Consider the following 57,671-nt stretch of genomic DNA (forward strand, 5'->3'; position numbering starts at 1 on the left):
CCAGGTGTCGCAACACGCTAAACGGCAACGTTAGCACCACCCGCCGATAGGAGCGATCGCGCACCGTTTGTCCCTGTCTCAGGGTCGCGACATATTGGCCATCGCGTCGAGCCGCTAAGGTTTCGAGTTGGGTAGCCAGCTGCACGCGATCGCCCACTGCCGCAAACAGTGCTTGGGGCAATTGAGCGTTGCCTCCTTGCAGGTAGTAGCGCTCGTCGCTGTTGCCAAACAACGATTGACAATCCGCCGCCGACTTGAAATAGCTCAGCAAATTCAAACACGACTGGCGGGTGGAGTCCATGCCGTATTTGATGGTGTAGGCCGTCGTCAGTGCTTGATACAGCGATCGCGACACGCCATGTCGCGATAGGTAATCGGCGATCGATAGCGCATCTAAGGACTGGATGACCGGGGTACGCTCTCCCGTCTGTAAAAACTGCTGCACGGCCTGCCAGTCTTGCGGCTGTGCCCGTAGCAAAGCGGTGAACTCGGCCTGTATGGCCTGCGGATCGAGCCGCTGCTGCCCAAACCAAAACAGGTCTTCGGCCCCGGCGTCCGCTTGCGACCACAGATCCACCACAGGTAGGCCGAGTTCTTGCGCGAGGGTGAGACAAGCCACATGGTCAGAGTCAAAGGCTTCGCCCCCCAACTCTGCCGTCAGCGAGGTGCCCAACGCATTCGTTACGCTGTGGATACGTCCGCCGGGGCGATCGCGGGCTTCCACAATGTCTACGTCGATACCAAATTGCTTTAACCTGTAGGCGGTGACCAAACCCGCCAAGCCAGCACCGACAATCAACGTCTCGGCTGGGGAAGCCACGGTCACAATTTCGGTCATAGAAGTTAACGCACAAAAAAGACGAAACGCTTGATCAATCGGAACTCTGGGCAGATGAGTCGTGCCGCATAGCTACCAGCTAAGGGTGTTGGGAAATGACTAAGACGAATTGAACCAAGACACCACAGCCGGGGATAGCTGCCAGCCAACCTGGGCAAATCCGCTTCATTTCATTATCAGGCTCGAAATCTATACTTTGTGATGGATATTTTGCTGCATATTTTGGGGGCATGGAGACAACGATGAATTCTCTTGGACGTCATATTCTGGTTGAGTTTCACGGCTGTTCCAGCGAAGTGTTGAACGATGTGCCTCATATTGAGGCCAGCATGTTAAAGGCGGCCAAGGAATCGGGCGCAACCATCATCAGCTCAACGTTTCACCATTTTTCGCCCTTTGGAGTCTCGGGGGTGGTAGTGATTCAAGAAAGTCATTTGGCGATCCATACCTGGCCAGAATATCGCTATGCGGCGGTCGACTTGTTTACCTGTGGCTATTCGGTCAATCCATGGGTCTCTTACGAAATTCTCAAAACCGAGTTTCAGGCGCATCATGGCTCGGCGGTGGAACTCAATCGTGGTCAGCTGGAACTGTTGGAAAAATCGGATATCGATTTGGGTGATTTACGCGATACGGCCACCCAAAAATTGATTTCGCCCCGCTATAGCCGCAACGTTTGGTTCACCGATCGCAACGAAAATATTGCCCTCTCCATTCGCCATAAGGGCGATCGCATCTTTTACGAAAAGTCACCCTATCAATCGGTCGAGATTTTCGACACCTTTGAATACGGCAAAATGCTCACCGTCGACAAGATGGTGATGTGCTCCGAAAAGGATGAAAAGGCTTATCACGAAATGATCATCCATGTGCCGATGTTGGTGCAGCCCGACATCCGCAATGTGTTGGTGATTGGCGGCGGTGACGGCGGCAGCGTGCGGGAAATTCTCAAACATGAGCAAGTCGAGTCCGTCACCATGGTAGAGATTGACGAGGCCGTAGTGCGGGCCTCGCGAGAATATCTGCCCACGCTATCGGCGGCGCTCGACGATCCGAAACTGGAGCTGATCATTGGCGACGGCATCGACTTTGTGCGTCAGGCGCCAGATGAAACCTACGACTTGATTGTGGTGGATTCTTCTGATCCGGTGGGGCCGTCAGAGGGATTGTTCAGTCAGGCGTTTTATCAGGATGTTTATCGCTGTTTGCGTCCCGGCGGGGTGATGACGGCGCAGAGCGAGTCGCCCCGGTTCAATCAGCGCGCGTTTGTCGAGCTGAACCATTGTCTCAAAGACATTTTTGGCGTCGCCTCGGTGCACTGTTACCTGGCGTTTATTCCCACCTATCCCACGGGGATGTGGGGCTTCTCCTTCTGCGCCAAAGGCGATCGCCATCCGGTCCAGGATTTGGAGAGCGATCGCGCGGCCCAGTTCGCCACCGCCCACAACTTGCAGTATTACAACGCGGGTATCCACCAAGCCGCGTTTTGTTTGCCCACCGCGATCGACCAGATGCTCAATGGCTAGCCGCGCTGAGATCATTCGCAATTTTGACCCCAGCGGCGTCGGGCTGGAAAATGGCAACTTTTGTGGTTTGCCTTTTGACTACGACACCGCTGACATTCTCTTGCTGGGAATACCGTGGGAAGTTACCGTGTCTTATCACGAGGGCACGGCAGCTGGTCCTGAAGCGGTTCGCCAGGCTTCGCCCCAGCTCGATTTATATGATCTGGATAATCCTGACGGCTGGCAGCAGGGCATCTATATGCCGCCGTCGCCAGCCTGGATCCGGGAACTCAACGATGAGTTGCGCCCCGTTGCCGCCGAAATCATTCACGCCACGGAGCAGGGGCTAGATATCACCAGTGATGAACGGCTTGCGGGCTTGCTGCAGCGGGTCAATGCGGGGGGCGATCGCGTCCATCGCTGGCTCTATGACACGGCCCAACGGGCGATCTCAGCGGGCAAACGGGTGGGGGCGATCGGCGGCGATCACAGCATTCCCCTCGGCCTGATTCGCGCTTTGGCGGATCACCACGGCAGCTTGGGGGTGCTCCATATCGACGCCCACGCCGATTTGCGCCAGGCCTACCAAGGTTTTCCCTATTCCCACGCTTCGATCATGCATCAGGTGATTGCCCTGCCGCCGATCGCCCGGCTGGTGCAAGTCGGCATTCGCGACATCTCCCACGGCGAGGTGGCGACAATTCAGCAATCCGCCGGACGCATTCAGACCCACTACGACGCCGTTCTCAAGGAGCAACGGTTTGCGGGCATCCCCTGGCGTGACCTCTGTCGCCAAATCATCGAACCCCTGCCCGATCGCGTCTACGTCAGCTTTGATGTGGATGGCCTCGACCCCAAACTCTGTCCCCAAACGGGGACGCCCGTGCCCGGTGGCCTGGAACTGGAAGAAGCCTTTGCCCTGCTGCGGGAACTGGTGCGGAGCGATCGCCACATTATTGGTTTTGACGTGTCAGAAGTAGGCGACGGCGACTGGGACGGCAATGTCGGTGCCCGCATTGTCTACAAGCTCTGCAACTTGATGGGGCGATCGCGCCCTTCGGACAAGGGGCTTGCCTAGTGCGGCAACGCGACCTGTGGTAAAACTTGATTCCGATATCGTCTGTTGATCCATCTCGCCAGGTAACCGCCCATGTCTGTCAAAGAAGCTGTCATCCAGGGCATGCGCACGGTAAGTCCGCTCACAGCCCCCTTCTTTGACACCCTGCTCGCCTGGTCACAAAAGCATCGAGAACTGCGCTTTTTGTTGCCCGCTGGCAAGCAGTTTGTGTATGACCACTATCTGGGAAAATTCCGGGTCAATATTGATACGACTTACCCGATTGAAGTGGAGATGGCGACGGGCCGCTATGACCTCAAAACCTCGGCGGTGCTGCAAAAATTCATCACCGCCGACGCGACGGTGCTCGATATTGGGGCGAATGTCGGCGCTTTAACGTTATTGATGGCGAGTTTGGCCGAACAGGGGCGGGTGATTGCGATCGAGCCGGGACCGACCACCTTTGCCCGACTCCAGGCCAATGTGGAGCTGAATCCTCAGTTAGCCAAAAGGGTGGATATTTATCAGCTGGGGATTGCCGACCAACCGGGAATGCTTTATTGGCAAGAAGACGCCAACGTTCCCGGTAATGCTGGGTTATTGAGCCAGGAGGGCGTCAAGGTCGAAGTTCAGGCTTTGGATGATTTCATTTCTCAGTTAGCACTTGATCGCCTCGATTTCATCAAGATCGATGTGGAAGGCATGGAGTACGAAGTGATCAAAGGGGGCTTGAACGCGATCGCTCAATATCGCCCCATTCTCTATTACGAGACGTTGGAAAGCTTTCGCGTCAATCGCGGCTTCGATATTTACAACCAGATTTTTCAGCTCTTGCAAGATTTAGACTATCGCCAGTTTGCGATCGCCCCCAACGCCCAAACCATCGAAGTTCAAAATTTGAACCAGTTACTGTCTCCTAACACCCTCGCGATTCCAGCCGAGAAGGTGGACACAGGTCAGTGATCAGGATTGGATGACTCCAACTTTTGTAGTCTCGTGTCTGTGCTTGAACAGCTGAGACGGCTGTCCACACGTCATTAAATCCTCCTTCCTTAGTCATTATCGTGATCGACGGGAACGGCTTGATCCGGTTGGGGCGCGATCGCAGTCTTGGAGTCACTGCTGGTGGGGGCTTCCCCCTGAATCAAGTCTTTGACCTGGCTGAGCACGGTCCCGAGTTTTCCCTCATCCAGCAGACTATTGATCAGCGATAAGTCGCCGGTCGACATCAGCAGCTTATTGATGTCGCCGGGGGTGCTACCGTTGCCATCGCCGTTCATGCCCGGAAAGGCATAAATCCGCGCATCGCCAATCACGCCGGGTTGCGGGGCCAACGCACTGAGGACTTCGGGCAGGCGATCGACCAGTTGCGGCCAAATCTGCGCGATCACATCCGCCGTCAGGTTGGTGTTGCTGATGGCGTTGCGAGCTTCGATATCAAGGTACTTAGGCAGCAAGCCGATGAAGCCTGAGAGATATCTAGCCCGCTACAGCCAAGCGGCGGGAGACAATCCCTCCTCGCGCCCCCACGGTGCCCGTACGCCGAGAACCAGGGCGATCGGACATGGCGGACAGCCCCAACAAGAAGTCTTGCCACCTTCCTGAGATCCTATTGGCCGTACTTTGGCAAGTAGTTTTGAAAAAATAAACAAGCGTCAACCTTTCTTTAAAGCTGAATTAAATTGCATAAACCCACTTCCTTTCTGAGATGAGTGTGCTAACTTAATAGACAAGAAGCAAACAACTGAATACCTCGTTGCAAGAAACTTTCAATCACACTTTGAATTCCTTGCATACCCCAAAACCAAATTCAAATTGACGTAAACCAACACTAAAATGGGCTTTGAACAGTGTTCAAACAGGCCACCAAATATTTCAAAAGTGTTGCCAGGCGTTGTAAACCTTAGTAAGTAATAGTCCACAACAGCACTAACTAAGTACATTTTGTAAGTTTGGAAGTCAACAATTCAATAATTTTCAAAAAGAGTTCGGCATTTGAGTCGAGCTCTTTTTGATTTTAAATGGCCGGGCTCAAAGCACAGCGCCAACGACAATTGATTTTCTAGCATTGATCGGTGTTGAGAGGAATCAGATTACTGAGGGAAAACTTTCCCATTGTCGAGAAGCTCACGGTCTCAATAAGTGAAACGTCCCTACGTTGTGTCCGGCATGCCGTCATCATCACCTTCGAAATATGTGTTTGCCCTAGAGTTGGCCCCAGATGAAGCGGACACGTTATTGAGCGGCAGAAAGGGAACGGACAGAATTAGAGTCAGCTTGCGTGTTCATAGCATCAAATCAAACATGAGTCCTTGATCAGCCTAATGCTGCGAATGGTGAAATTATCTTCCGTGAAATCTCTTCAAATAGTTAAAGATTTTACGGAAACCGCGATCGCTTGAATTCCAGGTAAATTTCCTCCCTCCGCCATTTCACTGGGCTGACCCACAAACTATGGTTGTTTTAGTTACAGGGGTGTGTTGGATACGGAGAGCTTGGATGGGTTGATGCAAATTCCTATTCTGAGCAGCCCAACGACAAACTTCACACTTAAACTCTAGGAACACTATGACCACGCATTCACTCATTCGCTCGGTTCAAAAAGTCGGTTACGTCGTCCCAATTTTGGCGGCGTCTGTTATGGGAGTAGGAGCGATCGCGCCCGAGGCTCAGGCTAATTCTCTGGTTCCCCAAATGGAAGGGGAAGTCTATGTCGGGTTTGACAATTGTTTGGGCAAAGATTGCTCATATCTAAATTTGGACTCCCTAATTGAGTCGATCGAGAGCTTGACCGATAGCTCAACGCAGACTAAGAGTCGCTTGTTTGTCGATGCCGCTGGTAGCAGCAACACCTACGGTGGTGTGAAATTTCGGTCTCAAGATATTGGGACATCAGACGGCTCTGGCGACTACTGGTTTCGGCCTGTCGCAATGCAACAAAATGGCACTACTCCACTAGTCGAAAAGGGACAACTCGAAGTTGGCACCTTCAGATTTACCTTTAGCCAGATCCTCAGTGACTTAACTGTGAATTGGTTCGACACTGAGCGCCAAGGTGGCACCAGCTATACAGCCTTTGACGCTGACGGTAACAAAATTGCAGCCGGGACAATCGCCAAAGGCCCTAACAACAATGTCCAAGAAACCACACTGACCGGGGTGAAGTCGATTATCCTCAATCTAGGTGAGCGCCATGGCGGCACAGGTGACGGGGTTAACTTCCAGATTGATGGTGCGGCCGCAGTGCCAGAACCAGGGTTGATGATGGGCTTGGGGGCCTTTGCAGTGGCCGGTGGTCTCGGTCTGCGCAAGCGCCAGTCTGATAGCACTGCCGCTTAATCAGCTGTTCGTTCGACCAATTTGCCTCAACTATCGTTAAGCGTAACCATACTGCCGTTTCCGACCCAGAAACGGCAGTTTTTTTATGGGTTCAGCTCACCAGGCACAAAAGCCAATGGAGCTTTCTAGAACTGAAAGCTGGAAGATTAATCATGGGGTTCAAATTGTTGGGGAGGAAACCGTTTGGGCGACTCCAGGAATGGGCGGTGCGGGGGCGGCGGCATTGGGCCAGGGGCCGGGCGATTCGGCAGGTAAAAGCACCACCGTTTTCTCAGTTTTATAGCGGGTAAACCCTCGCGCTTCGTAATTTTTGTAGGCGTGCTGACTGTCCAGCGAGCAAGTATGCAGCCATACCCGCTGATGGGTGAGTTCCCAAGCGCGCTCAATGGCACAAGTTAAGAGGTGCCCCCCGATGCCCTGCGCAATGAACTGCGGCAAGAGGCCGAAGTATTCAATCTTGACCCTCTGATCGGGTTGGGTAATCAACTCGCAATACCCCGCCGGCGTTCCCGACAGATACGCCACCCAGGTTTCGAGTTCGGGGCGGTTAAGGTGGGCCAGCCACTGGTCATAGGTCCACGGCAGACGATCGCGCCAATACCAATGTCCACCCACGCTGGTATAAAGAAAGCGACTGAACTCGGGACTGGGAATGGCCGCCTGCTGCACCACCAATCCCGACAAGTTGGCCCGTTTTGGACGGAGGTCGGCAGGCGATCGCATTTCCAAATACCAGGTGGTGAGTGGGATTTTCATCACGGCGATCGCCCTCTAACAAGTTTGGCGCTATTGATAATACCGCCCCTCTAACCAGACCCGCACCTCCAGTTCTGAGTCAAAGGTGTAATGGCGACGGTCTACAGGGTCATACACTCGATAACAGAGCTGACCTTGATGAGTGGTGTGAGTCGTAATGCGGGGCGCAGTGGACCCGACAAAATAATTCAACAAAGCTTGCCCCCATCGCTGCCAACGGGCACGGGGTGGCGGATCAGCTAAGGCAGATTGCGTGGGGTGAGGCTCTGTTTGCAGTAGTTCTAAGCGAGCATAAAGATGGTCAGATGGCATGAGGCTGTCCTCCGGGTGAAAGAGCAACTCGAATCGATTCGGCATGAACTTAGTTTCCTCAATTTGCCCCTAGCCGCACAGAGGCAGTCACGCTAAATTGTTCTGGTAACAGTTTTAATTTCGAAAACTGTTCTGGCCAAAAGTGAGGCCAACTGTTTAGCCGCGCTCAATCCAGCACATCAAAGCCGCTTTTGGGGGCTCCTTGGCGCCGCTATTGCCAGTGATTGAAGCTCTAATTTGGGTCGCTGTATCTTGCGGCCCTATGGGCAATCAAGATGGCTGTTCCACTGAATAAAGTTCGATGCCTTAGTACTTTTCGCTCAGTCTCAGGTGACGTCATGAAACTCTCGCCCATCACATTAGAAGCGGATCAAGTGCTGTATGAGCAGGTAGCCGAGCGGTTGCAAACCTTGATTATGGAAGGGACACTCAAGGCGGGCGATCGCCTCCCCTCAGTGCGCAAGCTGCGGCAACAACTCTCGGTCAGCATGTCAACGGTGTTGGAAGCGTATCGCCTACTAGAAGATCGTGGACTGGTCACGGTGCGCCCCCAGTCTGGCTACTACGTCAAATCCACCGCGCTGAATGTGCTGCAAGAACCCGCTATCACTATCCCCACTACGGATGAGGCGCGTGAAATCGATACCCCGTTATCCCTGCGACTGATGCTCGCGGCCCAAAATCCCGAAATTGTGCAGTTGGGAACAGCCCTGCCCGCTCTATCGCTGATGCCGCTGTCCCAGCTCAATCGACTGACGGGCAAAATTTTGCGCGATCGCCCGGAATATGCCCACGCCTACGCCAGTCCGCTAGGCGATGAAGGACTGCGAACCGAAATCGCCAAACGCATGCTCAACACTGGCTGCGCCGTCGCCCCAGACGATTTGCTGATCACCAATGGGGCGTCAGAGGCGCTGTATTTTTCGTTGCAGGCGGTAACTCAACCGGGCGACACCGTGGCCGTGCAATCGCCCACCTATCACACCGTGCTCGAAAGTCTCAAAAAACTGAATCTCAAGGCTTTGACGCTGCCGACCCATCCTCGCGATGGCATCAGTCTGGCGCACTTAGAGGCAGCGTTGCAAACTCAATCCATCAAGGTGCTGCTGCTGGTCTCCAACTTTAGCAATCCCCTCGGGAGCTGTATGGATGATGACAAGAAAAAGCAGCTGATGACCCTGCTCAACCGCTATGACGTGCCCCTAATTGAGGACGATGTCTACGGCGAGTTATATTTCACCGGCGATCGCCCCAAAGCCATCAAAGCCTTTGATACCGAGCACCGCGTCTTATACTGCTCGTCCTTGAGTAAAGTGCTGTCGCCCGGTTTACGCATCGGTTGGTGTGCCGCCGGTCGCTATCAAGCCGCCGTCACGGGTCACAAATCAGTCACCAATCTCAGCACGGCGATCGCGCCCCAACTCACCGCTGCCGCCTTTCTCGCCAACGGGGGCTTTGACCGTCATCTGCGCCAATTGCGCCGCGCTTATTACGAACAAATGACCCGTATGCAACAGGCGATCGCTGACTACTTTCCCGCTGAGAGCCGCGTCACCCGTCCGAATGGCGGCCATGTGCTGTGGGTCGAAATGCCCGCCGGATTCGATGCCTTCGCCTTTTACAAGGCGGCCCTGGCGGAAAATATCAGTGTCGTCCCCGGCTTCATGTTTTCCGCATCGGGGCACGATTACTGCAACTGCTTCCGGCTCAATACGGCTGTGCCCTGGTCAGACTCACTCGATCAGGCCATGCAAACCCTGGGCCAACTGGCCAAAAAGCAGCTGGCTCAGCAATGGCTCAGCGACCTGCCGTAGTCCAGCGTTTCTAGCCAGGCTCATAAGCGCCCGCACTAAAGCACGAATTTTGTCATCACTGGTGGGCAAGCATCTTGTTGTCCACGCACCTAAATCAACAACATTGATTGGAGTGCACTTGGATTTACTCGGTCACCTCACCCTCTTTAGCTGACACAATGCGGGAAAAGATACGACAGGCTTCAATTTCTTCCAGCGTCCAGGTACGCTTCTCGTAATTGAAGTTATCTGTGTTTTGACGTTCCGGCGAAATCAGATTGTATTCGATATTGTCCGTATGGATAGCAAAGACGACTTGAAAGACTTCTAAAAAATTGATCACCCAATTGCACTGCTCGCTGGGAAACTGATCATAATAGCGAATCAAATCAGCAATTCGAGCTTCCAAATAATGATGAGAGCTTCTGGAAACTAATACGATCTTCAGCAGCAAAATCGCCAACAAAATCGAGCTGCTTTGTGAGAGTAATAATGTAAATAGAGGCGAGGGCGATCGCTGATCTTCCGTCATGAGCGCATCAATGACACGGTTACAGGTGCGCAAACGGAGAGACGGATCAATGGGGTCGCGATCGTGCTCTACATAAAGCTGACTCAGCTTTTGACCCAGATTGTGCTTTAAAGTTTTGACTACGTCAGGATGCTTCACCGAGTAGGTTAAATACTCAATCAGGCTTTTCTTAAAGCTGCCATAGTTCAAGTCTTGAACTTGCTCTAAAAATAAGCTAGCTAAGCTTTTATAGCTGTACTGCCCCTTACGCGCCACGATCGCCTTAATCAGACGTAGCGCCCCATCACCAAGCACCGTCGGATTCTTGAGTCGCTTCTGATTTGAGTTGGTGAAATTCTGGGAATGGGCGGTGTACATCGCCAAATCCATCTTGTACTGATCTTTCAGTTTTCGCGATAGCGATCGCGCTGCTTCGCGCTGTTCTAAAGGATTATCAGTATTAATATATTGCTGAATGAGCAGATAAGAAGTATATCGAGAAGTCCATGGGGTTGCGGTCTCAGTAAATCGAGCCGCAAATAACTTCAGTTCTTCAAAATCGCTGCTCCGGGCAAAATTCGCAACCCAAGTCCTGAGCCGTTTTAGACTGGGGGAAACCGTATACTTATTGAGCGTTGGTTCATTAAAAAGATCGACCAAATCTTGGATTGCCTGATACTGACGGGCAACTTCCCAGTTATTGATCAGAATGTAGCAAGATCGCTTCAGCGTATTGCGAAATTCTTGCTCGTCATTGTTGAACAGTAAGGCGTAAATGCCTGAAGAAACCTCGGTGCTGGCGGTCTCGCCATGCTCAAAAAATAATTGTTTGAACTGAGCTAAAACATCTTCAGTTTCCCAGGTTTTGACAATGTTAAGCAAGAAGCTAAAGATCGTTTCTTGAGCTTCTTGAACGCTGATCTGGGACCGTTGGTAGCGTTGCGACCCTGATTGTTGACTGCGATCCACCACAAAAGTATCAACCCTCGTCATATCAATCTTCATCTACCCAGGACATCCTGCTGTTAAAGTGTCCATCGCCAATCAAGAATGTGCCGATTGTTGCTCCCAATACGTAGGCCGTGCAATGTCATTTGCATCTGGATTAGGGATAAAGCTGGTTTAACTCAGTAAAACCAACGATGACACCGTGTATCCATATCTTCAACGTCGATGACCACGAATCCGTTTAAAGTACCAACAAATTTAGAAAAACGGGCTGATTCAGATCCCAACCAGATGAATAAAGTAAGGTTTCGGTGATCGATGATGGGTCACTCAAACACATCCCCACGGCTGTCAAATGCCTGCCCAGTGGGCACATCGCGAATCGCGATCGCGTCCCCTACGACCATTTAGTTGGGCAGCAGGCAGCTCTTTGCTCAGCCCACCACCCCTCGCACAACCTTGACAAAGCATCATCAGGGATCGGGCGCGGCAGCACGGATAAAACACGGAGTCAACTCACTGCTTCCACCATTAAGCATCTGACCAATGCCCATAAACAGAGACTGGTCAGACACCGTCAATCAATCAAGACGGTGGATGAACATGAGTTGTGAAATGCGAACTGTAGATGTCAAACCTGATGGATGCATTGTATTAGCACCCGTAACGGCGGACAAATCGATTGCCCGCTCACGCGAAACTCAATAAGTCTTGAGGTATGGGGGCGGAGGGACTTGAACCCTCACGACCTTAACGGTCAACGGATTTTCATCCTCCCGCAGCTTTCGCTGCTGCCAAAGGGGTCGCACAGGACTGCCCTTGGCTTTGAGAATTGGACCCTCCCTTTACCCTCGCCGCTAGCGTTAGGGTAGCTCCCGTCGGGCCTCTGCACCTTCCAACTCGGTCTGTCTGGCAGATGGTTTGAGTTGGCTTGGCTCAGGATTGCCTTGTCCTCAGCGGCACTGAGCGCAACTGCGCGGGCCAAGAGAGGATTTAGGTTTCCCTGAGTTTGAGAGCTTCCACTCAACAGATTTCTCCACTGAGGCTCAGTTTTCTAAGTCCGTAGCGTCTACCATTCCGCCACGCCCCCGTCTGTTCCTAAGAGTCGAACCCTCAGGAATATCTATATTACAGATGAAACTCCACTATCGATCATCTTTCTACGAAGAATCGTCTTGCCCTTAGAATATATTTACGGAAGTTATGTCATGTTGGCGGTGAGGTCCGTGTCGCGTCTCGGCCCAGCCATTTACTGGAGAATTGCATGTTGGAAACGTTGCCCCTCTCTTTAGATACCTTGATCAGTCTTGGGCTATATGGTGGTTTGGCGATCGCATACTTGCTGGTGATTCCGGCAGCGATTCTGTTTTACCTCAAGGCCAAGTGGCATAAGGTCGGCTCGGTCGAGCGGTTTGTGCTGTACGGGTTGATGTTTGTCTTTTTCCCCGGCATGTTGCTGATGAGCCCCTTTCTGAACTTTCGCCCCCAGCCGCGATCGCTCAATTCTTAAGCTCCATCGGGTTTAGCATCGATTTGTTCAACCCATGCCTTGGGCGGGCGAGTTCGGTCAATCACTGGATATCAGATCGGCAGGGTATGATTTCCCTGGGTGCGGACTAGGTCAAAGCGATTCTCTCGGTTATTCATCCACTGGCAGCAGGACGATTGGCCGCTGCTAGTGCGTGAGAATGCTGGCTTTATCAGGCATCTGGGGCGATGACATGGGTATTCGAGCGAGCGGTTGGCGGCTCTGGTTATTGACAGCAGCACTCTTGCTTGGCGGTTGTCGTTGGGCCGCCGAAGCTGAGTCATTGCATGAGGCGAGCCCCCAAGAAGTGTCCCCGCCAGAGGCGGGCGTCATCGTGCATCTGTTTGAGTGGACTTGGCCAGATATCGCGCAGGAATGCGAGCAGGTCTTAGGTCCACGCGGCTATCACGCCGTGCAGATTTCGCCACCGCAAGAGCATGTCATCGTGCCGGAGCTAGGGTTTCCGTGGTGGCAGCGGTATCAGCCCGTGAGCTATCAACTGATTAGTCGCAGTGGCGATCGCGCCCAACTGGCCGACATGGTGCAGCGCTGCCAAGCCGTCGGGGTCGATATTTATGCCGATGCGGTGATCAATCACATGGCGGCGATGGATACAGAGCCGGGTTCAGCCGGGACGACTTTTCGCCGATATGATTATCCGGGACTGTACAGTTCTGAAGATTTTAATCGCTGTCAGCAGCCGATTAGCGATTATCAAGACGCTGATAACGTAACGCAGTGTGAGTTAGTTGGGCTGCCTGACTTAAACACCGCGTTACCGCAGGTGCAGACGCAGCTAGCAGATTATTTGGTGGATCTGGCGAGTCTGGGCATTGCCGGATTTCGGATTGATGCGGCCAAGCATATCCGCAGTGACGAACTGGCAGCCATTTTGCAGTTGGTGCGCGATCGCGTCGAGCCGGCCCCGTTCATTTATCAAGAAGTCATTGACCCTGGCACGGAGGCGATCAAAAAGCACGACTACTACGAGTCTGGTGCCGTAGTGGATTTTGAATATGGTCGATTGGTGGGAGAGGCGTTTTTGAACGTGGGCGATCGCAGCCCTGCCGATTTGCACACCGTTCTATCCAGCGCTGATTTAGTCCCCAGTCAGCAGGCAGTGGTGTTTATCGATAATCACGACAAGCAGCGCGGCCACGGCGGCGGCGGTGACTACGTGACGTATCAAGATGGCGATCTGCATACCCTGTCAATGGTGTTTATGCTGGCGTATCCCTATGGTCAGCCCCGCATCATGTCGAGCTATGCCTTTGAAACGTCAGAGCAAGGCCCACCTGCAACAGCAACGGGGCGCACCCGTACGGTCTATCCGCCCGATCGCCTCGGCTGTGGCGGCGAATGGGTCTGTGAACACCGTCAACCCGCCATGACAGCGATGGTGGATTTTCGCGCGGCGACGCAGGCCCAGCCGATGGTCACAGACTGGTGGAGCCACGGCGGCAACCAAATCGCCTTTGGCCGCGGCGATCGCGGTTTTGTGGTGATCAATCGCGCATCAACGACGCTAACCCACACCTTTCAAACGCAACTGCCGGCGGGTGATTATTGCGAGTTGATGAGCGCAGAAATTAGCGCGACTGGCGACTGCGATCGCGTCATTCGCGTAGACGAGACGGGACAGTTTCGGACGACGGTGGCGGCCATGTCAGCGATCGCCTTACATCACGCCGCACGGGCGGAAGAATAGTCCGTGACTGGGGCACAAGTTCTTAAAATCAATTTCGCAGATGAGCAAGCTAAAATCAGGGCGACTCCCAGCTGATTGCCATGACCTTATCCGCACCAGGGACGACCCCGAATCAATCGGGGCTAATGACGCCGCTCAAACCCGTTGTGCTGCTACAGCAGATTTCACGCATCTACGGCACAGGCGAGGCGATGATCAAAGCGTGCGATCGCATTAGCCTCACCATCCACCGGGGCGAATATTGCGCCATTATGGGCGAGTCGGGCTCCGGTAAGACCACTCTGATGAATATTATTGGCTGCTTGGATCGTCCGAGTCGCGGTCGTTATGAGCTGGATGGCGTCAACGTGGCGCACCTGAGTAAAAATCGGTTGGCCCGGCTGCGCAACCGCCAGATTGGGTTCGTGTTTCAACGCTACGAACTGTTGAATAATTTGACCGCGCTGGAAAATGTCACGTTGCCGTTGATGTATGCGGGGGTGGGCCGACGACAACGGCAGCGTTTAGCCATGGCGGCGCTGCAACGGATGGGTTTGGGCCATCGGCTCGACAAGCGACCCAGCCAATTGTCAGGCGGGCAGCAGCAGCGCGTCGCGATCGCCCGGGCCATTGTCAATCGTCCCCTGCTGCTGCTGGCCGATGAACCCACTGGTGCCCTGGATACCCAGTCTGCCGAGACCGTCATGACGATTTTGAATGAACTGCACGCCAGCGGCATGACCATCATCATGGTGACTCATTCCCATGAGGTAGCTTGCTACAGTAAGCGCATTATTCAGGTCAGTGATGGCCACATCGTGAATGATCATCTGTCGCCCCAAGAGGTTTAACCCCCGATGGCGGCAGCGTGATGATTGACCGTGGCGGCCCCGGCCATGAACGATTGACGAAGGAAACTCAACGACCCAGACTTATGGTGGACGATTCAGGTGTGCCCCCCAATCAGGACAACATGGTGGAATCCCCCCTCCCCGAGGAGAGGCCAACCGCCTCGCCAGCCCCGCCAGCCCCTCAGCCCCTCGTGGAGGATGTGGATGACTTAGATTTGTGGGCGGCAGAGGCCAAGGCCAAACGGTCCGCTGGCTTCAAATGGCTGCTGGCATCGGGATTGGTGGCGATTGTTGGCATGGGCGGCTGGCGGGGCTATCGGGCGGTTAGCCAGTCGTCGCCTGAGGCCGTCATGGTCAGCACCGCACCCGTGAGCCGCGATGATTTAGAAGTCGTCATTACCGAAGCCGGGGTGGTGGAACTGGGGGGACAGCAGACCTTCAAAGCGCCGCGCGATGTCACCGTACAGGCCGTGTTGGTAGAAGAACGGCAGCGGGTTGCCCAGGGTCAAGTTTTATTGGAACTGCGCGATCGCGAAACAGAGCAACGATTAGCCGATCGCGCAGTGCAGGCCCGCATTAATCAGCTCGACCTGCAGCGGAAGCAAGAGGTAGTGGCCGAGCGGCGATCGCGGGTGGTGGATGCCGAAACCCGACTGGCCGATTCGACCGACTTGCTGGCGCAGGGCTACATCTCCGAAGATGCCTTTCGCGATGACCAGCGAGCTTTAGAGGATGCGCGATCGGCGCTGCGGGATGCCGAGGTGGAACTCACCAAAGCCGAGTTTCTCGTGCAGCAAGATCAGCTCACCCTCGCCAGCCTGCAGCTAGAGCTCGAAGATAATCGGATCGTGTCACCAATGGCGGCGATCGTGCTCAAGGTGGATGTAAATCCGGGGGATGGGGTCGAGCGTGAAGGGCGCTTGCTCAGTATTGGCGACCCCACCCAAGAGAGCATTCGTCTAGAGCTGACCACTTTGAATGCGGCGAAAGTGGCCCTGGGGATGCCCGTCAGAGTAAGTGTGATTGGCCCTAATCCCGAGGTGTTTGAAGGGCGCATTGTGCGGGTTTCGCCCCAAGCGGTGACCGAGGATACCAACGCGGAGCAGTCCACAGTGGAGGCTGAGGCCACATTGAATCAGCCCAGTGGTTCGTTGATTCCCGGCAGTGCCGTCAGCGTCGATATCGTTTTGGAGCAGCGGCAAAATGCCCTCGTCGTGCCCGTCACGGCGGTGCAACGAGATGGCGAGTCGCCCTATGTCTGGGTGCGGGATGCGGCTAATCTGGCCCAGCAGCGCGAAGTGACCATTGGCTTAGAGACCTTAGAAGCGGTGGAGATCACCTCGGGACTGCAGGAAGGCGATGAGATTGTCGTCTCGATTCCTCCTGAGGTGACGTTGTCGCCGGGGCAACCGTTAAACACGGAGGCCGAGGATTCACCAGGAGTCCCTCCAAGTGATGGCAGAGCCGGAGGGGCAATGTAGCCATGGCCCTTTCCCCCACAGATCTAATCTTGACCACTTTCCGCGACTTGGGCGGCAACTGGGTGCGTTCTGGACTTACCACCCTGGGCATTTTTATGGGCGTGGCGGCGGTTAATGCCACGTTAAATATTGAGGCGATCACGTCAGCCCAAATCCAGCAAAAGCTCGACCAGCGCGATAACCCGTTCGTCTTTACCTGGATGTACGACCCCACCTGGACGAAGCCCACGCCAGAACTGGGGGAGGAAGATTTTGTAGCGATGGAACAAACTGTCCCCGGCATCGCGGGGGTGAGTCGTACGACGCGGGTGTTTAACGTTGACCAGGTGCGTCATCAAGGGCAGGTGTCTAATGAGGCGGACATTGAAGGGGTCTCGCTCAACTTTCAACAAATCACGGGCAGGCAAATCACGGCTGGACGTTTTTTTCAGCAAGCCGATTTCGACGAATATTATCCTGTTGCAGTGATTGATTCGGTGCTGGCAGAGCAGCTCTTTCCTGACAGCTCGCCAGTGGGCCAGGGGTTATTTTTAGACACCGTGCGGCTGACGGTCGTCGGGGTGGTGGAGACCAAGCAGTGGCGGGCCGACCAAGAACCGACGGGATTGGTTTGGCTGACGCAAAATTATGCCGATGCGATCGCAGGACGCTCAACCTGGGGTCGCACCCAAATCGCCCTTGCCGAACTCGACGATTATGAGACGGTGGAAGAGGGTGTGCGGACATTTTTAGAACAGCGGTATCCGGGCTTTACTGTGCAGGTATTTGGCAATGCGGAAGACCTGTATCGCGAAGAGCAGCAGCAGCGCACGAGCACCCGGATTTTGAAAGTGGTGGGACTACTGGCGCTGGTGATTGGTGGGGTGGGGATTGCCAACATCACGATCGCCGCCGTCATGGAGCGCACGCGGGAGATTGGCCTACGCCGCGCCATTGGGGCGACCGATTGGGAAGTGATGATGCAGTTCATCGCCGAAGCCGCGTTGCTGAGTTTGATTGGGGGCACAGCGGCGATCGCCTCCATCCACGGCTTAACTAAAGTCGCCACGACCCAAGTGTTTGAAGCCCCCTATACGTTTCGCGTGCAAGACGCAGCCATCTCCATGGGGGCGGCTTTTGCCGTGGGGGTGGGGGCGAGCTTTTTTCCGGCCCTGCGCATTACGCAAATCGATGTTGTCCAAGCCCTGCGAGGAGAGTAGTCATGGTGTTTCGTCCTCAACTCGTAGGAAGTCTAGCGGGCAGTCTGGTACTACTGGGGGCGATCGCGCCAATCCCTGCTGCAGCGAATTCCCCGCTTCAGCCTACATCCACGTTGCCAGCAATGGAGGCCAGCAACGATCCCCCTCCGGTGGATCAGCTCCCAATGCTAGAGAGCGAGTCGTCAGGGAGTGCGGGAGATCGCCCCCAGGTGGCGTTGAATCTCACCGATTTAATTCAATTGGTGGTGGTGGGCAATCGGGATTTGCGCGATCGGCAATTGCAGCGACTGATTGAGCAGCAACAACTGGTCGAGGCCGAATCACGATTCGATCCGCGCTTTACCCCGGCGGTGGGCCTCGGCGTCACCCAAACCTTTGAGGACGATGTCACGCTGGAGCGGAATCTGCGCGGCAGCATTGGCGGTAGTTCGACCGAGATTGGCGATCGCGCCACCCTGACTCAAAGTGCAGGTGTGCTGGGCGAAGTCACCACTCGGCAGGGCACGCAAATTGGCCTCACCCTCGATGCTTTGGGCGATACCCCCATCGGCTTACGACTCACTCAACCCCTGTTACGCGGGGCGGGCACGGCCATCAACGAAGCCCCGGTCGAAATTGCTCGATTGCAAGAATCGCAAAACGGGTTGGGGTTGCAGCAAACGTTGATCGAGACCGTGAGCACCACCGTAACCCAATACACCAGTCTGATTCAGGCGCAGGAAGCGGTAGCGATTCAGGCCCAAGCGTTGGCCCGTCGCCAGCAGCAACTCGAAATTTTGACGGCCTTGGTCGAAGCGGGTCGCCGGGCAGCAGTGGAACTGGCTGACACCCGGCGGTCAGTGGCAAATGCCGAGCGGGATTTGTTAGTAGCGCAGACGGGACTAGAGGCCGCCAACACGGCTTTGTTAGATCAGTTGGGGACCGATCAAGCGGTCTTGTTTGTTGCGGCGGCGGATACCGTTCGCGATCTCTTTCAAGCAGCGGTCGCGCGGGTGGAGCCCTATGACGTCGAAACCCTGGTGGCGATCGCCTATCAACAGCGCCCCGACTATCGCCAAACGCTGCTGGCGCAGGATGTGGCCGAACTCAACTTGGCGGTGGCGGCGGATGACTTGCGCTGGCAATTGAATCTTGAGGGAGATGCCGATCTGGGCGATCTTTCGACCACGACAGTCGGGCTGGTGGCTCGCCGCACCTTTGATGATCCGGCGTTAGAAACCGCCCAGGTACGCCGCGAAGTCGAGCGCGCCCAACAAGCCAATCGCCTTGCGCAACAGCGCATCGCCATCCGGAATGAAATTACGAATCGACTCAACACGGTGCAAACCAACCTGGTGCGAGTAGACGCCGCCCGTCGGGCCACTGAAAATGCTCGTTTACAGTTAAACGCCACCCGCGAACTGTTTGAGCGGGGACGTCCCGGCGGCAATTTATTTCAAGTCATCTCTCAAGAAGAAAACTTGGTCGAAGCCCAAAATCAGGAACTCCGTGCTGAAATCGAATTTCTGAACAGCGTTGTCGCTCTAGATCAGTCCGTCGGCATCACGCTGGAAATTTGGCAGGATGAGGTGAACTTTGCGCCTGCATTGTCACCATCCACCGCCACTGAGCCGCTGGCCCCGACCGATGTGACTGAAATTGAGGTTGAGGCACCGTAGCCCTAGTGATCCCTTGGGCTGGGAAGCGCCGCTGCTTGTTTGCGGGCGATCGCAAACTCTAGCAAGTGAGCTGCGACGCGATCGCAGACCCCCAGTTCACCCATTTTTGAGCGCATGTCAGCATAGCCCGATTGGACTTGAGCCCGAGCGGTTTCGTCCTGCAAAAGTTTGAGGCTGGCTTCGGCGATCGCCGCTGGGGTCGCTTCCCATTGGATGAACTCCGGTACCACAGATTGATTGACAAACAGATTCACCGGGGAAATAAACGGGATATCGACTTTGAGCAAATAGTAGCCGAGGCGAGCCGTCACCGGATTCAAGCGGTAAACCACAATTTGCGGAATATCCATCAACGCAACTTCAAGGTTGACGGTGCCGGACTTATTAATCACGAGATCAGCGGCAGCGATCGCGTGAGCACTCCCCCCATCAATCAGTTCGGCGTTGAGCTGGGCTTGGGCAACAGCAGTGGCGATCGCCGGACGCAACTTCTCCATCGAAATGGGTACCAAAAATTTAGCCTGCGGCAACGCGGCTTGTACCTTCACCGCCGCGGCGATCACCACCGGCAAAACGCGCGCCACTTCTTGTTGCCGGGATGCGGGCAACAGCGCAATCACCGTCTCCGTATCGGTCAATCCCAGCTGCTGACGAGCCTGAGTTCGACTCGGCGGTTGCGGAAATTGATCGACCAAAGGATGGCCAAAGTACTGCACCTCAGCCCCAAAGCGGCGGTAATAAGTCGCTTCTTCCGGAAATACGGCGACCATTTGATCAGAAATCCGCGTCAGCCATTGGGTGTCTTTGTCACTAAAGGCCCAAACCCACTGCTGTGGGGCAATGTAGTAGGCCGTAGGTACCTCAGGAAACTGACGATGGAGAAACTTCCCCAAGGCCAGGTTTGGCCCCATGTAGTCAATAAAAATCGTCAAATCAATCGGGGTTTGACGAAAAAATGTCTGCGCCCGGCGCTGCATCTTGAAGGATGGAATGAGGAATGGTAAAGCCTCGAAGATGCCGACCGCGCCAATAGGGGTCGTGTTGCCAATTAAATGAGTCCCGGCGGCGGCCATGCGCTCGCCCCCTAAGCCGGATAGAGTGAGGGTGATATTTTTAGCTTGGGCTTGGCGGTGCAGCGCTTGAGCAAGGTAGCTGCCCTGTAAGTCCCCCGAGACTTCGCCAGTGCTAATAAAAAGATGAAGGGAGGTGGGGCGATCGCTAGCAGCGGTAGAAGGAATCGTCATTCTCCCCGCTGAGTTGCTTTAGTGCGACTGCTGCCAACCATTGGCCCCCGCCGCCCCGCCCCGTTAGAAGAGGTGAGCAAGAACTGCTGCAAATGTTGCACAAAGTCGTTTTGCTGGGCTGAAGTTTCGAGCTGTGACAGGGCCGTTTGCAGCGGCAGGTCAGACCGATAGAGCAGCCGATACGCCTCTTTGAGTTCGCGATAATAGCGCCCTCCTTCCAGGCCGGTAATGCCCGCCCGCTTGAGCCCGATCGCATTCAGCCCCCGGACTCGGCAGGGGTTACCTTCCACCACCATGTAGGGGGGCACATCGCGATCAATGCGACTCATGCCGCCCAACATAGCGTATCGCCCAATGTGCACGAACTGATGAATGCCTAATACCCCGCCAATCACCGCGTTGGACTCAATTTCGACATGGCCAGCGAGGGAGACCGCGTTGGCGATGATGATCTGGTCCGCCAGGATACAGTTGTGGGCGACATGGACGTAAGCCATCAACAAATTGTCATTGCCGACGACGGTCGCCTCTCCGGCATGGGTGGCCCGGTTGATGGTGACATATTCGCGAATGCGGTTATTGTCGCCAATTTTGACCAGACTCACTGAGCCGTCATATTTCAAATCTTGGGGTTCGATACCGATGACTGCGCCGGGGAAAATTTGGTTATTAGCCCCAATTTCGGTGTGGCCGTCAATCACCACATGCGCCCCAATTTCAGTGCCGGGGCCAATGGTGACCTTCTCTCCAATCACAGCGTATGGCCCAACTTTGACCGTTGGATGAAGGGTTGCCCCCGCGTGAATCACCGCTGTTGGATGGATAAGCGTAGTCAAGGACATGCCTCCGGAACCCCGAGTATCAGTAAGATGCACAGTCATCATGCAAAATTGAGGGCAAGATTAATCAACTACAGAAAACATCAGTTCGCCCTCGCACACGAGTTGTCCATCAACTTCGGCCCGCGCTTGCATTTTGCCAAATCGCTGCCGTTTGATGGCCAATAGTGTGACAGTCATGACGAGTTGATCACCCGGGACGACGGGTCGACGAAACCGGACTTTATCAATGCCCGCAAACATGCATAAGCCATCGACGCCGGGCATCTGGGTCAACACGATGCCGCCGACTTGGGCCATGGCTTCGACAATCAAGACTCCGGGCATGATGGGCCGCCCCGGAAAATGCCCTTGAAATTGCGGTTCGTTAAAAGTGACATTTTTAATGCCCGTCGCTTTTTCGCCGGGAACGTAGTCGATGATGCGATCAACCAACGCGAAGGGATAGCGATGGGGCAGTAACTTTTGAATCTCTTCGACGGAGTAGGTCGTTTTGACCAGGGCATCTTCTCCAGCGGCGATCGCAGCTGCCGGAGCGGTACTGGAGTTTGGGTTGGTGCTGACCACGGTTGTCATGGGTTCCTTCACAACTGGCTGCATCAGCCAAGGATGTCTACTTTTACAAAATCTTCACTATTCTCCCACTTGAGGTGCATCCTTGCTAGATGCTGTGGGCAGTTGCGATCGCTTTCGCGAGCTGCACATGTAGATGATGGCTGGCCTTATAGGCCATGATGTGGGCCTGCGGCAAAGTGCCCAACAGACTCAAGTCACCCAGCAAATCTAAGAGTTTATGACGCACAGGTTCATTCTCAAATCGCAGGGGCGGATTCACCCACCGATCGCGATCGCACACCAGAGCATTCTCTAAGCTGCCGCCTTTAATTAAGCCCTGCGATCGCAAATACTCAATTTGATGAGCCAGGCCAAAGGTACGAGCCGGGGCGATCTCGGTAGCAAAAGTGCCCGCCGTCGGCGTCCAGCTATGCCACTGATTACCAATCGGCTCCACCTCAAAATCAATGCCGTAGGTAAGTCGGGTTTCAGCCGCTGGCATGGCTACGACAAAGGCGTCTTGATCGCGGACCCAAATAGGTTCGGTCACGATAATTGCAGTTCGTTCCGCTGCCTGGATTTGCAGGCCAGCCGCCGCGATCGCCGCCACCCAGAGCTGAGCTGAGCCATCGAGCAAGGGCATCTCTGGCCCCGTGACCTCAATGTAAGCATTATCCACGCCCAAGCTCACGAGGGCGGCCAACAAGTGCTCAACCGTGCGGACGGTAGCGGCACCGCTCCCCAACTCAGTCGACAACAGGGTTTGCCCAACCGCCTCAACCCGAGCAGGAATCTCTGGGTACTCCGGCAAGTCGCTGCGCCGAAACACCCGCCCCGTATGCGGCGGCGCGGGGGTAATGTGAACCTGGACTTCGACGCCCGAGTGGAGCCCAATACCGGACTGCATCACCGGTTTGGACAGGGTCTGCTGACTGCGAGTAGCCGTCACTGGGCTCGCAGTCGCCGTATCTGTGGGTGACGGGGACTGGGTCATGGGTTAAAACCGCTCGCCGATACCAAAGTGTAGCCGTCCATCACCCTCGTCGCTAAAGCCATAGTCAACCCGAATGGGGCCGAGGGGAGTCTGCACTCGAACGCCGGCCCCGTAACCAAAGCCACTACCCGGCTTACCCCGGTCCGGCCCGGGCGAACCAATCACCTCACTTCCAGTTCCCAGGTCAGTACCCGCATCTAAGAAGAGCGCCCCGCCGATAAACGAGAACAGCGGGAAACGATATTCCAGCGAAGCTTGCAGATAACTCTGGCCTGTGCCAAGTTCGCCTTCGTCGTAGCCGCGCACCGAGTTAGTGCCCCCGATAGAAAAGGCTTCGTAAGGGGGGAAGTCGCCGATGATGCTGCCACCCTGAACGTTGACGGCCAGAGCCTGCGGTCCTTCACTAAAGTTGAAGAAAGAGACGGGGAAGTAGTAGCTGTAGCTAGCTCGCACCCGATTGAAGAAAATATTGCCGCTGCCGAGGGGAATGGACTGCTCGGTCCCGAGCCGCAACACGGACCCGCTGGTGGGGGTCAGACTATTGTTGCGCTGGTCTTGCACTACGCTAAATTGCACTGTCCAGAGGTCATCCGCCCCGGTATCACTCAAAGTCAACTGGTTGTCGTCAGCAGTGCCAGGAATCTGGTCAGGGCCCACGTCTCGCGTCACGATTTCCCCATCGCCATCGGTGGTGCGGACCCGCTGATAGAGGGTGCCGAGGGAAGCACTCCAGCCATTGTCGAGGGGTCGCCGGAAGGTAACGCCAGAGCCAAAGCGATTAACCCGCACGCGATCGCCATTCGCCAAATCAATTTGATTATCGCCGCCGTCAAACACTAGCGAGATGGATCGACGGCCAAAGCCATTGAGGGTGTAAGAGGTGCGATAGGGGTCACCGGCAATCCACGGATCGGTAAAGCTGACATCAAATAAGATGTCGCGGAAGCTGAGCTGAGCTTCCGCAGAGAACTTCTGGTTATTGCCGCCGAAGTTGTCTTGGCGATAGCTCAGGGTCCCGAACAGATCGCCAGTGAAGTTAAAGCCAATCCCGGCCGCAACGGAACCCGTATTGCGCTCAATCACGTTCACCGTGACATCAACCTCGCGGGGATCTTTCTGCCCCGGATTCAGCTCAATCGTCACGTCATCAAAAATGCCCAAGCCAAACACCCGCTGTAAATCAGCCTGAATTTGACTCTGCTGGAACACATCGCCAGCTTCCGTTTCAAACTCTCGCAGGATGATGTAGTCGTGAGTTTTGCCGTTGATGGGATTCCCCTCATCATCTTCGGCCAGGCCATCTTCGGTGAGGAACTGGACATTAATATCCTCAATCACCCCTTCGGCGACCTGCAAGGTGACCACGCCGTCTTCTCCCACCTCGGGCGCGGCAATGACCTGCGCCAGCACGTAGCCGTTGTCTTGATACCAGTTATTCAGCTCTAGGATGCCGTCTTGAAATTCCAGTAGGTTGATGATTTCGCCATATTGCGGCGAAAAAATGTCGTCGATCACTTCGTCAGGAATGACGTCACCGCCTTCGACTGTCACTTGAGTTAAGACGGGGTTAGGGGAGACGACATAAGTCACCCGCACCCCCAACGGCGTATCCGTAGGCACAGCCCGCACATTAGAGAAAAAGCCGGTGGCGAAGATGTTATTGATATCTTCTTGAATTTGCGATCGCGTCGTCGTTTGTCCTGGCCGGGTATCAATTGCGTTGTAAACGGTGTCTTCTAAGTCGGGTTCGATGTCTGCACCATCGGGGTCGGTGACTGCGACTTCTGCGACCAAAACCTGGGTTTCGCCAGACGACTCTTCGTCAGTTGCGGTGGCATCTTCGTCTTCATCTGATGTGGGCTCTGGCAAGGGTTCAGTGTCGCCCGCCGCTGGAGCTTCGTCATCAGTATCGGTCGCCTGACCAATTTCCAGGGCGGCAGAGCGGGCCGTTGCCGCGGTTTCGGCTGACTCCACATCGGCGGTCAGCGCCTCAGTGCCGAGCTGATGCACTTCCACCAGGGCCGTCTGGTTGCTCAACTCGCGCCGCACCAATCGCGAATCTTTGGCCTCTGTGTCGGTCTCAGGGGTCTCAACAGCAGCGGCGTTGGGCTCTTCAGCGGTTTGTTCCAACGTGGCAATGCCGCCATCGAGCCGCAGGGTGTCGGTGGCAAAGGGGGCTCGATTGGCGTCGGCGGCAGCCGTTAACTCGGCGATGCTGATGCTAGGCGAATGGGGCGATTTGGCACTCGTTGACAATGTCTCCCCCCGCGCTTGAGACGCAAGTCCCAAGGTGGCAGACAGGGTTAAGAGGGCGACGAGGCTATGGGTTTGGCGCATGCTGGCAACAGCTCTAGTGAGTAGAAGAACATCAAAGGGCATCAGACAGGCCGAAACGGCTAGGGTTTCGGCAATTCTTCTGGGCTTTTGTCTTAAACGGAAAGATTCTACCGCATTGGGTGAACTTACTTTAAGTTGACCTGCGCCAGAATCCGCTTGAGCACCTCTTGGTAAGCCTCGGCGACGTTACCCAGGTCTTGACGAAAGCGGTCCTTGTCGAGCACCCGCTCGGCTTGGTCGCTCTTGGCTTGGTCCCAGAGTCGGCAGGTGTCGGGGCTGATTTCGTCGGCCAGAAGAATTTGCCCCGTCTGATCCAGACCGAATTCCAACTTGAAATCGACCAGGGTAATCTGGCAGCGCTGGAAGAAGGTCTGCAACAGCGTATTGATTTCTCCCGCTAGACGAGTCAACTCGTGAATTTGTGCCTCATCGGCCAGATTCATGGCGCGGATGCGATCGCGGGTCAGGAGCGGGTCGCCCAAATCATCATTTTTGTAGTAAAACTCCACGAGCGGCGGCGTCAGGGGCGTTCCCAGAGCCAGGCCCGTCTGCTTGCACAGGCTGCCAGCGGCAAGATTGCGCACCACCACTTCAAGGGGAATGATGTTGACCGCGCGGACGACCATTTCGCGATCGCTGGGGGTTTCGAGCCAGTGGGTCTTGACCCCTTGGGATTCTAAAAGCTGAAACAAATGAGTCGCGACTTTGCAGTTGACGACCCCTTTGTCGGCAATTTGTCCCCGTTTTTGGGCATTGAACGCGGTGGCATCGTCTTTGAAATAGCTGATCACAATATTCGGGTCAGCCGTCGCGTACACAATTTTGGCCTTGCCTTCGTATAACTTGGCTTGACGCTCCACCATGCGATCGCCCCCAAAAAACAGCTTCATTATCTTACTGGCAGACGGAAAACCCGAGTAGGTGGGGGCGATCGCTCGCCGTTAGGGACGGGGACATAATCGGTTGATATCAAATGATATCGGGTGATTATCCCAGCCAAGATTTGAGGGTATAGTTCTGAAGCGGTTAATCCTTTGGTCAGGCGATATCGGGAGCGTACAAGATGAGTCAGCAAGCCGGGATAGTTGAAAGCACGTCAACACCAGACAAATCGCTGGCCACAGTGTTGCTGCTAGCGCCAGCGTCACAACTCGCAGCCTTGACCGACCTGCTCAGCCAACACGCCGACATTTTGGCGCGTTATCATCTCGTTTCATTCCCCGACTTAGCGGCTACGCTACATCAGCAGAGCAAGCTCCCGATCGATACCTGGCAACCCGCTGAGCTCGAGACGGCGATCGCCACCAACAATATGCTGGCAGTGGTGTATTTGCTCGCCGCCGAAACAGGGCCGCCCAACTTTCCCGACGTCGCGACACTATCGCGCCTATGCAGTGACCACAACATTCCCTTGGCGCTAAATGCGGCGACGGCGCACCCCATCATCAACTCATTCATGCAGACGCGGGTAGCCCATTTGATTTTCAACCCGGTGGCAGGGCAGCGCGATTCGACCCAAGACCTGCTGCAAATTCGCCAAGCGCTGTCCCCCTGGATGCACCTCCATATCCATTTCACCAGTCGCGAGGTGGATGCCGACCAACTGGCCCAGGAGGCGATCGCCGCGCAGCCCGATCTGATCATTGCATCTGGTGGCGACGGCACCGTGTCCCTCGTGGCGAGTCAAATGCTGGGCACGGGCATTCCCCTCGGGGTGATTCCGCGCGGCACGGCCAACGCCTTGTCGGTGGCGATGGGCATTCCCACCACGGTGGCCGGAGCCTGCAAGCTCATCGTCGCGGGCACCACGCGCCGCCTTGACGCCGCCTATTGCAACGAGCAGCTGATGACTTTGTTAGCGGGCGTGGGGTTAGAAGCAGGCATGGTGGGCCGCGCTACCCGCGAACTCAAAAATCAGTGGGGCGTGCTGGCATATCTCATTGCCGGTTGGGAACAGCTGGGCCAGCAGGAACTCTTTACGGCTGAACTCGAAATCGACGGTCAGCTCCACACCTTTCCAGCCTTTGCCGTCACCATAGCGAATGCGGCACCGCCGACCTCCGTATTAGCCCAAGGGGTGGGCGAAGTCGTCTTTGATGATGGGCTGCTAGATATCACCATCATCACGAAGCAAAACGTTCAGCAACCCAAAATCAACAGTAAGCTGCGGGCAGCCCGTGACCTGATCAATCTCTATGGTTCGGCGTTGGTTAAAACCAAAGCCGAACTGCCCAATCTGTATCACTTCCGAGCTGAACAGCTAACCCTTCAGACCGCCTCCCCCGAGCAAATTGTGGTGGATGGTGAGATGGTGGGCGATACCCCGCTGGAAGTCACTTGTTTGCCTGCGGCGTTGACCGTCGTGGCCCCCGCGAAGCGCCGCCCCAATGCCGTAGAAAAAGTGGCGGGGTTTTGGGTGAACAAGGTCTTTCCCAGTGTCTCGACGTTGATTGCGGCGATCGGCGTGACCGGACTCATTGGTCTGCCCCTCATTTTTTGGCTAGCGCAGAAAATCACGACCGAATTACTGCCCGCGCAAACCGAGGCGTATGAAACGCAGCTGGTGAATACGGTGCAGCAATGGTCGACGCCGTGGCTGGACCAACTGATGCTGTTGCTCTCCCGTTTGGGCGGCGGCAGTATCGTGATTCCCCTCTTTTGTATTGTGCTGGCGCTGCTGTTAACCAAGCGGCGGTATTGGCAAGCCTTTATGGTGCTGCTGGCTTTCGTCGGGGGATGGGTGATTAATATACAGCTCTTTTATTTTGTCGAAGCGGCCCGTCAGGGCATGCAATTGCCGGTTTTGAACGATCAGGTCTCCAATATTGCTAGCCGCAATTTTCTCCAGGGCACGGTGCTGTACAGCGTCATCGCGTACTTACTTGCACTGGCATTTCCCCGGTTTAACCGATGGTTCTATGGGGGGGCAGCTTGCTTGGTGGTGGCGATCGCCTTTAGCCGACTTTATCTAGGCATGCAGTGGCCCTTCGACATTTTGGCGGGACTGGTCAGTGGCTTGCTCTGGGCGATGATTTGTATTGTGCTGTTGCGGCTGCAAACGATTCGCAGCGCCGCCAAACGCCAAAACAAACAACTGCTCGAAGGCTCCTAACCGCTCAATTGATAGGATCGTCCTGTGCCTGCTGCCCCCGCCAATTTGGTGCGATGCTCATCCCTGGGGCTAGCTGTCGCTAGGGCTGCGGCATCCCTGATGCAGTGTCGAGCTGGGTTGCCTCTAAAATGGCCTGAGTCTCCAGTGTCACCACTGACAAAAAATCGTAGCCCGTAGCAAGTTCGATCCGATCTACCGTCGTTTGATAAACGCGCCAGTCTTCGATCGCGGTGTCGCGGTTCGGCATATCGACCGCAATGATGGGCGTTTCGACATCAATGTCGGCAATGGTTTCCCCCGGCGCGATCGCCACAATAATCTTCCACAAACGCGACGGCACCGTGACTCGCCCCGCCGCCAGGGTGCCCTGATTCCCATAGCCACCCGCCAAGATATACAGCGTTCCGTCAAACTGATATACCCAGTCGCGGCTGTACTCTTCGAGCTCGCGCCACACCCCGCGATTGTTTTGCGGAGCCTGGGGCAAAATGTTGGTCATTAAAAACGTAGCGCTGTTGTCGGCGACGCTGCGGGTGCGATCGCCCGAGGGGACGATGTGGCCCCGGTCATAGCCGGTGTTGCGATAATCGTTGGGCGTCACCTGATACACGCCAGCAGGCAATCCCCCATCCTGCCGAAAGTTATCTTGACGCTCCGTGTCACCAAGCCAATCAGCATTCAACTGCCAACTGACCCAATTTGCCGTGCCGCGATCGCCGTTATATGAGAGGGCATATGGCGATCGCGCCAGCAAGAAATTAGTGCGATCGGTCGCCTGGGCATTGGTCGGATTTCCTAAAGCTAAATGTCCATTCGCCGCACCGTTCGATGCGGTGTAGGCAGCCCCGCCTGTCAGCGGCAACGTCTCACAGGCCACCCCACTACCATCGCTGTCCAGTTGAAAGGGGTCATCAGGCAGGGCGTCTAGCACTTTCTGGGCCAGGGTGCGATCGCGAAAGTCGCCACAATTGCAGTCATCCGCCACACAGGGCGGCAATTCCGAGGTGTCGACCGAAGACAGCGTCGCACCATCACTCAGGATGGGCAGCAAACTACAGCTCCCCAACGCCCCCGCCAGCAAGCCTAAAATCCATCCCTCATATCCAGTTTGGCGGTTCATGCGGTGCCCTTCTGACGTGTCCCCGGTTCGATCATTTCATCATTGCGACCATGGGCTGACGCCCTCGAGTCTGACCTACGGTAGATGTTGCGCTTCATACATTGCAACCTTGCCCCAAAGTATTGGAGAATAAACACCAGATGAAAATGCAAGTAATGTTGATGGCTTTGAAGACCTGCGGCAGATGCCCTAATCCATCTAAAGTCATACAGACACATTGACATCTCGAACATGCTTGCCCCATCCTTTGAACACAATCACGACGCAAGGCACTATGCTGAAGCAAATTATTTCCAAATACCAAAATCAGTTTCCCGCTGCGACTGTCAGCGCTCACTGTGACGGCCCCTGTGGCGTTTATGATCCTTCCTCCGCTAGAATCGCGGCAGAAGCCGTGGTTTCGATGACCAAAAAGCTGTTGGATCTTGAAGCCAAGCCCGGCGACCCCGCCTACGAAAACACCTTTGCTCGCTACGTCGCGATCAAAGAAGAGCAAGCTCAAATCACTAAAGATGAACTGCTCATTCTCTGGACTGACTACTTTAAGCCTCAGCACCTAGAGCAGTTCCCCGACTTGCACGACACCTTCTGGAAAGCCGCCAAGCTCTGCTCTGCCTGCAAGGTTGAAGTCAGCGCTCAGCATGCCCAAGAGTTGATGGCCGCAGTTGAGAAAGTCCACAAGATGTTTTGGGCGACCAAGAACCGCGATATCACTTGGTACACCGCTAGCTAGTGGTTGCTGCTGGTTTTATCGAGCTCAAAGGCGGTCACACAAGCGTGGCCGCCTTTTTGGTGTCTAAGCAGATCTCCAGAAAAAATACCCGCTGCGGTGCATTGCGCTGTGCTCATGACACCCTACGAGTGGGAAATTCTTTTCCAGCAATCTCCTAATTTGTTTGTTCACTGATTGGCCCATGCGTTCAATCGTTTTGCCCCACGCCACCACCACCGATATTTGCCTGTGGCTGCTCCGTCGCTATCGGCGCTTTCGCGTCCAGGGCAATTCCATGACTCCCACCTTGCAGCCGCACCAAGAAGTGTTGATTAATCCCAGAGCTTATCGCCGAGCTCTGCCTGTGCCTGGCGAAATTGTTGTGGTGCCGCATCCACATCAAGCGAACCTGCTCATCGTTAAGCGGATTCTGTTTGTAGAGTCCGATGGGCGCTGCTATTTGCAGGGCGATAACGCCAACGAAAGCACCGATAGTCGCCAGTTTGGCCTGGTTCCCCTCAGCCAAATCGCGGGCAAAGTGCACTGTTTGCTGCCTTAAGCGATCGCCTCTGCCCACGTTGCCGCAGAGGACTCTTAGAATTCAAACTTGGACCAAATCCAAGTTTTGTTGGGCAAGCATCTTGTCTGCTTTGGTGCACCAGCCTGAGTTAATTCGCACCGACCTCCGTTCATAGAATGGTGCGATCGCTGCTTGTTCGGTGAGATATTTCCATTAAAATCAGGATGCTTTTGCAAAAGCAAGTTCCCATCACTCGGGGCTTCACAGTTGCCTAGCTGAGCTATCGGATGGGCGCTAGTCAATCGGCTCTATTCACCCCTTATCGATAATCCTGATGGCTCAACGATTAGAAACGCATGTGTACCCGGTTCTGTGGCACGAAGATCATGTCTTGCTGATTGACCAAAGAAAGCTGCCCAAAGAATATTCGGTCGTTTCCATTAGCCGTTGTGAAGATATTTTGACGGCGATCGCCTCCCGCATTGTGCGCGGTGGGCCAGCATTAGGCATGGCGGCGGCTTATGGGCTGTATCTGGGTGCCACCACCATTCAAACCGACGACCGCACAGCGTTTCTCGAACGGTTAGAAGCGATCGCCGAACAGCTCAAGAGCGTCCGCCCCGACAAGGCCAATCTGCTCTGGTCAGTCGATTATCTGGTCAAGCAGGTGCAGCAGAGCAGCGCCAGCGTTGATGAGCTTAAAGCCAACTTGTTGAAACAGGCCCAAAAAATTCAGCAAGAGGACTGGGAAATCTGTGTCGCGATCGGCAAACATGGCCTCGCCGCGTTACCGCAAACGCCTGCCAAACTGACCCTCTACACCCACTGTAATCACGGGGCGTTAGCGACTTCGGGCTTTGGCACTTCCCTGGGCATCGTTCGCACCGCCTGGCAAGAGTCGCGGTTGGAAAAAGTGATCGCCGGGGAAACGCGGCCTTGGCTGCAGGGCTCCCGCCTCACGGCGTGGGAATGCGTGCAAGAGCAAATTCCCGTCACGATTGTCACCGACAGCATGGCTGCCCACTGCATGAAACGGGGCATGGTAGATGCCGTCGTGGTGGGAGCCGATCGCATCGCGGTCAATGGTGACACGGTGAATAAAATTGGCACCTATGCCCTCGCGATCGCCGCTAAAGCGCACAACTTGCCCTTCCTGGTGGCGGCTCCGTTATCGACCGTAGACTTCGGACTGGCGACCGGGGACGGCCTCGACATTGCCCAGGGCCAAGGTACCGATGTTTGCCGCCTGGGCGATACGGTCACCTGTCCCGAAGACGTGGCGACCTACAATCCCCTGGCTGATGTCACCCCCGCTGACCTGATTACGGCGATCGTCACCGAGCATGGGGCGATCGCCCCGGCTGACCTCGCTAACTTTGCCCAGCGTCAAGCCTGAAAGTTGGCAGGCAATAACTCATCTGACCAGAGGTCTTTCTGTTTAAGCCAATCGCGGCTAAACAATCGTGACTGATAGCGGGCTCCACTGTCGCACAACACCGTGACAATGGTGTGTCCCGGCCCCATTTTTTTGGCCAGTTTCACAGCGGCCCCTACGTTGATGCCCACCGAGCCGCCCATAAAGAGCCCGTCTTTATAGAGCAATTGGTAAACCGTTTTCAACGCTTCAGGATCCGTGACTTGAATGGCATCATCCGCCGGAGCTCCCTGCATGTTAGCGGTGACTCGGCCATTGCCAATGCCCTCGGTGATCGAGTTGCCTGATGAGCTGATTTCCCCCGTTTTGACGTAACTGTAGAGCCCACTGCCCATCGGATCTGCCACCACACACTGAATATCAGGATTTTGATCTTTGAAGAACATGGCAGTCCCCGCATAGGTGCCCCCGGTTCCCGTCGCGGCCACCCAGGCATCCACCTTACCGTCGGTCTGAGTCCAAATTTCGGGACCCGTGGTTTCATAATGGGCGCGGCGATTGGCCAAATTATCAAACTGGTTGGCCCACACTGCATTCGGGGTCTCCTCCGCAATGCGTGCCGAGACTTTCACATAGTTATTGGGGTTTTTATAAGGCACTGCAGGCACCGGACGGACTTCTGCTCCGAGAGTACGCAGCATGTCCATTTTTTCTTGAGATTGAGTATCGGGAATCACGATCAGGCACTTGTAACCCTTGGCGTTGCAAATGTGAGCCAGCCCGATACCTGTATTCCCGGCGGTGCCTTCCACCACGGTGCCACCGGGATGCAGTACTCCCCGTTCTTCGGCATCTTTGATGATGTAGAGTGCAGCCCGATCCTTCACCGATCCACCGGGATTCAGAAACTCCGCCTTACCGAGAATTTCGCAGCCCGTTTCTTCGCTAAAACTGTTCAGCCGAATCAGGGGAGTGTTGCCTACGGTGCCGACAAAGCCTTGTTTGATATCCATCCTGGGTGCTAACTAAAGGAGCGCAAGTCACTACATTTGCCATCCTAAAGGGTAATGGTGACAGCAACCGGGATTGAGCCGGAAATGTTGGGGCACAAACCCCCGAGGACTCAAAACCGCTACCGAACAGCGCCACCGAGAGCGAGCTCAGACGCCACCGTCGCATTCAAAGCAGGGTGGAAATTAGGGTGAGGCATTGATTATGCTGAAGCCTGTAGCTGCTCGTTTCGGGAAAGGCAAATGGTCGCTGTGCAACGCTGGTTAATTCTGCTCGTGATGGGGATTTTGAGTCTGGTCTGGATGCCGTCGGTGGCCCTGGCCCAAGCCAACAACTACGCCCCGCCGCTGTCGTTCAGCAATGCCGAACTGCGGGGACGAGACTTTCGCGGCCAAAACCTGCAGGCAGCCGAATTTTCTAATGCCAATCTATCAGAAGCTGATTTCACCGGAGCCGATGCCCGAGGCGCGATTTTTAGTGCATCGGTGGCGCGGGAAACCAACTTTCACGGGGTCGATTTTTCCACTGGCATGTTAGATTCCAGCAATTTCACCGGGGCTGACTTTTCCGATGCGCTGCTGATCGATACGATTATGCTGCGTTCGACCTTTGACGATGCTGACATTACGGGCGCAGACTTTTCCGGCGCGCTGCTAGACGGGGTGCAGTTCCGTAACTTGTGCGCGATCGCATCGGGCACCAATCCCCAAACTGGGGTTGCAACACGCGATTCGTTGGGCTGTCGTTAAGGGCTTACGCCGGCACTGACCGAGGGGTGAGGGGCAGTTCGAGGCGATCGCCGACGGCGGATTCGAGAACTTGAATGGCCTTGCCCTGAGCCGCAAACTGCTCTCGCACCGTGGCTGGCCCTCCCGAAGCCGACAGCACGGAGACAAGCAGTCCCTCGTAGGTGGTCTCTTGGGCATCGGTAGTGGGCAACATGACCTGTGGCTGTAACCAATCAGCCAATTCGTTAGCACTTTTGACCCCGCGAATGACTGGGCCCACCAGCGGCAGCGACAAAGTCAGCATGGGCGTCAGCACCACATCGACGGGTGCTTCTTGCTTCAGCGACTCGGGATGATAGCCGTGGGGCTCATAAAACAGCTTCAAACCAGTCGCGTTTTCCGTGACGATGTACCCGTTTTCTAGCAGAGTCGGACCAATGGGCGAGCCTTGAACCGCTTTCACGATCACGCCGCCGCGCGTCGTCGATTCACCATGATCGAGGGCCGTGACATCGGTAAAACCAAACTCGCGCACCACCTTCGCGGCATTGGGCGAGCCCACAACCGGAATCGATTTGTCCAGCGCTTTCAAGGTTTCAGGATGAGCGTGATCCGGCAAGCCCTGGGTCAGCAAGATAAAGTCAACGTCGCTGGGCAGGGGAATGGTTTTGGTCTTCTCGCCCTTGAACAGCCAGTCGGCATTGCCAAAGGTCAAAGCCCCGATGAGCCAAGGGTCAACTAAAATCTTTTGGTCAGCGATTTCCCACAACCAACTGTTGTTGTCGAGCCAGGTCGTAAACATGACAAGCCAGGTTTTACATCTCTTTACAGTCTAAAGGGTTGGTGGCGTTATGGTCGCGATCGCTCACCAGCGGTGAGCCTGTTGGCAGATGATGGATGGTGTTTGAGGCGCTGTTAAAGCGTTTTTGAGTCAGGTAGCCGCAATGTCTGAGCCTTCCAAATCACTCCCAAAGCTAGCGGCAAGACTATTTGCGGAGACGGGCGATCGCGCTGCGTTTATCCAGTCCTTGACCGCCCCACAGCCACTCGCGCCAAGCATTTTGTGGACCCGCCCAAAGCCACCAGATCTGGACTGGCCCACGCTGCCGTCGTTGTCCTGGCAACCGAGCCAAGTGGATCGGCTAGCGGGCGATCACCGTCCCGGTCAGCATCCGCTGCACGAGCAGGGCTATTACTATTGCCTAGATTTTTCGTCAGTGTTCGCGGTGTCGCTGCTGCAAGCGATCGCCGAACCCATCGAAGTGGCGATCGACCTTTGTGCGGCTCCCGGTGGCAAAAGCCTATGCACCTGGGTCATGCAAACCCCCCAGCGGTTACTGTGCAACGAAGTGATTCGCAAGCGGGTCAAAATTCTGATTGCCAATCTCAAACGCTGCGGGGCGATGGAGGCGATCGTACTTAACCAAGATCCCGCCGTTTTAGCAGAGCATTTGCCCTACTCAGCGCAGCTCGTACTGGTGGATGCCCCCTGCTCCGGTCAATCACTGTTAGCCAAAGGCCAAGAGGTGCCCGGTTGCTTTCACAAGGTCACCATCAATCGCAACGCTAATCGACAAAAGCGGATTTTGGCCAACGCGGCTCAACTGGTTCAAGCCAACGGCTATCTGCTGTACTCAACCTGCACCTACGCACCGCAGGAAAACGAACAAGTTTGCCAGTGGTTTCTCAAACGATTTCCTGACTTTCAAGCCGTTCCGGTGAAGGCGATGGCGGCATTTCAGTCGCATCTTACCCCGTCGCCCTGCTATCGCCTCTGGCCGCAATCTGGCTTGGGGGCAGGGGCGTTTGCCATGTTGTTGCAGCGCCAACAAGGAAGCCGTCAACCGCTCAATGAAGATTTTTTGGCACAGTCGCAATTCAAACTGCATCCCAAAAACCTTTGACATCAAGCAATTGACGGCTTTGAGGCCATGACGGTTGTCTTTACCGGACAACCATCAGGGTAGGGGGACGATGTGGCGTCACCCCGCCCCGATTATTCTGCGATCCGCGAGACTTGGGGGGCATCTTCAGCCGCAACGGCTTCCAATGCCTGCATCTCGAAGCTGGCAGTCGGGGTATTGAAATCGACGCGCAGTGGGAACGCCACCGGATTGCTGGAATCTACAGCAGGGTTGATTTCGCTCACCGTGAACTGAGTCACCCCGCCATTCACCAAGCGATCGCCCAGCTGATCCGCATAATCGCTGAAACTCAGGATATCGCCAGGGCTAAAGTCGCCTAACACAATCCCGTCAACCGACACCTCGAAGGTGTCATCGGCATCAATTCCCGTGGGGAAGCCGCTGACTCGGGTAAAGACAGAATCATCGGCTTCGCCCACACCGGTCATGCCCGGAAATACGCGACTAGCGACACCGACCGGCACATCGCGTGACGTCATGGTGTATTCAAACCCGTCAGCAGCTGGGGGATCAACCCAACGACCTGAGGGGACGTTGTTGAAGACAAAGACGCCGATCGCAATAAAGCGCGTGGGCAAAACGGGACGAAACTGGTTGCTCCCATCATTGGGGTTCACTACGATGCCGTCATCATCATCATCATCGTCATCGTCATCGTCGTCATCGTCGTCGTCATCGTTGTCATCGTCGCCGTCGTCATCACCGACTAGGCCATCGTCGTCATCGTCATCGTCGTTATCGCCGAAATCATCGTCGTCACTATCAGAGATGCCGCCAATGAGACCATCATCGTCGTCGCTCAAGTCATCATCTAGGTCATCATCGTCGTCGAAGTCATCGTCATATTCGATGTCGTCGAAAGCGGGCAGATTGATAATGGCGATGTTGTTAAAGATGCTGATGGACTCAATGCGAGTGCTGCTGGTAAACGCGCGACTCACCAACACGCGATCGTTCACCTCGACAATGTCATCATCGTCGAAGTTATCGCTTTCGAAATCATCATCAAAATCATCATCATCAAAATCCCGGTTGGGACTTCCCCCCCGAGCAAATAAGCCCGGTGGCGCAAAGATGTTGCCATCCTCAAAGGAAAATTCCACCGAGTCCGCTTCGTAGCTCACGCCTTCCCGCACCGCTTCATACTCGCTAGCCGGAATGAAATTGTTGAGGACGATTTGATCAACCGCTTCGCTAGTACCCTCTTGATATTGCACCAGAGTTACAGGAGTACGCCGACGCACAACGCCCACGCCCGATGCTTTTGTGACAAATCCGGTTTCACGCAGAATGTAGTTTTCCGCCCGATATTCGTTGAACGGATCACCGCCCATCGTGAGCATGTCAGGGCTGAGCACCTCAAACTGCAGTTCAGTCGGCACGTTCACAAATTGCGCACCAGAGGGACCGATCGCTCGAAAAGACAAAGTCCCCAGCATTTCGCCCTGAGCACCGACAAAATTATCGGCAAAGCCATTCTCTTCGGTAGCCGATAAGCCATTGCCGCCAATGCTAATCGTTGGGAGTGTGCTGAGGCGAAAGATCGCATCGGCGGGAATATTACCCCGACGGGTTTCGATCATTAAGGTGCCGTCATCGAGCTCGCTGTTGTAAATAACCGCACGGGTGTCGGTCGCATTGGGCGTTTGGCTATTGTCGATAGTGCCGTCTGTAGGCACGAAGATTTCAGCATCGTTGAGGACAACGCCGCCGCCGGTGACTCGGAGCTGCGCCCAGCCAGGGCTAGCTGCCATTGCCAGGGCCAGACTACTGGCCAATCCCACGAGAGGAACTGTGCGTGATCGAGAAAAACTCATATGCCGAACTCCTTTAACAGTGCTCAAATTTGGGGACAAGGGGGTTAATGGGTGTAATTTTTAACTCAAAATACTCAGACGGGCTCGCAATTGGCAACCGACAAAACCGTTAGGTTTACCAGACGTAACCTCGGCCACTAGGGTTCCGCACAAGCCAAAATCACTTTTCATCCAATGTGCTTTGGCTAGTCAAAAAAGCAACTGCCGGTTACCAGCGTTATGCCTGAGCAAGCGATCGCTAAAACCGGAACGTCGTTCTTAACGCGCCGATAGTAATCGTGTCGCTGCCTGCCGTGTTGTCAGGATTAACCAACACAATCACGCCAGGGGTGAGGCTGATATTGTCAGTCATCTGATAGCGATAAAACGCCTCGATATGCAAGGTGGCATCGGGTTGCCCCCCCGGATCGCCCAAATTACCCGCCAGCAAGTCTGGAATATTTTGCCCTTGGCGCAGATCGCTGTCAGTAATGCGCGGAGGTTGCCCCACATACAGCCCGCCTAAATTCCCTGGACCAAATAGGTCTGGAAAGTTCAAAAAGGTCATCCAGTTCACCGTTTCCACCGAACCGTCTTCTCCGGGCGTGACGGAGGTGGTGTACCCCCCCCAACCGCCGATGGTGAATCGAGGCGTCACGTCCCATTCGACCGTAGCGCCAAAAGCATTGGTCGTGAGGGCATCGCCAGCAGAGAGTTGGCTATCGCCAATGCCGGTGCCAATGTTGCCGTTTTCGCTATAGCTGTTGACGTAGTTCAACGCCAGGTCAACCGTGTCAAGGGGAGAGGCCGTGAGCTGAAAGCCCAAGGTGCGATCGCCCGCCAACAAGCCCGTATCTTCGCCAGGGTCGTTACCATCCGCCACGGCATAGACCCCTTGCAGACTCAGCCGATCAATAATTTGCCAGTCAAACCCGACCCCAGTGTCGCCATTGCCAATACTGAGAATGGGATTGCGTTGCGCCAGCAAAGACAGCGGGCCAGAACCGGCTCCTTCGGCTTCACTCGGCCCGCGAAAGACACTGACCTGGTTGACGCCAGCCGCCCCCGCGACCAGCGCAAAGCGATCGCCGATCAAGCGGCGATAGGTCAAATCCGTGAGCTCAACACTCAAGTCGGTTTCCCCTTCGTAAGCCAGGCGAATGTTGTTGGTGAGACCGAGCGCCCCGTTGCTGCCGGGATCAAATAGACTGTTGCCCTGCCCTGCCTGCAAGCTAATGAGCAGCAGATCGCGGCGACTCAAGCGACTGAGTAAAGACAACTGAGCATTTGAGTAAAACGTCAGGCTACCACCGCCGGGATCCTCCGTTTCAGCCACGCCATCGACGGGAAAGAAGTCTGCGGTGTTATTTGAGCGGCCTTGGAGGCCAAACACGACCTGCCCAAAGAGTCGAGTGGTAGAAGAGAACTGATTGGCCCGCAATTCTGCAACCGTGGCCTCCAGTTCATCCACTCGGGTCGTCAGCTCGGTATCAAATTCCTGCACCAAAGCTGCCACCGTTTCTTGATCTTCCGGCAGCAGCCTCACCACTTGATCCAGACAGGCATTCAACGCGGCGGCAAACTCATATCGAGTCATCGCGCGATCGCCCCGAAAAGTGCTGTCAGGATAGCCTTCTAAACAACCATAGTCCTCGACCAATGACTGCACTGCGCCAAAGGACCAATGATCGGGGTTGATGTCAGATAATTCGTTAACCGTGACCGTTTGCGCCACAGGCCGCGGATTACGAAGCTCTAAGGCAGGCTCAGGCTGCGCAGTATCCGTACGCTCAGTTGGCGAGTCATCAGCGCTCCCAGATGACGTTGACTCAGCATTCGGCGTCAGCCAAATATCCGTAGTCCCCCCAGTATTCTGCCCGGTTGTTTCGGTTTCTAAATCGGTGAACGGCAGCCCCGCCATGAGGGCAGCGTCCCTGGCGGACAGGGGTGACAAGTCGGTGAGCTGGGGCAGGGTCGCCGACGAGATGGACTGATCAGCCGCCGCGTCAGTCAGCGGTCGGTGAGTAGTCACAAGGTCATTTAGCGATGCAGTTGTCGGGGCTGCGATCGCGCTTGGACTAGCCCAAACGCCCACAGCCAGCGTCATCGCACCCCAAAGCGGTCCGTTGAAGGTCATCGACATGGTTTCCTCACACAGCATTCAATCGGAAAAGACAAACCCTGACGCCATCTCCCACCCAGAACCCAGGCAAATGCTGTCAGAGTTTCCTCGGTTGCTGTAAATGTATAAGATCTAACTCGTTCAAGCCAGTCTATCCAACCCTTTTTTTTGACTTGCGGCTCAAGTCAGTGGCATCTCCAGACCAGCAAAGCCATCTTTCATGAGCCCCAAGTCGCTTCGGGGTCGCATCTTGAGCCCTGAGAAGGTAGCGTAAACTTTACACAGTAATTTTGTACACGTGAACGGTTTGCAGCATTTCAGCAGCAGCACGCAACACTCAGTATGCCGGGCTACCTGATCGCGATCGCTCCGACCTTTGTCAGAGCCTCAGTTCATCGAGTACTATTAACGAGCATCTAGCAATAATCACTAATTTAAGCGCTCAATAATTGAGCTTTCACTTAGCAAATAATCATATTTATTAATTATGAAAAACTTAATGTTCTCGGTTCGCGACTTTGCGACCCTAGTGGGCTACAGCTACTTATATGAGTTCGAAGACGCTTGCGCAAGTGTGCTCGATGCCAAGCTCCTTAAGTTGTCCCATTACGATGAACTTAACTTTTACAGAAGGCTTTATAAGTACGCCAGTCGAATCAAGAAATCAGGTGGTCAGCCTGGAGCTTTTGCCAACTCGCTGGTGAAATCTTCTCTTCAGCAACCGTTGGATGGGTCTTATGACTTTTTCTTTGCCACCTTTAACCATGTGTTTGAGTTATTTACTTTAATGGTGTTGGGTGACTGGCGAAAAAACTGCAATAAAGCTGCTTGCTACATTACCGAAGTCAGAGTCAACGACTTCCCAGAGTGTACTTACCTGTTAAATTTTTTGCGCGACTTCGAGCATATCTTTTTAGGCACTCGTCAATGTGTTGATGATGTCGCATCCATCACCGGTCGCCCCTGTAGCTATTTGCCCATTAGTGCAGACACATTAAGATTTCGTCCGTTTGACTTGCGATCGAGGCCCGCTATCGAGTGTGCCAACTTAGGGCGCCGTTCGGCAATTACTCACCAAGCGCTGATGGACTATGCTCAGTCACACAATCTTTTTTATTATTACGACACCGCTAGCATTTCCAATGTTGTGAATGCCAAGCAGCAACAAACCTTTGTGGTTAAAGATCCTGCAGAGCACCGCATGCTTCTAGCTAACATCCTTAAGAATAGCCGCTACTTTATCGCCAACCGCTCCCGAGCAAACGAAACTGAAGTTGCCTACAGTGAGATTTCTTCTCGCTTTTTTGAAGGCGCAGCAGCAGGCACCATAATGCTCGGAATTGCCCCAGATACAGAAGAGTTTCACCAGAATTTTGATTGGCCAGACGCCGTGATTCCAACCCCCTTTGATTGTCCAGATATCGCTGATTTGATTCAGTCACTCAACAATCAACCCGAGCGATTAGAAGGCATCCGCCGTCAAAATGTCTCGCAGGCCATGTTACGTCACGACTCTGTTCACCGACTTCAAACAATTTTTGATGCCGTGGGCTTAACACCGACTCCTAAAATGTCTCAGCGTGTCAATACTTTGCAAGAGATTGCTCACTCACTTTATCAACCTCAGCCAAAATTTGAGTAAATCTCAAAAAAGCTGTGAGCAAACTTAGTTTATATCTGGCTCAAAGAGAAAGCTCCAGGCCTGAAACTTTTTCCTAAGCAGGCGTCTTCAGATACTGACACGCAGTGCTTGTAAACATACACTTAAACGTCGATATCGTTGTGCCGGTTGTTGAAATGGCTAATCGATCACACAATCTGCGATCAGCTTAGCCATAGGTTGACAGTATGGAATCGCCGAAGTATCCAAAGCTCATCCGATACTAAGGTAAAGTCTTTTTCGGTTCACGATAGACGCCGTAGGCCGCAAATACCCCCAGTATGAAGCCAATCAAATGGCCCCACCAAGCCACCATCGGATTGGTGGGAAATATGCCCCATAAAGTGGCGCTGTAATTGAGCAAAACAAAGACTGAGATAAGCAAGGGAATAACCCGCCGCTCGAGCCAGCCGATGACTAGCAAATAGCCAAAAAGGGTATAAACAACTCCACTGAGCCCATGGACACTTGTGGGTCCGACGAGCCAAGAAATCGCACCGCCGCCGAGCCAGCCGATCAGAAATACCGTCCAATAATCTCGTCGACTCTTAGCTAAAATCAGCCAGCTAAAGATTGCAAACCCAATGGTGTTGCTAATGAGGTGAATGAAGCCGCTATGGGAGAATGCCGACAGAAAGATCCCTGGGATGCCAATCAGACTACGGGGATGGAGAATCAAATTCCACTGCCCACCAAAAAATACTTGATCAATAATTTCCTGGGTCCAAGGGATTGCCAAAATCCACAGAGGCAGAAAAAAGTTGGCTTTAATTTGTGCCAATGCACTGCTCTGGTTAGACGTTTTAGCCGGCGAAGCGGCTGGCTCCGATGAATAGTTAGCGGCGGGCGGCGCATCGGCTTCAACTTCCGCCATCAGACGCTGCAATTCTGCTTTTAATTCGCGATCGCTTTTTTCTGAAGTCACGATTGACACTGCCTCCGACTGACTGCCATGCTTTGCGGCATCAAGCACGCTCCTTATCAAGCTAATTCAGGTTTTGGGCAATCACTTTAGCCCCCAGACTGGTTGTGAGCGTTCACGTTGCGCAGCTTTGACGGCTGCCCTTAATTCAAACTTTATCCGTCACTAGTCTAGGCCATGCCAGCGGCGAGAATGAAGTGGCAGTAAGCATCAATGGGTTCGGTTCTTACACCAATACGGCTTATGGGAAGCCGTTGTAGCGATCGCCCTTGCGGACTGTCTCGTCATTGCGGACTGTCTCGTCATAATGATGATCATCCAAGCGGCTGAAAGCTCATCATAGCCAGATATCCATCCTTGTGTAACCGTGCGTGACTACCCGGAAGGTTGGCGAAAAGAAAATCAAGTCTTTATATGACAGGCTCAGAGTTTACCGAATCCTAATACAACTTCAGGGCATCGAATGTTATGAATAGGTGGAAGTACGTACATGAAACTGAGTGGAATCATCACTTGAATGAAATGGACTCAGTTCGAACCAGAGCTAGATGCCGTGAAGATTGGCGACTTAGACTGTTGCCATGGCCCAGATAATAGCAGCGGCTGCCTACATATTGGCTGATAGTTGCCTTGCAAATCACTCTCAAAATGACTGCCATGAGCAAAAGTAATTCCGCACTTGTAGGCACACTGGCTAACGCTGAGCTTAGTCCCAGTTAAATCGATTAGTGACTTTAGACGGCTTGACCAACTTAGACACATCAGCAACCCAGGCGGACACCAGCAGGTCTCAAGATTCAGTTAATACGTCTTCAGAACCTACTTATTTTGTCCAGCGTCAAAGTTTGCCCAAAAACGTTGCTCTAGGTTGATGTTGGTGTCGCTCCACCAAGGTCATAGTCACTAATTATCAGCTAGAGTCTTCTGGCACAGGAAACTTCTGCAAGCAAGAAACCTAACTCCTATATTTATGTTTTCCAAGAGTCTAACTCAGCTCAAAGACAAGGCCTCTAAAATCCGTACTAGCTCTTTGGCCAAAGATTCTTTCTGGCTGTTGAGTTCGAAAGGATTAAATATTTTTATCCAGACAGCCTATTTTGTGATTTTGGCTCGAACTTTGGGGCCATCAGAATATGGTGTGTTTGTCGGGATTACAGCCCTCGCAACAATGATTAATTCATTTGCAAGCTGGGGCTGCAGCGAAATCTTGGTGAAGCATGTCTCAGTGGATCGCTCCCTTCTGAAATATTACTGGGGCAATGCTCTACTAACTGTTTTTGTCATGGGCACCTTGTTAACGGTGCTGTTTACCGCCATTGGGCCAGCTTTGTCAGGGGGCAACTTTCCACCTGTTGTGATTGCTCTAATCTTTATCGCTGATCTCATCGGCTTTAACATTAGCTCGGCTTCGAGCGCAGCCTTTTTGGCTACGGGGCAAGCCAAAGTAACCGCCTTTAAATCGATTTTGATCGGCTTTACTAAGTTGTTGGCAGCGATCGCTTTAGCCCTGGTTCTTGAGCAAACGACTTCTTTACAATGGGCCTACCTTTACTGTTTTTCCACTATGTTGCCAGCCATTCTTTCTATATGGATGGTGAACGCTTGGCTAGACAAACCGCAAGTGTCGATTCCAAGGCTCAAAAAAGAATTTGTGCAGGGATTTTACTTCTCAATCAGCCAATCCTCTGACTTTATTAATGAGAACATCGATAAAATCATGCTGGCTAGTGCCGCGTCCTTACAAGCAACCGGGCTTTATGGGGCTGGCTTCCGCATCTTAACCGTCTTTAAGATCCCGATTCTTTCGGTAGCCGGAGCCACTTTTCCTCGCTTTTTTCAACATGGTGCAGAGGGCATTAGCGGTAGCTATCGATTTGCCAAAAAGCTTTTGCCCATGGCCTTTGCCTATGGCTTGGGCATGGCCGTCATTACGGTTGTGATGTCGCCTTATGTGGAGCCTTTAATCGGTGAAGGTTACGCTGAAATTGATGCCCTCTTAAAGTTACTCGCGCCGGTGCCGCTCTTAATTGCCTTACAAATTGTGGTAGGCGATACCTTGACGGGGGCAAATCATCAAAGCTATCGCACTAGTATTCAGGTTTTTGCCGCGGCATTAAATGTAGTACTGAACCTGTGGCTCATTCCCAGATATTCCTGGCAAGGAGCGGCTTGGGCCACCCTCATCTCCGAATCGACCAAAGTAGTCGGTTTTTCAATCGCGATATTCTATCTACACAATCAGCAATCAAAAACGCCAAAAGTGGATGAGGAAGAGTAGGTCAGAATCTGACTCTTTGCTCCGTCACGGGCCTGAGGAGATGTCAGCAGGGCGCCCGACGATGGCTTTCCTCGCGTTAACTTAGCCGCAGATGGCTGATTAATCCTGGGTTTGAGTAACTTGCTCAACTTTCCAAACGGCTCATCGTTCTCACTAACAGGCATTCTTTCTCAGTCACCCCTTTGACTAACGAAGACTATCCGAACCTCACTTCCCTGCCGATGGCGCATGGGACACCAAGCGGGGTTATATGGGTGACCTCAAGTTTTGGCATCCTCCTACCCAGCCTAAAATTACAGTTTTAGATTGACTGGGCGATCAAAGGTGGCAATAACGATCGCACTTTTCACGTTATTGATAGCGATCGCTTCATCCCCTGCATCTTGGGGAGTTGCCGCAAACGGATTTCCGTACTGATAGCTGGGCTTAAGAATTCGGCGCAAATTTCTATACTGAAATAGTGTGTGATTGGTCCGGTATCTGGCAAGAGTCTCCATGAGCGACTGAGCCGACGCCCCGCAGTGATTGGAAGGAGCAGCAAAGATGGCCCACAATACCGCTGTTATGACAGCCGTTGAGTCGCTAAACTACCGCGTTACCGTAGGGGATGTGGCGGCCCAGTCTGGCTTAGAGTTGGCAGTGGCCCAGCAGGGGTTGAATGCGTTAGCGGCCGATACCCAGGCCCACTTGCAAGTGTCGGACGCTGGCGAAATCGCGTACGAATTTCCAAAAAGTTTTCGGGCGATTCTCCGCAACAAGTATTGGCGTTTGCGTTTGCAGGAAACTTGGGAACGCATTTGGGGTGTCCTGTTTTATCTCATTCGGATTTCCTTTGGCATTCTGCTGATCCTCTCGATTTTGGTCATTGTGGCGGCAATTATTATTTTGGTGATTGCGGCTCAGAGCGCTTCTCAGAAAGACGACGATCGCGGCGGCGGGGGTGGTTTTGGCGGCGGCATGGTCTTTTTGCCTCGCTTCTGGATGGGTGATTTATTTTGGCTGTTTCACTACGACCCTTATTACAGTCGCCGTTCGACGACTCGTCGGGCGTCACGGCCCAACCGCCAAGGCCGCTCTGATGATGAGATGAACTTTTTGGAAGCCGTCTTTTCTTTCCTCTTTGGGGACGGTGATCCCAACGCTGATTTAGAAGAACGTCGTTGGCGAGAAGTGGGTGCCGTCATTCAAAACAATGGTGGAGCGATCGCCGCTGAGCAGGCGGTACCTTACTTAGACGACTTGGGCAAAGGCTGGGCACAAGAAGACGAGGACTATATTTTGCCGGTACTGACCCGCTTTAATGGGGTTCCCGAGGTCAGTCCAAAGGGCGAGATTATTTATCACTTTCCTGAATTGCAGGTGACGGCTAAAGAGCGAGGCCGCATCTCCGTACCGGCTTATCTCAAAGAGACGCCCCAAAAATTTAGCGAGGCCAAGTTAGGCCAACTATCGGGAGCCATCGCGTTGGGGATCTTTAACTTTTTGGGCGCGATCGTGCTCGGCTTTATGCTGCAAGACCAGGCGTTAGTCGCCGAAATTGGTGGCTTTATCGGGTTTGTCAACGCCATTTATTGGTTGATTTTGGCCTATGGCACCGGATTTTTAGCCATTCCGGCCATTCGCTACTTTTGGGTGAAACGCAAGAATAGTCGCATTGAGCATCGCAACGAACAGCGCCAAGAGCGGGCATTAGCGCTGAATGCAGCAGGGCCAGAGCTCGATGAAAAAATCGCCTTTGCCCAGCAGTTTGCCGCCCAAACCGTAGTCTCGGCGGACGATTTGGCCTACACCACGGCTAAGGAACTCACGGAACAGGAATACGAGCAGCGTGAAAAGCTGGATGCTGAGTGGCAAAAACGCCTTGACGCCTCTGATGACGTGACTTGATCAGACAGGGCGCGGCCCCTTTAGATGGGATAACTGAGGGCGATCGCGGCTCCACTCTGCCTCGTTAAATTAACCTGTATTTATCTCCAGCCCGTCTCAGGTTGCCTTTAGCCTGTGGGCATGACTATCTCTTCCTCCGCGCGGGCCAAACTGCCCCGCCTGCGAGACAAAACCATTACCCTGGCCCATGGCAGCGGCGGTCAAGCCATGCAGGATTTGATTGCGGCGCTGTTTGTCAGCCAGTTTGAAGGGCAGCTACCGACGGCGCTGGAAGATCAGGCCCGCATTCCGTTGGCTGAATTGACAGCGCAGGGCGATCGCCTCGCTTTCACGACCGATTCTTATGTGGTGGACCCGCTGTTCTTTCCCGGAGGCGATATTGGCTCATTAGCGGTCAACGGCACGGTGAACGATCTGGCCGTGAGTGGGGCAGTGCCGCGATATCTCACCTGCGCCATGATTTTGGAAGAAGGCTTGCCCATTGACGTCTTAAAGCAAGTGGTGGCCAGTATGGTGACCGCCGCCCAGCAAGCTGGGGTCAAAATCGTCACTGGCGACACCAAGGTAGTCCCAAGGGGGGGGGCCGATAAGCTCTTTATCAATACCGCTGGGGTGGGGGTGATGCGACGTGGCGTGACGCCCGCAGCAGTACATATTCAGCCGGGGGATGCGGTGCTAGTCAACGGCCCCATTGGCAACCACGGGGCAACGATTTTAGTGGCGCGTGAGCAGTTTGCCCTAGAAACGGAAATTCACAGCGACTGCCAGCCCTTGAACGGATTGGTGGACGCGATCGTCACCGCTTGTCCAGCCGTGCGGGCCATGCGCGACGCGACGCGAGGGGGCCTGGCGACCGTGTTGAATGAGTTTGCTGAGAGTGCGCAGGTGGGCATTCGCCTGATTGAAGATGACCTTCCCGTGGATGAGGCCGTGCGCGGGCTCTGCGAACTGCTGGGCCTGGACCCGCTGTATTTGGCGAATGAAGGGAAATTGGTGGTAGTGGTGCCGCCGGATCAGGCCGATACCGTGCTGGCGGCGATGCAGACGCACCCTGCCGGGGTTCACAGTCGCGTCATTGGCCATGTCATCGATGGTCAGCGAGTGGCGTTAAAAACAGGATTTGGCACCGATCGCATCCTTGATCGCCTTGTCGGTGACCAGCTACCGAGGATTTGCTAATGCATGAATTTGCCATTACGCAAAACATTGTGGAGATCGCCACTGAACACGCCGAAGGGGCTGCCGTGCGCCGCATCAGCCTGGAAATTGGGCAACTCACCGCCATCATGCCGGATGCTATCGCCTTTTGCTTTGACGTCTGCGCCCAGGGCACGCTGTTAGAGGGCGCCACGCTAGAGATTATCCAGCGACCTGGACGCGGCCAGTGTCAAGACTGCGGACGAGAAATTCCCCTTGAGCAACCCTTTGGCGTTTGTGACTGCGGTTGCACCCACCTCACCATCATTCAAGGCGAAGAACTCACGATTAAAGAATTGGAAACGGAGGCCCTATGTGCGTAACCTGTGGCTGCTCCGATGGGGCACAAGCAACCTATACCCGACCGGGCGCAGCGACGACTGGCGCGACGGAGTCCCCTAGCCATAGCCATGTGTTGGCCGATGGGACGGTGGTCACCCACAGCCATGATGAGCACGACCATGCCCCTCACGAGCACGCCCATCATGGCAATGGTCATCATCAGGTCAGTCACCCAGCGATCGCGATCCCCGCAGCCTCCCAACCATCGGCCGAGACCCATGCGCTGGCCCACGGCACGACTCTAACGCTGGAGCAAAATCTACTCGCGAAAAACGATCGCCTCGCCACCCAAAATCGCGACTGGTTTAGGGCTCACAGCATTACGGCGCTGAATCTCGTGAGTTCACCCGGAGCGGGCAAAACGACCCTGCTCGTGCGGACGATCGCTGACCTGCAAGCAGAAATCCCCATCACGGTGATTGAAGGCGATCAGGAAACCGCCAACGATGCCGAACGCATCGCGGCGACCGGCTGCCCGACCATTCAAGTGAATACCGGGACAGGCTGCCACCTCGAAGCCGCCATGATCGATCGCGGCCTGCAAGCCCTCAATCCTCCGGACCATTCCCTCGTACTGATTGAAAATGTCGGCAATCTCGTCTGTCCTGCCCTGTTTGATTTGGGCGAACACGCTAAAGTCGCGATGCTCTCCGTCACCGAAGGCGAAGACAAACCGCTGAAATATCCCCACATGTTTCGCGCCAGCCAGGTGATGGTGCTAACCAAAATTGATTTGCTGCCCTACGTCAATTTTGATGTGCAGCGCTGTCTCGATTATGCCCGTCAGGTCAATCCTCAATTGCGCATCTTTCAAGTCTCAGCCACTACGGGCGCTGGCTTAGCCGACTGGTATGACTGGCTTAAAGCGACGGTGCAGAGCGCTGAGGCTTAGCTGGCGAGCCTGATAACCAAAGAGATAAAGGCTGCTCACACACACCGCCAGGACCTCAAGAGTCTAGCGGCGCGAAGGCACCATCGTCCAATATTTTGGTGGTTTTTGGCGATCGCCCCCCCAAGCGCTCTGAGCAAAAATTTCAACAATTTTTATCGCGTTCATCCCGATGCTCAATATTTAGTTGGGAAGGGTAAATGCTGGCTGAATCAGTTTCCGAGTCTACAGCGACAAACCTGACCACTCGGCGGCGCTCAGACAGCAATGTTGCCAGTTAACAGGACTTTGATGAGCTATGAACGCTTGCACCAAAGCTGCCATATTCACGGTGGGTTCGACGGTTTCTTTTTCGATGATGAACGCTGGGGCTCATGCTCAATCGACGGGCACAGCCGCCGATTTGTTGCCGCTAGATAACCACGGCGTCTCGATGGATACTTTGCCCGATCAACTGAAAGCGGTGGGCCAAGTCAGCGCACATGTCAAACCTGAAGCCACCTACAGTCCTGAGATGCTGAATGCCGTGGCCAGCAATATCAACCATACCAACCAGCCGAGTCCAGAAGATCATGCCCCTAACCTGGGTGACATCGTAGATCTGGGCTTTGTTGAACAATTCATCGATGAAGATGGCAATGTTGACTTGCCTCTAGGCATCACCGTTTATGAAGCCATGGGCCAAACCTCGATTGGATTTGGCCTCGAATTTCGCTAGTCAATTGTCAACAGAACCAGCGAGGCGAATAGTCAAATAACGAGACTCGCAGTGAAATTCCCCAATCGTAGCAACGGTTGTGGGCCATCAAAGGTCCAGAATTTGGCCCGAATTGCTCGTCAGACTGCGGATATTTAAACTGCTGTTGACGGGTAGCGATCGCTCGCCAGCGAAATCCCCTAAACCCCAATGTCATGCAATCAAAACATTCCGGCAGCAAGCGTATCAGCAACTACTAAACATTAATTGATTTGCTGTTAAAAACCGTTTATTGAGCTTGCAATATAGCTTGCTTGGGAAATCGATGATTTCTGCTTTCGCAGATAAGTCTAGAAGTCTTATTTTTATACGCCAGAAGTTTTTGGTGTGCAGAAAAATTGAAGAACTTAGCGTCTAGGGTTCCGGCTTGGTTGATTTAACAAGTGTCTGGTCCGAGAGATGCAGTTAGGCTTTTGTTAATCAAGCCTAATTCACGGAGGGATAAAAGCCCGGGAGGAATGGGTCAACTTAAGTTGACTTGCTGTTCTGTTCCCGGGCTTTGCTGTATTTAAATGCTCAATTTCAAAGCTGCTAATTTTGACTCTAGCTCTAGGAGACGAAGAGCATGGAAAATACTGCATTTTCGTGGGGAATTATCACATTTCTCCTCGGTACTTTAGGCATTGGGGTCTGGGCCTCACAACAAATTAAAGGGGATAGCGTTAACTTTTTAGTCGCTGGTAGAGGGTTGGCATTACCCTTGGCGGGCGCGACTTTGATGGCTCAATCGGTTGATTCTAATGCCACTTTGGGGAATACCGATCTTTCTTCTGAATTTGGCTTTTGGGCGGGGGCAGCCCTGCCAGTGGGCCTGTCTTTATGTCTGCTGCTAACGGGCTTATTTTTAGCCAAACCCATGAACCGCATGGGGCTCATCACCATTCCAGATTTTTATCGCGTGAAATATGGGCGCACGGTAGAGCTGCTGGCAGCCTGCATTATGACCGTCAGCTTTTCCTTTTTGCTGGCGGGTAATTTGGTGGCTGGCGGCTTTATGTTTGAAAACTTTTTGGGGTTGAGCTACTTCGGCGGTATCACCCTGTTAGCGGTGTTGGTGTTTGCTTACACGGTGTCTGGGGGGCTGTTTGCGGTCGCCTACACCGATTTTATTCAAGTCTTTATTGCGCTACTCGGCGCTTGGGGGCTGTTGCTTTATGTCTTATTTAACTTTGGCATCGATATTGCGCCTGGCATGGGGCCTTTGGGCTTTGAGCAATTAACGTCGGTGGGGTCGGGCGCAGCGATTAACTGGGCCAGCATTATTGCCCTGGGCTTTGGCAACATGGTGGCGATTGATTTTATGGCCCGTATTTTTGCGGCAGAGAGTCCCAAGACAGCTCAACGAGCTTGCTTTGTAGCGTCTTTAGGCACTCTGATTGTGGGCATTCCGTTCTCCGTTCTGGCGTTGGGGGCAGGCGGTATTTTTGCCCAAGCTGGCGTCACGGCAGATGGCCCTGTGCTCTTTGCCTTGCTGGAAAATGTGGTGCCACCCGTGTTGGGTTTGTTGGTGTTGGCGGCGATTTTGTCGGCATCGTTATCCACAGCGGATGGGGCCATTTTGGGCACGTCTTCGGTGTTAGCGCATAACGTATTGGGGATTCGCCATGCGTCAGCCCATGATGCGAGCGGGGGCGATCGCCTGTTGCTCATCACCCGGTTAATGGCGATCGTCATTACTATATTGGGGGTCTTTTTGGGCCTGCGGGTGCCCCAGACCGGCGTGCTCCTGCTGCTGGCGTTTGATATGAGTTTTGCGGGCTTGGTCGTGCCTTTGATTGGGGGGCTTTATTGGGCTCGTTCAACGCGGCAGGGGGCACTGGCCTGCATCATTGTCGGTTCGCTTACCCGCTTTGCTTTTTTCATTTTTATGCCGACGATGTTTGGCGTCGACAACACGCTGCTATATATTCCCAACAGTTTGTTCACGATCGACTTTGATGGGTTTCCCACGCTGATTAGTCCGATTGTGGGACTCGTGGCATTTTGGGTGGTGTCAAATCTGACCTACCGGCCTCAAAGTCCGGAAGAGCAACGGGCCAAAGTCTTGGAGAAGACTCAGGCCCTGTAGCCAACCTCACGGGAATTGCCTCCACTGCCGCGATCGCTCTCAACCAGGAGCGATCGCGGTTTCGTATTGGGGAGCTGGAGCCCTGAACCGCCTTATCAGGGGCTAAAAATTTTGGAGAGCGGAGGCAAACACGCGATTGAGTAAAAAGGGCGCGATGTTGTCGATGGGCAAAATATGCTGCGCTGCGTTCAAGGCGATCGCTTCTTTCGGCATGCCAAACACGACACAGGTGGCTTCGTCTTGGGCGATGGTGGTGCCCCCCGCGAGGGCGATCGCGTGTAAGCCTTCAGCGCCATCGCGACCCATCCCCGTCAACACGATGCCCACAGCCGAGCGGCGATAGTATGCCGCTACCGACTCCAGCAGTACCGTCACCGAAGGACAATGCCCCGCCACCGGGGGCGACTGCGTGAGCTCAAACCGACCGTAGCGATCAATCTGCATGTGATGTCGCTCGGGGGGAAAGTAGACCGTACCAGGGGCGGGCATTTCTCCGGCCACGGCAATTTTGATGTGCAACGCACTTTTGAGATTGAGCCAATCAATCAGTCCTTGCAAAAAGCCGCTGCTGATGTGCTGCACACATAAAATCGGCACCGGAAACTGTTTGGGCAAGGCTTGCAAGATGGTCTGCAGCGCCTGTGGCCCCCCAGTCGAAGCCCCAATCGCCAGCACGCGGGGGGCGCGAATATCAAGTTGATGGGAGGCCGCGATCGCCGATGCTGGCGGCGGGGGCGGCAGTGGGGTGGGACGCACCTCGCGCCGGTGCTGGGTAAACACTGACACGCCCGAGAGTACGCGAATTTTGTTGATCAGCTCCTGCTGAACTTTTTCATATTCAGCCGCCAGCCCCGTACGCGGCTTGGGAAAAATGTCGAGGGCGCCTGCTTCCAGCAGGCGAAACACATTTTGCGTGTCTTCGTCTTGTACTGATGCGCTCACCACTAAAATCGGGCGGGGGAAACGGGCCATCACCTCACGGGTCAGGGTCAGGCCGTCCATTTTGGGCATGTGCAGATCGGTACAGATAATCTGCGGATCGACCTGGGGAATCAGCTGCAGCGCCTCAACGCCGTTAGCGGCAATCCCCACAATTTCGATCGCCGGATGGTCGCGCAGCAGCCGCTGCAAAATCGCCAGCGCAACGGGCGAATCTTCCACCAATAACAGCCGAATCGGGCGCGATGCCATCTAGATCAGCCTCTGTAAAGTTTCGAGGAGAACTTCTTGGTTGAAACTGCCTTTGGTGATGTATGCATTGGCCCCAGCCTCTGCCCCTCGTTGGCGATCGCGATCGCTCGCCAAGGTCGTCACCAACACCACGGGCAACTCATTATATTCGCGGTGCTGGCGAATGCGTTCGGTCAGCCCGAGGCCATCTAAATTCGGCATTTGCACGTCCGAAACCACCGCGTCAAACGCCTGTAGCTGTAACTTGTTAAAGCCCTCCATCCCGTCCACAGCGGTGACCACCTGGTAGCCCGCCGCTTCGAGAATGCGCTTTTCTTGGGTGCGGGTGGCGATGGAATCTTCGACCAACAAAATGCGGGCCGGACGTTCTGGCGCTTGCTGGGGCATGGCGGTGGCGGTGGCAGCCAAGCCCGGACGACTGCTGCGTCGCCGCACCGATTGCATCAAATCCTGGGGGTTAAGCACCATACAGACCTCCCCCGTCCCGAGAATCGTCGCCCCGGAAATGTTGCGCACCCGCTTCAATAGCTGGCTTTGGGGCTTGAGCACAACATCTTGTTCATCGACCAGCGCATCGACAAAAATGCCCAAACTGTCTGCCCCCGATCGCAAAATAATGCAGGCGAGGGAGGGTGACTGCCGACGGGCGATCGGGACCTTGCTGGGGGCCAGTTCGAGCAGGTCGGAGAGCTGCACCACCGAAATGGGACGATCGTCGTGCAGGATGGTGTTGCGTCCTTCAATGGTGAAAATGTCGTCCGGCTTCACCAGACAAGCCGTTTGCACAAACTCTACCGGAATGGCATAGGTGTTGTTGCTCACCGACACAATCAGCACGTGAGCCGTGGCCAGAGTCGTGCCCAACTGGACTCGAATAGTGCAGCCTTGCCCCGGTTCTGAGCTGACCTCAATACTCCCCTTGAGCCGTTCCACATTGGTTCGCAACACGTCGAGCCCGACCCCGCGCCCCGAAATTTCCGTCACCATGGTGCGGGTCGAAAATCCCGGACTCAAAATCAAGTTTTGAATCTGCCCCGGCGTCATCGATTCCAGCTCTTCGGGTCGGCAAATGCCCCGACGCAGCGCCGTTTGCTTAATCGCTTCCACATTGAGTCCGCGCCCATCATCACTCACCTCAATCACGATGCTGGTGGGGGTTTGATAGCCGCGCAGGGTGATGGTGGCCGTTTCCGGTTTACCCTGACGCACCCGCTCTTCTGGGGACTCAATGCCATGATCGATCGCATTGCGAATCATGTGCAGCAGCGGATCCTTCATCTCTTCGAGGATGCGCTTATCGGCACGGGTGTCGGCCCCAGCGATCGCCAGCTTGACGGACTTGTGTTCTTGACGCGCCAGATCGCGCACCAAGCGGGGATACAGATTAAAAATGGTCGAGAGGGGCAGCAGGCGCAGGGTCCGAATGCCTTCTTCTAACTCACCGCTGATCATCTCCAGGCGGGTAGTGTCTTCGTACAGAGATCCCTGCAAGCGATTGATCAGGGTGCCGAGCTGTTCGAGATATTGCTCATTGCGGTGTTGAAAGGTTTCTAATTGATGAATGCCTTTGCGCCCTTGCTGCACCTCATGGAGCAAAAAGCGATGGGAAAAGAGATCGCGGCTCCAATCTTCCCAAAGGTTGCTGATTTCTTCGATTTCGCCCAGCCGATGGGTGACACGAATTTTGGTGACCGTGAGTTCCCCCGTTTGGGTCATCAGGGCATCGAGGTTATGGGTCGGCACCCGAATGGTCTCAATGCGGTAAGCCGCTGACGGTGCCCCCCCGGCCGTCGAGTCGGCAGGCGGTGGCGGGTTCGCAGTGGCCGCCCTGTTAGCCGCGGGCGGTGCGCTACCGTTGGTGGACTCTGGCGCTGGCGTGGAGGACTCAGGAGGCACTGGTTTCGGAGCGGCGATCGCAACCGCTGCCGAATTGAGGTCGACCGGGACATCAGCGTTCGGGGCGGCGGTCGCAGGCACGCTAGCCCCCATCAGTTCGGCCAACACGTAAAACACATTCACATGAGCTGGTATCCCCGTCACGGCTTGGTGGGCCAGCTGGCGCATGGCGTCTAAACCGTGGGCGAGGCGATCGCCCATATCTGGCGAAAAGCGCTCTTCGTGCCGTTGAATCGCCCCGAGCAGATGCTCTAACTGGTGCGCCAGGGTGCCCAAATCTTTGAGGCCCAGCATATTGCTGTCCCCTTTGAGGGAATGCGCCTCGCGCATCAGCAAGTCGAGGGTGACGGTGTCCTCGGGCTGCTGTTCGAGCTGCAAGAGGCCCGTATCTAAAGCCTGCAACCGTTCTTCACTGCTGGTTTTAAAGATGGCCCGCAGCTCAGCATCGGCAATCAGCAAATCGGTGTCGGTGTCGGTGTTGGGATCAGTGTCGGTATCCACCAGCGCAGCCGGAGCCGCCTCCGCCTCATCGTCTTCGGCCATTTCCCCAAAGAGTTCGACCCCATCGGGCTCAGACTCAGGGGGGGCTAGCGGAGCGGCAGGCAGCGGCGTGCCGTTCATCGCGGCGATCGCCCGCTCGGCGGTCGCATCACACGGGTCACCCGTCACCGCATGGTGAATCATTTGCCGCATCGCCGCGAGTCCTTGGGCGAGGCGATCGCCCAACTCTGCCGTAAAGGCTTGCTCACCCCGCTGCACCTGCTTCAAAATCGTTTCCAGAGAATGGGCGACTTTGCCAATTTCCGGTTGATCGAGCATACTGCTGTCGCCCTTGAGCGAGTGCGCCTCGCGCATCAGGCTATCGAGCGTGTCAGCATCATCTGGCTGCTGTTCTAGGTGCAGCAGTCCCGCGTCCAAGGTCTGCAACCGTTCTTCACTGGAGGTTTTATAAATGCCTCGCAGTTCATCATCTTCAATCCTCATGGCATATCCCTTCTCTCGCTCGCAATATGGGCACCCATACAAATCCCTGATTGAGGCCGGTCAAACCAGCGGGTGTGACTAGATCGCGACCTTGAGCTGCATCGCGGATTCATTGAGTTGATGGGTGCCGGTGCGAATCTGGGTGATGCCGCTGGCCGTTTCCTGAGCGCCTTTGTTTAAGTTATTCATGGCGCTCACGACTTGCTCAATGGCGACGGCTTGCTGCTTCACATTCAACGAAATTTGCTGACTATTCAGCACTACGTTGTTCACCGCATCGGCCACGCCACCAAAAGCGGCTGCCGTTTCTTCCGAAATCTTGACGCCCTCTTCCACGGTTTTGGTGCCTTCATCGGTCACCATCACGGTGGAATTGATCGCGGTTTGAATGTCGGCCACCAGCGCATTGATTTTTTCCGCCGATTTTTTGCTCTGATCCGCCAGTTTGCGAATTTCGCCCGAAACCACCGCAAAGCCCTTGCCATGTTCACCCGCGCGGACTGCTTCCACCGCTGCATTCAGGGCCAGCATGTTGGTCTGGTTAGCCAGGTCACTCACCAGGCCCGAAATGCCGCCAATCTGGTTGGTTTGTTCACTGAGCCGCAGGATTTGATCGGCGATCGCCTCCACCTTTTCTCGCAACGTGCCCATGCCGGCCATACTGCGTTCTACCGCGCGGGTACCTTCTTCCGCCAGCTTCAGCGCTTGTTGCGCACCGGCTGCCGCCGCTTCGGCCTGCTCTGCCGACTGCCGCGACGACGCCCCCAGTTCATCCATCGTGGTCGTGGTCTCGCTGACCGAGGCCGCCTGTTGACTGCTGGTACGTTCCTGCTGCTCAATGCTGGCGGCAATCTCATTGGCCGAACTCGCAATCACCCCCGCCGACTGATTCATCAAGCGCGATGCCTTCAGCACAATCCAGGTGCCCAGCAGCACTGACACGAGCACCGAGATAGCGGCAGCGAGCAACAGCGTTGTCTGTAGCCGCCCTAAAGCCGCAGTTTGAGCAGCCTCGTCCCCAGCCATGATCTCATGCTCTAGAGTCTCCATGTCCAGCAACAGCGCACTGATGGATTCCGCTAAGCCCCGACCACCATCGGCTTTCCAAGCATTGATTGCTTCTTCCGGCTGGCCCGCATCCACGAGCGCAATTAAACCTTCGTTCAAGGCAATCAATTCCGCCGTTTGGACCTCTAGCTCTTTCAGATTTTGCAGTTGTTGCTCATTAGTGATCCACTCTTCTGTCGTGGCCAAGACCTCGGTGTAAGCTTCCTTGGCGGCATTGAAGGAATTCAGCGACACCGGACTTTTTTCGAGCAGATAACCCCGGGTCGTACGCGACATGGCCTGAATATGAGAGTCGAGTTCGCCAATATTGTCATTGACTTCCCAGGAACTATGGAGTTCTGCTGCGCTGTGTCTGACCTGGCGCACGTTGGCAACGGTCACAGCCGCCGAGATCACTAAGGCCACGACAGGGACCGAGTATCCCAGAATGATCCAGTGGCGAAGTTTCCAAATTCGTTGGGCGCTAGCTTTCATGACGGTTCTCCTTAAGCGGATAGGGACTCAATAAATCAAATAGGGAAGTCGAGACTTGGAATAGTCGGTGCGGCCAGTCAGAGAACTTGAAAAAGCACTCCACTGGGGCAAGAGGGGACTAAGCGGCTTGGTCAACCACTAACTCGCCGTGGGTCAGCAGTTGCGTAATATCTAAAACGCTTATGGTCTGGCCGTTATCACGCAC

At 54.6% G+C, this 57,671-nt stretch carries 48 protein-coding genes and 1 riboswitch (2 of these 49 cut by a window edge); of the genes, 26 read left to right on the plus strand and 22 right to left on the minus strand.

All coding sequences use genetic code 11. The features are described 5' to 3' along the window. Window positions 1-838, minus strand: partial view of a flavin monoamine oxidase family protein gene (locus tag DYY88_RS00265; RefSeq protein ID WP_052288161.1) — the 5' portion only. The gene continues 638 nt to the left of window position 1, outside the view; 838 of the gene's 1,476 nt are visible here — the first part of the coding sequence; the start codon lies at window positions 836-838; the stop codon falls past the left edge of the window. Window positions 839-1,080: 242 nt separating this feature from the next. On the opposite strand from DYY88_RS00265, the gene speE reads away from it, so the two are divergent. The 3 genes from speE to DYY88_RS00280 all read left to right on the plus strand — a co-directional run bounded on the left by speE (window position 1,081) and on the right by DYY88_RS00280 (window position 4,363). Then, entirely contained in the window at window positions 1,081-2,364 is a 1,284-nt protein-coding gene (speE, locus tag DYY88_RS00270; protein WP_039724804.1) for a polyamine aminopropyltransferase, read from the plus strand. Further along, complete coding sequence (locus DYY88_RS00275; protein ID WP_039724803.1) at window positions 2,357-3,421, plus strand: agmatinase family protein; 1,065 nt, start codon at window positions 2,357-2,359, stop codon at window positions 3,419-3,421. The genes speE and DYY88_RS00275 overlap by 8 nt, the downstream gene beginning before the upstream one ends. Window positions 3,422-3,493: 72 nt before the next feature. Next, the gene (locus DYY88_RS00280; RefSeq protein WP_039724802.1) at window positions 3,494-4,363 is read left to right on the plus strand and encodes an FkbM family methyltransferase; all 870 of its coding nucleotides are present in this window, start codon (window positions 3,494-3,496) and stop codon (window positions 4,361-4,363) included. An 89-nt stretch (window positions 4,364-4,452) separates the two neighbouring features. Here the strand turns inward: DYY88_RS00280 and DYY88_RS00285 are convergent, their stop codons facing one another. Beyond that, entirely contained in the window at window positions 4,453-4,857 is a 405-nt protein-coding gene (locus DYY88_RS00285; RefSeq protein ID WP_039724801.1) for a flotillin domain-containing protein, read from the minus strand. Window positions 4,858-4,861: 4 nt separating this feature from the next. Between DYY88_RS00285 and DYY88_RS23875 the strand changes: the two genes are divergently transcribed. Beyond that, complete coding sequence (locus DYY88_RS23875; protein WP_163685890.1) at window positions 4,862-5,005, plus strand: hypothetical protein; 144 nt, start codon at window positions 4,862-4,864, stop codon at window positions 5,003-5,005. A gap of 963 nt (window positions 5,006-5,968) precedes the next feature. Continuing rightward, window positions 5,969-6,739 carry an LEVG family PEP-CTERM protein gene (locus tag DYY88_RS00290; RefSeq protein ID WP_039724800.1) on the plus strand — a complete coding sequence of 257 codons (771 nt, stop codon included), beginning with the start codon at window positions 5,969-5,971 and terminating at the stop codon, window positions 6,737-6,739. A 159-nt stretch (window positions 6,740-6,898) separates the two neighbouring features. Here the strand turns inward: DYY88_RS00290 and DYY88_RS00295 are convergent, their stop codons facing one another. Then, entirely contained in the window at window positions 6,899-7,495 is a 597-nt protein-coding gene (locus tag DYY88_RS00295; protein WP_044150237.1) for a GNAT family N-acetyltransferase, read from the minus strand. A gap of 30 nt (window positions 7,496-7,525) precedes the next feature. After that, a complete protein-coding gene (locus DYY88_RS00300; protein WP_039724799.1) occupies window positions 7,526-7,852 on the minus strand; it encodes a hypothetical protein in 327 nt (108 codons plus the stop codon). Window positions 7,853-8,145: 293 nt separating this feature from the next. On the opposite strand from DYY88_RS00300, the gene DYY88_RS00305 reads away from it, so the two are divergent. Further along, entirely contained in the window at window positions 8,146-9,621 is a 1,476-nt protein-coding gene (locus DYY88_RS00305; protein ID WP_039724798.1) for an aminotransferase-like domain-containing protein, read from the plus strand. Window positions 9,622-9,745: 124 nt separating this feature from the next. Here DYY88_RS00305 and DYY88_RS00310 read toward each other — a convergent pair whose 3' ends face one another. Then, window positions 9,746-11,104 carry a Sll1247 family protein gene (locus DYY88_RS00310; protein ID WP_044150355.1) on the minus strand — a complete coding sequence of 453 codons (1,359 nt, stop codon included), beginning with the start codon at window positions 11,102-11,104 and terminating at the stop codon, window positions 9,746-9,748. Window positions 11,105-12,323: 1,219 nt separating this feature from the next. On the opposite strand from DYY88_RS00310, the gene ndhL reads away from it, so the two are divergent. The 6 genes from ndhL (at window position 12,324) to DYY88_RS00340 (ending at window position 19,463) form a co-directional block, all read left to right on the plus strand. Continuing rightward, entirely contained in the window at window positions 12,324-12,569 is a 246-nt protein-coding gene (gene ndhL, locus DYY88_RS00315) for an NAD(P)H-quinone oxidoreductase subunit L (protein ID WP_039724797.1), read from the plus strand. Between the two features lie 178 nt (window positions 12,570-12,747). Next, on the plus strand, window positions 12,748-14,295 hold the full coding sequence (locus DYY88_RS00320) for an alpha-amylase (RefSeq protein WP_052288160.1): 1,548 nt from the start codon (window positions 12,748-12,750) through the stop codon (window positions 14,293-14,295). Window positions 14,296-14,375: 80 nt separating this feature from the next. Beyond that, on the plus strand, window positions 14,376-15,125 hold the full coding sequence (locus tag DYY88_RS00325; RefSeq protein ID WP_039724796.1) for an ABC transporter ATP-binding protein: 750 nt from the start codon (window positions 14,376-14,378) through the stop codon (window positions 15,123-15,125). Between the two features lie 83 nt (window positions 15,126-15,208). Then, window positions 15,209-16,606, plus strand: coding sequence for an efflux RND transporter periplasmic adaptor subunit (locus DYY88_RS00330; protein WP_039724795.1), 1,398 nt, complete (start codon window positions 15,209-15,211; stop codon window positions 16,604-16,606). A gap of 2 nt (window positions 16,607-16,608) precedes the next feature. Further along, window positions 16,609-17,805: an ABC transporter permease gene (locus tag DYY88_RS00335; RefSeq protein ID WP_039724794.1), complete on the plus strand. Its 1,197-nt coding sequence runs from the start codon at window positions 16,609-16,611 to the stop codon at window positions 17,803-17,805. Window positions 17,806-17,807: 2 nt separating this feature from the next. Next, complete coding sequence (locus tag DYY88_RS00340; RefSeq protein ID WP_084606906.1) at window positions 17,808-19,463, plus strand: TolC family protein; 1,656 nt, start codon at window positions 17,808-17,810, stop codon at window positions 19,461-19,463. A 2-nt stretch (window positions 19,464-19,465) separates the two neighbouring features. On the opposite strand, the gene lpxB is transcribed toward DYY88_RS00340, so the two are convergent. The 6 genes from lpxB to purC form a co-directional block, all read right to left on the minus strand. After that, on the minus strand, window positions 19,466-20,707 hold the full coding sequence (lpxB, locus tag DYY88_RS00345; protein ID WP_044150239.1) for a lipid-A-disaccharide synthase: 1,242 nt from the start codon (window positions 20,705-20,707) through the stop codon (window positions 19,466-19,468). Beyond that, window positions 20,704-21,549, minus strand: coding sequence for an acyl-ACP--UDP-N-acetylglucosamine O-acyltransferase (gene lpxA / locus DYY88_RS00350; protein WP_072041274.1), 846 nt, complete (start codon window positions 21,547-21,549; stop codon window positions 20,704-20,706). Before lpxA ends, lpxB begins: the two co-directional genes overlap by 4 nt. Before the next feature lie 60 nt (window positions 21,550-21,609). Beyond that, window positions 21,610-22,122, minus strand: coding sequence for a 3-hydroxyacyl-ACP dehydratase FabZ (fabZ, locus tag DYY88_RS00355; protein ID WP_039725030.1), 513 nt, complete (start codon window positions 22,120-22,122; stop codon window positions 21,610-21,612). 85 nt (window positions 22,123-22,207) lie between these two features. Continuing rightward, window positions 22,208-23,095 carry a UDP-3-O-acyl-N-acetylglucosamine deacetylase gene (lpxC, locus tag DYY88_RS00360; RefSeq protein ID WP_072041273.1) on the minus strand — a complete coding sequence of 296 codons (888 nt, stop codon included), beginning with the start codon at window positions 23,093-23,095 and terminating at the stop codon, window positions 22,208-22,210. A gap of 3 nt (window positions 23,096-23,098) precedes the next feature. After that, window positions 23,099-25,432 carry a BamA/TamA family outer membrane protein gene (locus tag DYY88_RS00365; RefSeq protein WP_039724791.1) on the minus strand — a complete coding sequence of 778 codons (2,334 nt, stop codon included), beginning with the start codon at window positions 25,430-25,432 and terminating at the stop codon, window positions 23,099-23,101. A gap of 125 nt (window positions 25,433-25,557) precedes the next feature. Then, window positions 25,558-26,322 (minus strand): phosphoribosylaminoimidazolesuccinocarboxamide synthase, encoded by a 765-nt coding sequence (gene purC, locus DYY88_RS00370; protein ID WP_236146266.1) that lies wholly within the window; start codon window positions 26,320-26,322, stop codon window positions 25,558-25,560. A gap of 173 nt (window positions 26,323-26,495) precedes the next feature. Here purC and DYY88_RS00375 point away from each other — a divergent pair, with 173 nt between their 5' ends. After that, window positions 26,496-28,544, plus strand: a complete 2,049-nt coding sequence (locus tag DYY88_RS00375; RefSeq protein WP_052288159.1) for a diacylglycerol kinase family protein — start codon at window positions 26,496-26,498, stop codon at window positions 28,542-28,544. A gap of 79 nt (window positions 28,545-28,623) precedes the next feature. On the opposite strand, the gene DYY88_RS00380 is transcribed toward DYY88_RS00375, so the two are convergent. Further along, entirely contained in the window at window positions 28,624-29,664 is a 1,041-nt protein-coding gene (locus DYY88_RS00380; protein WP_084606905.1) for a DNA/RNA non-specific endonuclease, read from the minus strand. Between the two features lie 274 nt (window positions 29,665-29,938). On the opposite strand from DYY88_RS00380, the gene sodN reads away from it, so the two are divergent. The 3 genes from sodN to mtnA all read left to right on the plus strand — a co-directional run bounded on the left by sodN (window position 29,939) and on the right by mtnA (window position 32,292). After that, entirely contained in the window at window positions 29,939-30,397 is a 459-nt protein-coding gene (gene sodN / locus DYY88_RS00385) for a superoxide dismutase, Ni (RefSeq protein ID WP_039724789.1), read from the plus strand. Window positions 30,398-30,578: 181 nt separating this feature from the next. Continuing rightward, window positions 30,579-30,935 (plus strand): nickel-type superoxide dismutase maturation protease, encoded by a 357-nt coding sequence (sodX, locus tag DYY88_RS00390; protein ID WP_044150241.1) that lies wholly within the window; start codon window positions 30,579-30,581, stop codon window positions 30,933-30,935. A gap of 295 nt (window positions 30,936-31,230) precedes the next feature. Continuing rightward, on the plus strand, window positions 31,231-32,292 hold the full coding sequence (mtnA, locus tag DYY88_RS00395; protein ID WP_039724788.1) for an S-methyl-5-thioribose-1-phosphate isomerase: 1,062 nt from the start codon (window positions 31,231-31,233) through the stop codon (window positions 32,290-32,292). Here mtnA and DYY88_RS00400 read toward each other — a convergent pair. Beyond that, the gene (locus DYY88_RS00400; protein WP_039724787.1) at window positions 32,283-33,284 is read right to left on the minus strand and encodes a cysteine synthase A; all 1,002 of its coding nucleotides are present in this window, start codon (window positions 33,282-33,284) and stop codon (window positions 32,283-32,285) included. The two genes, mtnA and DYY88_RS00400, sit on opposite strands and share 10 nt — an antisense overlap. A 240-nt stretch (window positions 33,285-33,524) precedes the next feature. Here DYY88_RS00400 and DYY88_RS00405 point away from each other — a divergent pair, with 240 nt between their 5' ends. Beyond that, entirely contained in the window at window positions 33,525-34,031 is a 507-nt protein-coding gene (locus tag DYY88_RS00405; RefSeq protein WP_039724786.1) for a pentapeptide repeat-containing protein, read from the plus strand. A gap of 4 nt (window positions 34,032-34,035) precedes the next feature. Here the strand turns inward: DYY88_RS00405 and DYY88_RS00410 are convergent, their stop codons facing one another. Then, window positions 34,036-34,812, minus strand: a complete 777-nt coding sequence (locus DYY88_RS00410; protein WP_039724785.1) for an MBL fold metallo-hydrolase — start codon at window positions 34,810-34,812, stop codon at window positions 34,036-34,038. A gap of 142 nt (window positions 34,813-34,954) precedes the next feature. Here DYY88_RS00410 and DYY88_RS00415 point away from each other — a divergent pair, with 142 nt between their 5' ends. Then, window positions 34,955-35,914, plus strand: a complete 960-nt coding sequence (locus DYY88_RS00415; protein WP_039724784.1) for an RsmB/NOP family class I SAM-dependent RNA methyltransferase — start codon at window positions 34,955-34,957, stop codon at window positions 35,912-35,914. Between the two features lie 92 nt (window positions 35,915-36,006). Here DYY88_RS00415 and DYY88_RS24390 read toward each other — a convergent pair whose 3' ends face one another. Both DYY88_RS24390 and DYY88_RS00425 read right to left on the minus strand, forming a co-directional pair. Then, a complete protein-coding gene (locus DYY88_RS24390; protein ID WP_052288158.1) occupies window positions 36,007-37,752 on the minus strand; it encodes a hypothetical protein in 1,746 nt (581 codons plus the stop codon). 238 nt (window positions 37,753-37,990) lie between these two features. Beyond that, window positions 37,991-39,868, minus strand: coding sequence for an iron uptake porin (locus DYY88_RS00425; RefSeq protein WP_242517554.1), 1,878 nt, complete (start codon window positions 39,866-39,868; stop codon window positions 37,991-37,993). A 472-nt stretch (window positions 39,869-40,340) separates the two neighbouring features. On the opposite strand from DYY88_RS00425, the gene DYY88_RS00430 reads away from it, so the two are divergent. Next, on the plus strand, window positions 40,341-41,495 hold the full coding sequence (locus DYY88_RS00430; protein ID WP_039724783.1) for a glycosyltransferase family protein: 1,155 nt from the start codon (window positions 40,341-40,343) through the stop codon (window positions 41,493-41,495). Between the two features lie 241 nt (window positions 41,496-41,736). Here DYY88_RS00430 and DYY88_RS00435 read toward each other — a convergent pair whose 3' ends face one another. Continuing rightward, window positions 41,737-42,438 carry a rhomboid family intramembrane serine protease gene (locus tag DYY88_RS00435; protein ID WP_201278889.1) on the minus strand — a complete coding sequence of 234 codons (702 nt, stop codon included), beginning with the start codon at window positions 42,436-42,438 and terminating at the stop codon, window positions 41,737-41,739. A gap of 967 nt (window positions 42,439-43,405) precedes the next feature. On the opposite strand from DYY88_RS00435, the gene DYY88_RS00440 reads away from it, so the two are divergent. After that, entirely contained in the window at window positions 43,406-44,713 is a 1,308-nt protein-coding gene (locus DYY88_RS00440) for a flippase (RefSeq protein ID WP_039724782.1), read from the plus strand. A 293-nt stretch (window positions 44,714-45,006) separates the two neighbouring features. Here DYY88_RS00440 and DYY88_RS23880 read toward each other — a convergent pair whose 3' ends face one another. Then, a complete protein-coding gene (locus DYY88_RS23880; protein ID WP_160299478.1) occupies window positions 45,007-45,156 on the minus strand; it encodes a hypothetical protein in 150 nt (49 codons plus the stop codon). 100 nt (window positions 45,157-45,256) lie between these two features. Here DYY88_RS23880 and DYY88_RS00445 point away from each other — a divergent pair, with 100 nt between their 5' ends. From DYY88_RS00445 to DYY88_RS00470, 6 genes are all read left to right on the plus strand, one after another. Continuing rightward, window positions 45,257-46,600 carry a hypothetical protein gene (locus DYY88_RS00445; RefSeq protein ID WP_039724781.1) on the plus strand — a complete coding sequence of 448 codons (1,344 nt, stop codon included), beginning with the start codon at window positions 45,257-45,259 and terminating at the stop codon, window positions 46,598-46,600. A 120-nt stretch (window positions 46,601-46,720) separates the two neighbouring features. Then, window positions 46,721-47,779 carry a hydrogenase expression/formation protein HypE gene (gene hypE, locus DYY88_RS00450; protein WP_044150245.1) on the plus strand — a complete coding sequence of 353 codons (1,059 nt, stop codon included), beginning with the start codon at window positions 46,721-46,723 and terminating at the stop codon, window positions 47,777-47,779. Beyond that, a complete protein-coding gene (gene hypA, locus DYY88_RS00455) occupies window positions 47,779-48,120 on the plus strand; it encodes a hydrogenase maturation nickel metallochaperone HypA (protein WP_039724779.1) in 342 nt (113 codons plus the stop codon). Before hypE ends, hypA begins: the two co-directional genes overlap by 1 nt. Further along, window positions 48,111-49,031, plus strand: a complete 921-nt coding sequence (gene hypB / locus DYY88_RS00460) for a hydrogenase nickel incorporation protein HypB (RefSeq protein ID WP_039724778.1) — start codon at window positions 48,111-48,113, stop codon at window positions 49,029-49,031. The genes hypA and hypB overlap by 10 nt, the downstream gene beginning before the upstream one ends. Before the next feature lie 295 nt (window positions 49,032-49,326). Further along, window positions 49,327-49,746: a hypothetical protein gene (locus DYY88_RS00465; protein ID WP_039724777.1), complete on the plus strand. Its 420-nt coding sequence runs from the start codon at window positions 49,327-49,329 to the stop codon at window positions 49,744-49,746. 382 nt (window positions 49,747-50,128) lie between these two features. Further along, window positions 50,129-50,243: riboswitch (guanidine-I (ykkC/yxkD leader) on the plus strand. Window positions 50,244-50,350: 107 nt separating this feature from the next. Then, window positions 50,351-51,853: a high affinity choline transporter 1 gene (locus tag DYY88_RS00470; protein WP_039724776.1), complete on the plus strand. Its 1,503-nt coding sequence runs from the start codon at window positions 50,351-50,353 to the stop codon at window positions 51,851-51,853. Window positions 51,854-51,955: 102 nt separating this feature from the next. Here the strand turns inward: DYY88_RS00470 and cheB are convergent, their stop codons facing one another. From cheB to DYY88_RS00490, 4 genes are all read right to left on the minus strand, one after another. After that, complete coding sequence (gene cheB / locus DYY88_RS00475) at window positions 51,956-53,044, minus strand: chemotaxis-specific protein-glutamate methyltransferase CheB (RefSeq protein WP_039724775.1); 1,089 nt, start codon at window positions 53,042-53,044, stop codon at window positions 51,956-51,958. Continuing rightward, a complete protein-coding gene (locus tag DYY88_RS00480; RefSeq protein ID WP_072041272.1) occupies window positions 53,045-55,924 on the minus strand; it encodes a hybrid sensor histidine kinase/response regulator in 2,880 nt (959 codons plus the stop codon). Between the two features lie 78 nt (window positions 55,925-56,002). Beyond that, window positions 56,003-57,466: a HAMP domain-containing methyl-accepting chemotaxis protein gene (locus tag DYY88_RS00485; protein ID WP_039724774.1), complete on the minus strand. Its 1,464-nt coding sequence runs from the start codon at window positions 57,464-57,466 to the stop codon at window positions 56,003-56,005. A gap of 118 nt (window positions 57,467-57,584) precedes the next feature. Continuing rightward, on the minus strand, window positions 57,585-57,671 hold the 3' portion of the coding sequence (locus tag DYY88_RS00490; protein WP_039725018.1) for a chemotaxis protein CheW. The gene runs 936 nt beyond the window's last position; 87 of the gene's 1,023 nt are visible here — the last part of the coding sequence; its start codon lies off the right edge, out of view; its stop codon occupies window positions 57,585-57,587.

Source organism: Leptolyngbya iicbica LK (assembly GCF_004212215.1).
Taxonomy (GTDB): Bacteria; Cyanobacteriota; Cyanobacteriia; order Phormidesmidales; family Phormidesmidaceae; genus Halomicronema; species Halomicronema iicbica.

Bases quoted from the DNA above. Each gene is read 5' to 3' on its own strand.
- speE (WP_039724804.1), top strand. From the start codon at position 1,081: ATGAATTCTCTTGGACGTCATATTCTGGTTGAGTTTCACGGCTGTTCC.
- DYY88_RS00275 (WP_039724803.1), top strand. From the start codon at position 2,357: ATGGCTAGCCGCGCTGAGATCATTCGCAATTTTGACCCCAGCGGCGTC.
- DYY88_RS00280 (WP_039724802.1), top strand. From the start codon at position 3,494: ATGTCTGTCAAAGAAGCTGTCATCCAGGGCATGCGCACGGTAAGTCCG.
- DYY88_RS23875 (WP_163685890.1), top strand. From the start codon at position 4,862: ATGAAGCCTGAGAGATATCTAGCCCGCTACAGCCAAGCGGCGGGAGAC.
- DYY88_RS00290 (WP_039724800.1), top strand. From the start codon at position 5,969: ATGACCACGCATTCACTCATTCGCTCGGTTCAAAAAGTCGGTTACGTC.
- DYY88_RS00295 (WP_044150237.1), bottom strand. From the start codon at position 7,495: ATGAAAATCCCACTCACCACCTGGTATTTGGAAATGCGATCGCCTGCC.
- DYY88_RS00300 (WP_039724799.1), bottom strand. From the start codon at position 7,852: ATGCCGAATCGATTCGAGTTGCTCTTTCACCCGGAGGACAGCCTCATG.
- DYY88_RS00305 (WP_039724798.1), top strand. From the start codon at position 8,146: ATGAAACTCTCGCCCATCACATTAGAAGCGGATCAAGTGCTGTATGAG.
- DYY88_RS00310 (WP_044150355.1), bottom strand. From the start codon at position 11,104: ATGACGAGGGTTGATACTTTTGTGGTGGATCGCAGTCAACAATCAGGG.
- ndhL (WP_039724797.1), top strand. From the start codon at position 12,324: ATGTTGGAAACGTTGCCCCTCTCTTTAGATACCTTGATCAGTCTTGGG.
- DYY88_RS00320 (WP_052288160.1), top strand. From the start codon at position 12,748: ATGCTGGCTTTATCAGGCATCTGGGGCGATGACATGGGTATTCGAGCG.
- DYY88_RS00325 (WP_039724796.1), top strand. From the start codon at position 14,376: ATGACCTTATCCGCACCAGGGACGACCCCGAATCAATCGGGGCTAATG.
- DYY88_RS00330 (WP_039724795.1), top strand. From the start codon at position 15,209: ATGGTGGACGATTCAGGTGTGCCCCCCAATCAGGACAACATGGTGGAA.
- DYY88_RS00335 (WP_039724794.1), top strand. From the start codon at position 16,609: ATGGCCCTTTCCCCCACAGATCTAATCTTGACCACTTTCCGCGACTTG.
- DYY88_RS00340 (WP_084606906.1), top strand. From the start codon at position 17,808: ATGGTGTTTCGTCCTCAACTCGTAGGAAGTCTAGCGGGCAGTCTGGTA.
- lpxB (WP_044150239.1), bottom strand. From the start codon at position 20,707: ATGACGATTCCTTCTACCGCTGCTAGCGATCGCCCCACCTCCCTTCAT.
- lpxA (WP_072041274.1), bottom strand. From the start codon at position 21,549: ATGTCCTTGACTACGCTTATCCATCCAACAGCGGTGATTCACGCGGGG.
- fabZ (WP_039725030.1), bottom strand. From the start codon at position 22,122: ATGACAACCGTGGTCAGCACCAACCCAAACTCCAGTACCGCTCCGGCA.
- lpxC (WP_072041273.1), bottom strand. From the start codon at position 23,095: ATGACCCAGTCCCCGTCACCCACAGATACGGCGACTGCGAGCCCAGTG.
- DYY88_RS00365 (WP_039724791.1), bottom strand. From the start codon at position 25,432: ATGCGCCAAACCCATAGCCTCGTCGCCCTCTTAACCCTGTCTGCCACC.
- purC (WP_236146266.1), bottom strand. From the start codon at position 26,322: ATGAAGCTGTTTTTTGGGGGCGATCGCATGGTGGAGCGTCAAGCCAAG.
- DYY88_RS00375 (WP_052288159.1), top strand. From the start codon at position 26,496: ATGAGTCAGCAAGCCGGGATAGTTGAAAGCACGTCAACACCAGACAAA.
- DYY88_RS00380 (WP_084606905.1), bottom strand. From the start codon at position 29,664: ATGAACCGCCAAACTGGATATGAGGGATGGATTTTAGGCTTGCTGGCG.
- sodN (WP_039724789.1), top strand. From the start codon at position 29,939: ATGCTGAAGCAAATTATTTCCAAATACCAAAATCAGTTTCCCGCTGCG.
- sodX (WP_044150241.1), top strand. From the start codon at position 30,579: ATGCGTTCAATCGTTTTGCCCCACGCCACCACCACCGATATTTGCCTG.
- mtnA (WP_039724788.1), top strand. From the start codon at position 31,231: ATGGCTCAACGATTAGAAACGCATGTGTACCCGGTTCTGTGGCACGAA.
- DYY88_RS00400 (WP_039724787.1), bottom strand. From the start codon at position 33,284: ATGGATATCAAACAAGGCTTTGTCGGCACCGTAGGCAACACTCCCCTG.
- DYY88_RS00405 (WP_039724786.1), top strand. From the start codon at position 33,525: ATGGTCGCTGTGCAACGCTGGTTAATTCTGCTCGTGATGGGGATTTTG.
- DYY88_RS00410 (WP_039724785.1), bottom strand. From the start codon at position 34,812: ATGTTTACGACCTGGCTCGACAACAACAGTTGGTTGTGGGAAATCGCT.
- DYY88_RS00415 (WP_039724784.1), top strand. From the start codon at position 34,955: ATGTCTGAGCCTTCCAAATCACTCCCAAAGCTAGCGGCAAGACTATTT.
- DYY88_RS24390 (WP_052288158.1), bottom strand. From the start codon at position 37,752: ATGAGTTTTTCTCGATCACGCACAGTTCCTCTCGTGGGATTGGCCAGT.
- DYY88_RS00425 (WP_242517554.1), bottom strand. From the start codon at position 39,868: ATGACCTTCAACGGACCGCTTTGGGGTGCGATGACGCTGGCTGTGGGC.
- DYY88_RS00430 (WP_039724783.1), top strand. From the start codon at position 40,341: ATGAAAAACTTAATGTTCTCGGTTCGCGACTTTGCGACCCTAGTGGGC.
- DYY88_RS00440 (WP_039724782.1), top strand. From the start codon at position 43,406: ATGTTTTCCAAGAGTCTAACTCAGCTCAAAGACAAGGCCTCTAAAATC.
- DYY88_RS00445 (WP_039724781.1), top strand. From the start codon at position 45,257: ATGGCCCACAATACCGCTGTTATGACAGCCGTTGAGTCGCTAAACTAC.
- hypE (WP_044150245.1), top strand. From the start codon at position 46,721: ATGACTATCTCTTCCTCCGCGCGGGCCAAACTGCCCCGCCTGCGAGAC.
- hypA (WP_039724779.1), top strand. From the start codon at position 47,779: ATGCATGAATTTGCCATTACGCAAAACATTGTGGAGATCGCCACTGAA.
- hypB (WP_039724778.1), top strand. From the start codon at position 48,111: ATGTGCGTAACCTGTGGCTGCTCCGATGGGGCACAAGCAACCTATACC.
- DYY88_RS00465 (WP_039724777.1), top strand. From the start codon at position 49,327: ATGAACGCTTGCACCAAAGCTGCCATATTCACGGTGGGTTCGACGGTT.
- DYY88_RS00470 (WP_039724776.1), top strand. From the start codon at position 50,351: ATGGAAAATACTGCATTTTCGTGGGGAATTATCACATTTCTCCTCGGT.
- cheB (WP_039724775.1), bottom strand. From the start codon at position 53,044: ATGGCATCGCGCCCGATTCGGCTGTTATTGGTGGAAGATTCGCCCGTT.
- DYY88_RS00480 (WP_072041272.1), bottom strand. From the start codon at position 55,924: ATGAGGATTGAAGATGATGAACTGCGAGGCATTTATAAAACCTCCAGT.
- DYY88_RS00485 (WP_039724774.1), bottom strand. From the start codon at position 57,466: ATGAAAGCTAGCGCCCAACGAATTTGGAAACTTCGCCACTGGATCATT.